The 54,919-nt window shown below is 72.8% G+C and carries 50 protein-coding genes and 4 tRNA genes (2 of these 54 running past the window's edge); 22 read left to right on the top strand and 32 right to left on the bottom strand.

Annotation, left to right across the window (positions count from 1 at the left end):
- Positions 1 to 919, bottom strand: the 5' portion of a protein-coding gene (locus ACPXCS_RS10625) for a Gfo/Idh/MocA family oxidoreductase (RefSeq protein WP_425947403.1). Its footprint begins 173 nt before the window's first position; the window shows 919 of its 1,092 coding nt (coding positions 1–919); the start codon lies at positions 917 to 919; the stop codon falls past the left edge of the window.
- A 194-nt stretch (positions 920 to 1,113) separates the two neighbouring features.
- Between ACPXCS_RS10625 and ACPXCS_RS10620 the strand changes: the two genes are divergently transcribed.
- The 6 genes from ACPXCS_RS10620 (at position 1,114) to ACPXCS_RS10595 (ending at position 7,558) form a co-directional block, all read left to right on the top strand.
- Positions 1,114 to 2,484, top strand: a complete 1,371-nt coding sequence (locus ACPXCS_RS10620; RefSeq protein WP_425947402.1) for an ROK family transcriptional regulator — start codon at positions 1,114 to 1,116, stop codon at positions 2,482 to 2,484.
- Between the two features lie 415 nt (positions 2,485 to 2,899).
- The gene (locus ACPXCS_RS10615; protein ID WP_425947400.1) at positions 2,900 to 3,697 is read left to right on the top strand and encodes a hypothetical protein; all 798 of its coding nucleotides are present in this window, start codon (positions 2,900 to 2,902) and stop codon (positions 3,695 to 3,697) included.
- Between the two features lie 170 nt (positions 3,698 to 3,867).
- A complete protein-coding gene (locus ACPXCS_RS10610; RefSeq protein WP_425947399.1) occupies positions 3,868 to 4,647 on the top strand; it encodes an HAD-IIA family hydrolase in 780 nt (259 codons plus the stop codon).
- 122 nt (positions 4,648 to 4,769) lie between these two features.
- The gene (locus tag ACPXCS_RS10605) at positions 4,770 to 5,504 is read left to right on the top strand and encodes a hypothetical protein (RefSeq protein WP_425947398.1); all 735 of its coding nucleotides are present in this window, start codon (positions 4,770 to 4,772) and stop codon (positions 5,502 to 5,504) included.
- Between the two features lie 2 nt (positions 5,505 to 5,506).
- A complete protein-coding gene (locus tag ACPXCS_RS10600; protein ID WP_425947396.1) occupies positions 5,507 to 6,178 on the top strand; it encodes a class F sortase in 672 nt (223 codons plus the stop codon).
- Positions 6,179 to 6,517: 339 nt separating this feature from the next.
- Entirely contained in the window at positions 6,518 to 7,558 is a 1,041-nt protein-coding gene (locus ACPXCS_RS10595; protein ID WP_425947394.1) for a glycoside hydrolase family 6 protein, read from the top strand.
- A gap of 66 nt (positions 7,559 to 7,624) precedes the next feature.
- Here ACPXCS_RS10595 and ACPXCS_RS10590 read toward each other — a convergent pair whose 3' ends face one another.
- The 4 genes from ACPXCS_RS10590 to ACPXCS_RS10575 form a co-directional block, all read right to left on the bottom strand.
- On the bottom strand, positions 7,625 to 9,565 hold the full coding sequence (locus tag ACPXCS_RS10590) for a galactose oxidase-like domain-containing protein (RefSeq protein ID WP_425947392.1): 1,941 nt from the start codon (positions 9,563 to 9,565) through the stop codon (positions 7,625 to 7,627).
- The gene (locus ACPXCS_RS10585) at positions 9,562 to 11,562 is read right to left on the bottom strand and encodes a glycosyltransferase family 2 protein (RefSeq protein ID WP_425947390.1); all 2,001 of its coding nucleotides are present in this window, start codon (positions 11,560 to 11,562) and stop codon (positions 9,562 to 9,564) included. Before ACPXCS_RS10585 ends, ACPXCS_RS10590 begins: the two co-directional genes overlap by 4 nt.
- A gap of 324 nt (positions 11,563 to 11,886) precedes the next feature.
- A complete protein-coding gene (locus ACPXCS_RS10580; protein ID WP_425947388.1) occupies positions 11,887 to 12,600 on the bottom strand; it encodes a FadR/GntR family transcriptional regulator in 714 nt (237 codons plus the stop codon).
- Between the two features lie 134 nt (positions 12,601 to 12,734).
- A tRNA-Lys gene (locus ACPXCS_RS10575) sits at positions 12,735 to 12,808 on the bottom strand.
- Positions 12,809 to 13,008: 200 nt separating this feature from the next.
- Here ACPXCS_RS10575 and ACPXCS_RS10570 point away from each other — a divergent pair.
- The 4 genes from ACPXCS_RS10570 to ACPXCS_RS10555 all read left to right on the top strand — a co-directional run bounded on the left by ACPXCS_RS10570 (position 13,009) and on the right by ACPXCS_RS10555 (position 16,807).
- Positions 13,009 to 14,316: a peptidoglycan-binding protein gene (locus tag ACPXCS_RS10570; RefSeq protein ID WP_425947386.1), complete on the top strand. Its 1,308-nt coding sequence runs from the start codon at positions 13,009 to 13,011 to the stop codon at positions 14,314 to 14,316.
- A 96-nt stretch (positions 14,317 to 14,412) separates the two neighbouring features.
- Positions 14,413 to 15,534, top strand: a complete 1,122-nt coding sequence (locus ACPXCS_RS10565) for an SPFH domain-containing protein (RefSeq protein WP_425947384.1) — start codon at positions 14,413 to 14,415, stop codon at positions 15,532 to 15,534.
- Between the two features lie 101 nt (positions 15,535 to 15,635).
- Positions 15,636 to 16,241 carry a lytic polysaccharide monooxygenase auxiliary activity family 9 protein gene (locus ACPXCS_RS10560; protein ID WP_425947382.1) on the top strand — a complete coding sequence of 202 codons (606 nt, stop codon included), beginning with the start codon at positions 15,636 to 15,638 and terminating at the stop codon, positions 16,239 to 16,241.
- Between the two features lie 98 nt (positions 16,242 to 16,339).
- The gene (locus tag ACPXCS_RS10555; protein ID WP_425947381.1) at positions 16,340 to 16,807 is read left to right on the top strand and encodes a hypothetical protein; all 468 of its coding nucleotides are present in this window, start codon (positions 16,340 to 16,342) and stop codon (positions 16,805 to 16,807) included.
- A 53-nt stretch (positions 16,808 to 16,860) separates the two neighbouring features.
- Here the strand turns inward: ACPXCS_RS10555 and ACPXCS_RS10550 are convergent.
- The 6 genes from ACPXCS_RS10550 to ehuB all read right to left on the bottom strand — a co-directional run bounded on the left by ACPXCS_RS10550 (position 16,861) and on the right by ehuB (position 21,068).
- Positions 16,861 to 16,934, bottom strand: a tRNA-Lys gene (locus tag ACPXCS_RS10550).
- A 95-nt stretch (positions 16,935 to 17,029) separates the two neighbouring features.
- Complete coding sequence (locus tag ACPXCS_RS10545; RefSeq protein ID WP_425947379.1) at positions 17,030 to 17,788, bottom strand: IclR family transcriptional regulator; 759 nt, start codon at positions 17,786 to 17,788, stop codon at positions 17,030 to 17,032.
- A 197-nt stretch (positions 17,789 to 17,985) separates the two neighbouring features.
- Positions 17,986 to 18,783, bottom strand: coding sequence for an ectoine/hydroxyectoine ABC transporter ATP-binding protein EhuA (ehuA, locus tag ACPXCS_RS10540; protein ID WP_425947377.1), 798 nt, complete (start codon positions 18,781 to 18,783; stop codon positions 17,986 to 17,988).
- On the bottom strand, positions 18,773 to 19,423 hold the full coding sequence (ehuD, locus tag ACPXCS_RS10535; RefSeq protein ID WP_425947376.1) for an ectoine/hydroxyectoine ABC transporter permease subunit EhuD: 651 nt from the start codon (positions 19,421 to 19,423) through the stop codon (positions 18,773 to 18,775). The genes ehuA and ehuD overlap by 11 nt, the downstream gene beginning before the upstream one ends.
- Entirely contained in the window at positions 19,420 to 20,121 is a 702-nt protein-coding gene (gene ehuC, locus ACPXCS_RS10530) for an ectoine/hydroxyectoine ABC transporter permease subunit EhuC (protein WP_425947374.1), read from the bottom strand. Before ehuC ends, ehuD begins: the two co-directional genes overlap by 4 nt.
- Positions 20,118 to 21,068, bottom strand: a complete 951-nt coding sequence (gene ehuB / locus ACPXCS_RS10525) for an ectoine/hydroxyectoine ABC transporter substrate-binding protein EhuB (RefSeq protein WP_425947373.1) — start codon at positions 21,066 to 21,068, stop codon at positions 20,118 to 20,120. Before ehuB ends, ehuC begins: the two co-directional genes overlap by 4 nt.
- Before the next feature lie 108 nt (positions 21,069 to 21,176).
- Between ehuB and ACPXCS_RS10520 the strand changes: the two genes are divergently transcribed.
- A complete protein-coding gene (locus ACPXCS_RS10520; RefSeq protein WP_425947371.1) occupies positions 21,177 to 21,671 on the top strand; it encodes a DUF3830 family protein in 495 nt (164 codons plus the stop codon).
- On the opposite strand, the gene ACPXCS_RS10515 is transcribed toward ACPXCS_RS10520, so the two are convergent.
- Together ACPXCS_RS10515 and ACPXCS_RS10510 are read right to left on the bottom strand one after the other, a co-directional pair.
- Complete coding sequence (locus tag ACPXCS_RS10515; protein ID WP_425947369.1) at positions 21,658 to 23,061, bottom strand: amidase; 1,404 nt, start codon at positions 23,059 to 23,061, stop codon at positions 21,658 to 21,660. The two genes, ACPXCS_RS10520 and ACPXCS_RS10515, sit on opposite strands and share 14 nt — an antisense overlap.
- Before the next feature lie 17 nt (positions 23,062 to 23,078).
- Positions 23,079 to 24,026, bottom strand: a complete 948-nt coding sequence (locus ACPXCS_RS10510) for a D-2-hydroxyacid dehydrogenase (RefSeq protein WP_425947367.1) — start codon at positions 24,024 to 24,026, stop codon at positions 23,079 to 23,081.
- Positions 24,027 to 24,222: 196 nt separating this feature from the next.
- Between ACPXCS_RS10510 and ACPXCS_RS10505 the strand changes: the two genes are divergently transcribed.
- Positions 24,223 to 25,038: a maleate cis-trans isomerase family protein gene (locus tag ACPXCS_RS10505; protein ID WP_425947366.1), complete on the top strand. Its 816-nt coding sequence runs from the start codon at positions 24,223 to 24,225 to the stop codon at positions 25,036 to 25,038.
- A complete protein-coding gene (locus ACPXCS_RS10500; protein WP_425947365.1) occupies positions 25,035 to 25,766 on the top strand; it encodes a maleate cis-trans isomerase family protein in 732 nt (243 codons plus the stop codon). Before ACPXCS_RS10505 ends, ACPXCS_RS10500 begins: the two co-directional genes overlap by 4 nt.
- 278 nt (positions 25,767 to 26,044) lie before the next feature.
- Here the strand turns inward: ACPXCS_RS10500 and ACPXCS_RS10495 are convergent, their stop codons facing one another.
- A complete protein-coding gene (locus ACPXCS_RS10495; protein WP_425947364.1) occupies positions 26,045 to 26,239 on the bottom strand; it encodes a hypothetical protein in 195 nt (64 codons plus the stop codon).
- Between the two features lie 263 nt (positions 26,240 to 26,502).
- Here ACPXCS_RS10495 and ACPXCS_RS10490 point away from each other — a divergent pair, with 263 nt between their 5' ends.
- Entirely contained in the window at positions 26,503 to 26,772 is a 270-nt protein-coding gene (locus tag ACPXCS_RS10490) for a hypothetical protein (protein ID WP_425947362.1), read from the top strand.
- A gap of 91 nt (positions 26,773 to 26,863) precedes the next feature.
- Entirely contained in the window at positions 26,864 to 27,961 is a 1,098-nt protein-coding gene (locus ACPXCS_RS10485) for an LLM class flavin-dependent oxidoreductase (RefSeq protein WP_425947361.1), read from the top strand.
- Here ACPXCS_RS10485 and ACPXCS_RS10480 read toward each other — a convergent pair.
- A complete protein-coding gene (locus ACPXCS_RS10480) occupies positions 27,931 to 29,796 on the bottom strand; it encodes a putative bifunctional diguanylate cyclase/phosphodiesterase (RefSeq protein ID WP_425947360.1) in 1,866 nt (621 codons plus the stop codon). The two genes, ACPXCS_RS10485 and ACPXCS_RS10480, sit on opposite strands and share 31 nt — an antisense overlap.
- A gap of 307 nt (positions 29,797 to 30,103) precedes the next feature.
- On the opposite strand from ACPXCS_RS10480, the gene ACPXCS_RS10475 reads away from it, so the two are divergent.
- Positions 30,104 to 31,369, top strand: a complete 1,266-nt coding sequence (locus ACPXCS_RS10475; protein ID WP_425947358.1) for a M6 family metalloprotease domain-containing protein — start codon at positions 30,104 to 30,106, stop codon at positions 31,367 to 31,369.
- Between the two features lie 79 nt (positions 31,370 to 31,448).
- Here the strand turns inward: ACPXCS_RS10475 and ACPXCS_RS10470 are convergent.
- The 7 genes from ACPXCS_RS10470 to ACPXCS_RS10440 form a co-directional block, all read right to left on the bottom strand.
- Positions 31,449 to 31,522: transfer RNA gene (locus ACPXCS_RS10470), tRNA-Lys, on the bottom strand.
- Positions 31,513 to 32,118 carry a bifunctional DNA primase/polymerase gene (locus ACPXCS_RS10465; RefSeq protein WP_425947356.1) on the bottom strand — a complete coding sequence of 202 codons (606 nt, stop codon included), beginning with the start codon at positions 32,116 to 32,118 and terminating at the stop codon, positions 31,513 to 31,515. Before ACPXCS_RS10465 ends, ACPXCS_RS10470 begins: the two co-directional genes overlap by 10 nt.
- Positions 32,119 to 32,234: 116 nt before the next feature.
- Complete coding sequence (locus ACPXCS_RS10460; RefSeq protein WP_425947354.1) at positions 32,235 to 32,603, bottom strand: hypothetical protein; 369 nt, start codon at positions 32,601 to 32,603, stop codon at positions 32,235 to 32,237.
- Positions 32,604 to 32,725: 122 nt separating this feature from the next.
- Positions 32,726 to 34,060: an AAA domain-containing protein gene (locus ACPXCS_RS10455; protein ID WP_425947353.1), complete on the bottom strand. Its 1,335-nt coding sequence runs from the start codon at positions 34,058 to 34,060 to the stop codon at positions 32,726 to 32,728.
- Positions 34,057 to 35,649 carry a hypothetical protein gene (locus ACPXCS_RS10450; protein ID WP_425947351.1) on the bottom strand — a complete coding sequence of 531 codons (1,593 nt, stop codon included), beginning with the start codon at positions 35,647 to 35,649 and terminating at the stop codon, positions 34,057 to 34,059. The genes ACPXCS_RS10455 and ACPXCS_RS10450 overlap by 4 nt, the downstream gene beginning before the upstream one ends.
- A complete protein-coding gene (locus ACPXCS_RS10445; protein ID WP_425947349.1) occupies positions 35,640 to 36,761 on the bottom strand; it encodes a hypothetical protein in 1,122 nt (373 codons plus the stop codon). Before ACPXCS_RS10445 ends, ACPXCS_RS10450 begins: the two co-directional genes overlap by 10 nt.
- Positions 36,712 to 37,665: a phosphatase PAP2 family protein gene (locus ACPXCS_RS10440; RefSeq protein WP_425947348.1), complete on the bottom strand. Its 954-nt coding sequence runs from the start codon at positions 37,663 to 37,665 to the stop codon at positions 36,712 to 36,714. The genes ACPXCS_RS10445 and ACPXCS_RS10440 overlap by 50 nt, the downstream gene beginning before the upstream one ends.
- Positions 37,666 to 37,854: 189 nt before the next feature.
- On the opposite strand from ACPXCS_RS10440, the gene ACPXCS_RS10435 reads away from it, so the two are divergent.
- Positions 37,855 to 38,448, top strand: a complete 594-nt coding sequence (locus tag ACPXCS_RS10435; protein ID WP_425947346.1) for a histidine phosphatase family protein — start codon at positions 37,855 to 37,857, stop codon at positions 38,446 to 38,448.
- A gap of 76 nt (positions 38,449 to 38,524) precedes the next feature.
- On the opposite strand, the gene ACPXCS_RS10430 is transcribed toward ACPXCS_RS10435, so the two are convergent.
- The gene (locus ACPXCS_RS10430) at positions 38,525 to 39,976 is read right to left on the bottom strand and encodes a hypothetical protein (RefSeq protein ID WP_425947344.1); all 1,452 of its coding nucleotides are present in this window, start codon (positions 39,974 to 39,976) and stop codon (positions 38,525 to 38,527) included.
- A 300-nt stretch (positions 39,977 to 40,276) separates the two neighbouring features.
- Between ACPXCS_RS10430 and ACPXCS_RS10425 the strand changes: the two genes are divergently transcribed.
- Positions 40,277 to 40,672: a hypothetical protein gene (locus ACPXCS_RS10425; RefSeq protein ID WP_425947342.1), complete on the top strand. Its 396-nt coding sequence runs from the start codon at positions 40,277 to 40,279 to the stop codon at positions 40,670 to 40,672.
- Between the two features lie 1,024 nt (positions 40,673 to 41,696).
- Positions 41,697 to 42,566, top strand: coding sequence for a spermidine synthase (locus tag ACPXCS_RS10420; protein WP_425947341.1), 870 nt, complete (start codon positions 41,697 to 41,699; stop codon positions 42,564 to 42,566).
- 13 nt (positions 42,567 to 42,579) lie between these two features.
- On the opposite strand, the gene ACPXCS_RS10415 is transcribed toward ACPXCS_RS10420, so the two are convergent.
- A complete protein-coding gene (locus ACPXCS_RS10415) occupies positions 42,580 to 43,110 on the bottom strand; it encodes a hypothetical protein (RefSeq protein WP_425947340.1) in 531 nt (176 codons plus the stop codon).
- A 133-nt stretch (positions 43,111 to 43,243) separates the two neighbouring features.
- Here ACPXCS_RS10415 and ACPXCS_RS10410 point away from each other — a divergent pair, with 133 nt between their 5' ends.
- Together ACPXCS_RS10410 and ACPXCS_RS10405 are read left to right on the top strand one after the other, a co-directional pair.
- Positions 43,244 to 43,948 (top strand): response regulator transcription factor, encoded by a 705-nt coding sequence (locus tag ACPXCS_RS10410; RefSeq protein ID WP_425947338.1) that lies wholly within the window; start codon positions 43,244 to 43,246, stop codon positions 43,946 to 43,948.
- Positions 43,945 to 45,333, top strand: a complete 1,389-nt coding sequence (locus ACPXCS_RS10405) for a sensor histidine kinase (protein WP_425947336.1) — start codon at positions 43,945 to 43,947, stop codon at positions 45,331 to 45,333. The genes ACPXCS_RS10410 and ACPXCS_RS10405 overlap by 4 nt, the downstream gene beginning before the upstream one ends.
- A 319-nt stretch (positions 45,334 to 45,652) precedes the next feature.
- Here ACPXCS_RS10405 and ACPXCS_RS10400 read toward each other — a convergent pair whose 3' ends face one another.
- The 4 genes from ACPXCS_RS10400 to ACPXCS_RS10385 form a co-directional block, all read right to left on the bottom strand.
- A complete protein-coding gene (locus tag ACPXCS_RS10400; protein ID WP_425947334.1) occupies positions 45,653 to 47,089 on the bottom strand; it encodes a GH1 family beta-glucosidase in 1,437 nt (478 codons plus the stop codon).
- Between the two features lie 112 nt (positions 47,090 to 47,201).
- A complete protein-coding gene (locus tag ACPXCS_RS10395) occupies positions 47,202 to 48,107 on the bottom strand; it encodes a carbohydrate ABC transporter permease (protein WP_351350647.1) in 906 nt (301 codons plus the stop codon).
- Between the two features lie 12 nt (positions 48,108 to 48,119).
- Positions 48,120 to 49,133: a carbohydrate ABC transporter permease gene (locus ACPXCS_RS10390; protein WP_425947332.1), complete on the bottom strand. Its 1,014-nt coding sequence runs from the start codon at positions 49,131 to 49,133 to the stop codon at positions 48,120 to 48,122.
- Positions 49,134 to 49,138: 5 nt separating this feature from the next.
- Positions 49,139 to 50,461 (bottom strand): ABC transporter substrate-binding protein, encoded by a 1,323-nt coding sequence (locus ACPXCS_RS10385; RefSeq protein WP_425947330.1) that lies wholly within the window; start codon positions 50,459 to 50,461, stop codon positions 49,139 to 49,141.
- Positions 50,462 to 50,872: 411 nt separating this feature from the next.
- Between ACPXCS_RS10385 and ACPXCS_RS10380 the strand changes: the two genes are divergently transcribed.
- Positions 50,873 to 51,928, top strand: a complete 1,056-nt coding sequence (locus ACPXCS_RS10380; protein ID WP_425947328.1) for a LacI family DNA-binding transcriptional regulator — start codon at positions 50,873 to 50,875, stop codon at positions 51,926 to 51,928.
- A gap of 115 nt (positions 51,929 to 52,043) precedes the next feature.
- On the opposite strand, the gene ACPXCS_RS10375 is transcribed toward ACPXCS_RS10380, so the two are convergent.
- The 4 genes from ACPXCS_RS10375 to ACPXCS_RS10360 form a co-directional block, all read right to left on the bottom strand.
- Positions 52,044 to 52,116, bottom strand: a tRNA-His gene (locus ACPXCS_RS10375).
- 115 nt (positions 52,117 to 52,231) lie between these two features.
- A complete protein-coding gene (gene orn, locus ACPXCS_RS10370; RefSeq protein ID WP_425947326.1) occupies positions 52,232 to 52,834 on the bottom strand; it encodes an oligoribonuclease in 603 nt (200 codons plus the stop codon).
- 235 nt (positions 52,835 to 53,069) lie between these two features.
- A complete protein-coding gene (locus ACPXCS_RS10365) occupies positions 53,070 to 54,305 on the bottom strand; it encodes a helix-turn-helix domain-containing protein (protein WP_425947325.1) in 1,236 nt (411 codons plus the stop codon).
- Between the two features lie 377 nt (positions 54,306 to 54,682).
- Positions 54,683 to 54,919, bottom strand: the 3' portion of a protein-coding gene (locus tag ACPXCS_RS10360) for a hypothetical protein (RefSeq protein ID WP_425947323.1). 96 nt of this gene lie beyond the right edge of the window; only the last 237 of its 333 coding nucleotides appear in the window; its start codon lies off the right edge, out of view; its stop codon occupies positions 54,683 to 54,685.

Below are 54,919 nucleotides of genomic sequence, written 5' to 3'. Positions count from 1 at the left end.
CGCCGCCGGTCACCGGGGACTCGCCGGAGCCCACACGCCCCCACAGCGACTTGGGCTCGGCGCCCCAGTCCGGGCCGGGACGGCGTCCCTCGCGCAGGTCCGCCTCCTGCGGGTCCAGGCCGTACTTGACGTAGCCCGCCCGGGAGCCCAGGACGCGGAAACGGGGGCCGAGCTGGGCGGTGGTGGCGGAGACGTAGAGGTGGGAGCGGACGCCGCCGGTGTGCGTGATCGCGATGAACGTGTCGTCGTCCGTCTCGGCGCCCGGGCGGCGGACGTCCGTCTCCGCGTACACGGAGGCCGCCGGGCCGAACAGGACCAGCGCCTGGTCGACGACGTGACTGCCGAGGTCGTAGAGCAGACCTCCGATCTCTGCCGGGTCGCCGGACTCGCGCCAGCCGCCCTTCGGCTTCGGACGCCAGCGCTCGAAGCGCGACTCGAACCGCCAGACGTCGCCCAGCTCGCCCTCGGCGACCAGCTTGCGCAGCGTCAGGAAGTCGTTGTCCCAGCGGCGGTTCTGGAAGACGGAGAGGAGCAGGCCGCGCTCCTCGGCGAGGGCGGCCAGCGCGCGGGCCTCGGCGGCCGTGCCCGCGACGGGCTTGTCGACCACGACCGGGAGACCGGCCTCCAGGGCGGTGGTCGCGAGCGGCACGTGCGTCTTGTTCGGCGACGCGACGACGATCAGGTCCAGCTCGGCGGCCCGTGCGAACAACTCGTCCGGCGAGGCGGCGAGGCGTACGTCCGGGAACTCGGCGCGGGCCTGCTGCTGCCGCTCGGGGTTCGAGGTGACCACCGTGTCGAGGACGAGGCCCTCGGTGGCGGCGATCAGCGGGGCGTGGAAGACGGAGCCGGCGAGGCCGTAACCGACGAGGCCGACGCGGAGGGGTGAGCCGGGGGCTGTCCCGAGGGGTGTGCCAGTCATGCCGTCCACTTTCGCAACGCTGTTGCCAAAGTGCAAGCGCGGAGGACAATGGGGACGTGAACAGGGCGAACGACGGCAGGGCCGGAAGGGCTGACGTGACCGGAGGGGCTGACGTGGCCGAAGCGGCCGGAGGGCCCGGAGCGGCCGCAGGGGCCCAAGGGCCAGTGAGGGCAGGCGGGGCTGCGGCGGCCGGCATGCGTGCCGGGCGGCGCGGGGCCGGGAGCGGTGGCGGTGCGAACCTGCTCGCCCTGCGCAGCCACAACACCGCACTGGTCCTGGACCTGCTGCGGACGGCCGGGGCCGAGGGCATCAGCCGTCTGGAGCTGGCCGAACGGACCGGCCTCACCCCGCAGGCCGTCAGCAAGATCACGGCACGACTGCGGGAGGAGGGGCTCGCGGCGGAGGCGGGGCGGCGGGCGTCGACCGGGGGCAAGCCGCGGACGGTCCTGCGCCTGGTGCCGGAGGCCGGGCACGCGGTCGGGGTCCACCTGGACCGGGACGAGCTGCGGGTCGTGCTGGCCGACCTGCGGGGCGCCGTGGTGGGGGAGCGGCGGACCGCGCTGGATCTCGGGGCCGGTGCGGAAGCCGTGCTCGGGGCGGTGACGGAGGCGGTGGCGGGGGTGCTGGCGGGGGTGCCGGTGCGGGTGCCGGCGGGCGGGCAGGAGAGCATGCCCGCGGGCGGGCCGGGGGGCGGGTCTGCGGGCGGGTCCCCTGCCGTACTGCTCGCCGGGTCCGATGCGGTGCTGCCCGGCGGGTCTGCGGACGGGTCCGCTGCCGTGCTGCCCGGCGGGTTTGCTGGAGTGCTGCCGGGCGGGTCCGTGGACGGGTCCCCTGTCGTGCTGCCCGGCGGGTCCGCTGCCGTGCTGCCGGGCAGGGGCGACGGGGTGTCGCCGAGCAGCGGTCGTGTGGCCCTGCTCGGGGCGGGGGTGGTGCTGCCCGGGCCGTTGGACCACGCCCGGGGGGTGTTGCACCGGGTGACGGGGTTTCCCGAGTGGGACGGGTTCCCCCTGCGGGAGGCCCTGGCCGGGCGGCTCGGCGTGCCGGTCGTGGTCGACAAGGACACCAACGCCGCGGCGCTGGGCCTGGCCGCCGCGGGTGAGGGCGGCTCCTTCGCCTACCTGCACCTCGGTACGGGACTCGGGGCCGGACTCGTGATCGGCGGCAGCGTGCACCGCGGGGCCAGGACCGGGGCGGGGGAGTTCGGCCACCAGGTGATCCAGCTGGACGGCCCGCCGTGCACCTGCGGCGACCGTGGCTGCGTGGAGGCCCTGTGCCTCGGCGCGGTGGCGCGTGGCGACATCGAGGAGGCGGCACGGGTCCTCGGGGCCGGGGCGGCGAACCTGGTGGGCCTGCTCGACATCGACGTCGTCCTGCTCGGCGGCCGCACGGTGGCCTCGGCGCCGGAGCCGTTCCTCCGCGGCGTCGGGGCGGTCCTGGAGGAGCGGGCCCGGCGCACCGGCCAGAACGCGGTACCGGTCCGGCTCGCGCCGGGAGGGAGCCGGGGCGTGGCGGCAGGGGCGGCGCAGTTGGTGCTGGGGCCGGTGTTCGGGCGAGCGGACGGGTAAACCCCGCCCATCCCGACCACCCGGCCATCCCGTCTCGTGCGTCCCGACCGCCCCGCTCAGCCCGAGCGTGTCGATCACCCCGACGGTCTCGACCACCGCCCCGCTCAGCCCGAGTGTCTCGATCACCCCGACGGTCTCGACCACCGCCCCGCCCAGCCCGAGTGTCTCGATCACCCCGACGGTCTCCACCACCGCCCCGCTCAGCCCGAGCGTGTCGATCACCCCGACGGTGACCACTACCACCGCCCCGCCCACCCCGCCCGCCTCGATCACCCCGACCGTCTCGACCACCCGCCCCACTCACCCCGCCCGCCCGACCCCCTGTCCGCCAACCGGGCGGTTCCCCGCCACCATTCGGGGTGCTTCGCGGCCCGGCCGACTTCCCTTCTGCGCCATCCGGCTATGTCACATCATCATGCGACACTGCACGCCCGCTCCTTACTGCCTGGCGGCGGCAGCCGCCGTCCTGTTCTCCGGCGCGTCCCCGGCGTACGCCGCCGAGGCCCCGGCGCCCGCCTGCGCCGCGCCCGACGACCACACCTTCCCGCTCACCACCCGCCTGCGCGGCGGGCCGGACACCTACACGGCCGGGGGCGGGTTCGGGACCTGGTACCTGGACCTGACCAACACCACCGACCGGACCTGCTCCGCGATCCACCCCGTCGTCGTGCTCGTCGACGACCGGCGCGTCCTGGAGCCGTCCCAGCCCCGGCTGGAGTTCTTCGAGGGGTCCCGCGCCCACCCCGTGCGGTTCGAGAAGACCGGCGAGGACGAACTCGTCGGGGCCTTCACCGATGAGGAGAGCGGCTTCGGCGGGTTCACCGTCGGGCCCGGCGGCACCGTCAGCGTGAAGGTCCGGCTCGCGGTCACCTCGGACGCCCGGCCCAACGACGTGACCGCCAACGCCGCGGTGGTGCAGCGGCACGACGACGACGGCGACTGGGTCGGGCAGTCCGGCGACTACCGCTTCCGGATCGAGGGCGACGACGCTCCGGACACCGACACCGACACCGACACCGACACCGGCACCGGCACCGAGCCGCGCCCCGACTCCGACCCCGACCCGGACGCCTCCGTGCCGCCCCGCGAGGACCGCTTCCCCTTCGCGGAGGAGCTGGCCCGCACCGGCAGCCGCGTCCAGGCCGCCGCGGCCGGGGCGGCCGTGCTGCTCGCCGGGGGAGGTGCGCTGCTCCTCCTGCGCAGGCGCCTCTGACGCACCGTCCCCGTGCGGCGGCACGCGGGCCCGGTGGGCCGGGCCCCGGCGTGGTCCGGAGGGCTCCGTGTCCCGCCTGTCGGGACGTGGGCGGCGGCCCATTCCGCAAGATCCCGTCACTGTCTAGGCTGGGTCGCACGCTGGACCGCGTACGGCAGGAGATCCCGCACATGGCAGACCGCAAGCCCATCGAGTCGTGGCTCACCGACATGGACGGTGTGCTCATCCACGAGGGCGTACCGATCCCCGGAGCCGACGCCTTCCTCAAGAAGCTGCGCGAGTCGGGGAAGCCCTTCCTGGTCCTCACCAACAACTCGATCTACACCCCGCGCGACCTGCACGCCCGGCTGAAGCGCATGGGCCTGGAGGTGCCGATCGAGAGCATCTGGACCTCGGCGCTGGCCACCGCCCAGTTCCTGGACGACCAGCGGCCGGGCGGCTCGGCGTACGTCATCGGCGAGGCGGGCCTGACCACCGCGCTGCACGACATCGGCTACATCCTCACCGACCACGAGCCGGACTACGTCGTCCTCGGCGAGACGCGCACGTACTCCTTCGAGGCCATGACGAAGGCGGTCCGGCTGATCCTCGGCGGCGCGCGGTTCATCGCCACCAACCCCGACGAGACCGGCCCCTCCGCCGAGGGCCCGCTGCCCGCGACCGGCGCGGTGGCCGCGCTGATCACCCAGGCCACCGGCAGGAAGCCGTACTTCGCGGGCAAGCCCAACCCGCTGATGATGCGCACCGGGCTGAACGCCATCGGGGCCCACTCCGAGACCAGCGCGATGATCGGCGACCGGATGGACACCGACGTGCTGGCCGGCATCGAGGCCGGGATGCGGACGTTCCTGGTGCTCACCGGCCTGACCCGGCCCGACCAGGTCGAGGACTTCCCGTACCGGCCGTCGCAGATCGTGGACTCGATCGCGGACCTCGTCGACCGCGTCTGACCTCCCGGGCGGCCCGCTCCGCCGGCTCAAACCCGTCGCCACCCGTACGGAGCAGTCACCGCGTCCCCGAGGATGCGGTGACCGCTCGCGCGGGGGAGGCTCCAGGCGTCTGGAGGTTCACGATGGGTTCCCTGAGAGTCACGGTCTGCACGGGTGTCCTGGCCGCGGCCGCCCTGACGCCGGCGGCGCACGCGGCGGACAGCGGGGACGCGCGGCAGACGGGGAGCGTCTCGGTGGCCCCGGCCACCGCGGCTCCCGGCGCGGACATCACGCTCCGCGTGACCGACTGCGCCCGGCGCACGGCCGTCGCCGCCTCGCCCGCGTTCGTCGCGGACGCCCGGCTCACCGTCACGGACGCCGCACGGGAGCTGACCGGCGAGAGCCGCGTCCGCTCCACGCTCGCCCCGGGCACGTACGCCGTGCGGGTCACCTGCGGCGAGGCGGAGCGGACCGGAACGCTCACCGTCCGCGAGGACTCCGCCGGCGGCCCGGCCGTACGGCCCCCGCAGTCCGTCCCCGGCCCCGGCGGCCGGCCCCTCACCCCCGGCACCGGCGGGCCCCCGCCCGTGCCCGGCGGCGACGGGCAGTCGTACGCCCCGGCAGCCGAGCCGGACGACGACCCCGAGCACGCGGGCGAGGGCGACGCGCAGTCGTCCGCCGACCGCCGTCCGGTCGCCCCCGCCTCCCCCGTCGCGCCCGTCCGGGCCGGTGGCGGCGGTGCCGCCCATCTGGTCGCCGCCGAGGAGCGCGGGGCCGGCCCCGGTACCGCGCAGGGTGTGACCGGCCTGGTGCTCGCCGGCGTGGCCGCGCTGGTGGTCGCGCTGGGCGGGGTCCGCCGGAGCCGTGGAACGGACTGACCATGTCCCACCAGGAACAGAGGCTCTCCGCGGGCACCGGCCGTCTTCTGGCCGGCATGGCCTGGGTGGTACTGCTGCTCGGCCTGTGGCTGTGGGGCCGCGAGGTCACCGACGTACGGCACGGCATATCCGCCCCGGCCACCGGCGACATGGCGGCGGCTGGCCGGCCCCCGGACGTGAAACTGCCTCCCGCCCACCGTCCCCTCACCGACGCGCTGCCGCAGCGCGTCGACATCCCCGGACTCGGCGTGCAGGCCCCCGTGGTGGCCCGCGGCCTCGACCGGAGCGGGGCGCCCGACCCGCCGCCGTACGACCAGCCGGGCGTGGTCGGCTGGTACGCGGGCGGAGTGGCGCCCGGGGCTCCGGGCACCGCGCTGCTGGTCGGCCATGTCGACACCGACACCCGGCCGGCCGTCTTCTACAAGGTCAGCGCCATGCGGCCGGGCCAGACGATCCGGGTGATCCGGGCGGACGCGAAGGTCGCCGAGTTCACCGTCGAGTCCGTCCAGGTCCTCAGCCGCGACCGCTTCGACGCCCACCAGGCCTACGGCCCCCGCCAGTCGGGGCGGGCCGAGCTGCGGCTGGTGACCTGCGGTGGCAGCTTCGACCGTACGACGCACAGCTACACGGCGAACGTGGTCGTCTCGGCGTATCTGACGGGAACCGGCCTGTGACGCCTCCGCCTACGGCACGGTCCCCGGCCCGGCCGGCGCCCGCTCCCCCTGAAGCCGCCGGCCGGGCCGGCCTCGACCGCGCGCGCACGGGCTGCGGGAGTAACCCGGCGAGCTGCGCGGGAGGTCACGGGAGCCACGGTGAGTGAATCTCTGGCCGAAGGCCGGGCCCCGCAGGAACGACTCTAGAACCAAAGGACCGCCCTGGCCTAGAGGCCGGATGACGCCAAGTCCCGGCCCGGTGGCGCAGCGTCATCCGCGCAGGTCGGGCTCGGCCTCGTGGGTGCTGCGGGACGTATGTCAGGATTGAGCCTCGGAACGCTGCACCCAAGGGGGAGTTGGATGTACGGCAGCAGGGGGGTCGGGGCGTCCGCCGGAAGGCGGGTGTCCGCGGCGGTGCTGGGGGCGGCACTGCTGATCACGGGATGTTCGGGCGGTGACGGGGGCGACGAGGGTCCGGACTCGGGAGGCGACGCGGGCGCCGGCATCACCCAGCAGCCCAAGGAGACCGCCCCGTTCTGGGTCAACCCCAACGGCACGGCGGCCCGGCAGGTCGCCGCGCTGGAGAAGGCCGGCAAGAAGCAGGACGCCGAGCAGATCCGCAAGATCGCCGAGCAGCCGGTCGCCGAGTGGGTCGGCCCGGACAACCCCGAGGAGCAGACCCGGGGCTTCACCGAGGCCGCCGACAAGGCGGGCCGCACGGCCCTGCTCGTCCTCTACAACATCCCGCACCGCGACTGCGGCCAGTACTCCCAGGGCGGTGCCGCCGACGGCGACGCCTACCGGGCCTGGCTCGACGGCGTCGCGGCGGGCATCGGCGACCGCCCGGCCACGGTCGTCCTGGAACCGGACGCCCTGCTCCACCTCGTCGACGGCTGCACCCCGGAGCAGTTCCACGAGGAGCGCTACGACCTCCTCAAGGGCGCCGTCGCCAAGCTGAAGGCCCTGAAGAACACGAAGGTCTACCTGGACGCGGGCAACGCCGGCTGGCAGAACCCGGACCAGATCTTCGAGCCGCTGCAGCGCGCGGGCATCGACCGGGCCGACGGGTTCTCGGTCAACGTCTCCAACTTCTACTCGACGCCGGACTCCATCGCCTACGGCAAGCAGCTCTCCGCCAAGGTGGGCGGCAAGCCCTTCGTCATCGACACCAGCCGCAACGGCAAGGGCCCCTACACGCAGGGCAATCCCGACGAGCGCTGGTGCAACCCGCCCGGCCGCGCGCTGGGCGAGACGCCGACGACGAAGACCGCGGACCCGCTGGTCGACGCCTACCTGTGGGTCAAGCGCCCCGGCGAGTCGGACGGCGAGTGCAAGGGCGGCCCCAAGGCCGGCCAGTGGTGGGAGGACTACGCGCTGAAGCTGGCGAAGGCCACCGGCTGACACACCCCGCCGGACATGCGTAAGGGGCGCCCTCCCGACCGGAGAGCGCCCCTTCAGCCGTTTCGGCTACGGCACCTTGACCCACTGGGCCTTGCTCGGGGTCCCCTCGGCGTCCGTCACGAACATCATGTACCAGCCCGCCTGGACCAGGTTCCGGTTCTCCGGCACGGTCACCGTCAGCTGGTCGCCGGACGCCTTGAAGTCCAGGGCTATGGAGCGCTGGTCGACGTCCGTGACGTGCGTGGCGGCGCTCGGCCGGATCAGCCGGACCTTGTCGACCCTCGCCGCGTCCGGGGAGGTGAAGGTCCCCGTCCCGCCGCGCTCGATGGTCTTCGGCCCGCCCGACAGCGAGGGCCGGTCCGCGTCACCGTAGAGGTAGGGCGGCGTGTAGATCTCGATGCGCTGCTCGAACTTGCCCGGCTTGGTGTTGGCCTTGTCGGCGTAGAGCGAGTCCGAGCCGAAGAACATCACGCGGCCGTCGGGCAGCAGGATCGAACCGGAGTGGTAGTTGCGGCCCACCAGCGGGTCGGCGACCCGCTTGAGCTCGTTCTTCTCCGTGTCGTACAGCCGCGCCTCGAAGATGTTGGAGTCGCCGCGGCCCCGGTAGTCCTCCGAGCCGCCGGAGATCAGCACGCTGTCGTCCGGCAGGATCGAGGCGTTCGGGTAGCGGGTGCCCTTGTCCAGGGACGGGCCGTCCACGAAGCGCGGGTCCGGCTTCTTCAGGTCGACGATCCGGGTCTTCTCACTGGAGCGCTGGGACTCGCCGACACCGCCGCCGCCGATCACCATGTACTTCTCGTCCTGAGCCGGCGGCAGCAGCACCGTGCCGGAGGTCTCCATCAGCTTGGGATCGCTCAGGCCGGGGATCTTCGCGAACTTGTTGGTGTCCACGTCCCACACACCCGGATCGCGGCCCACGTTGTCCGGCCCGTAGCCCGCGTTGGAGCCCGAGTAGAAGACCTTGCCGTTCTGCATGAGGAACAGCGCCGGGTAGGTCGGGAACTGCCGGACCGTGTCCGTGTAGGTCCACTTCCTGGTCTTCGGGTCGAAGATCTCGTTCTTGCCCGGGACCAGCTGCCCGATGTCGTCGAGGCCGGAGACGCTGAGGATCTTCCCGTCGCTCAGGGTGGTGAGCGTCGGGTACCAGCGGGCCTCCTTCATCGGGTCGACCTTGATGTACTTCTCGGCGACCGGGTCGAACTCGAAGGCGTCCCGGATGCCCTGGAAGTCCTTCTTGTCCAGGGCGAGCTTCTGCGCGATGCCGTAGGTGTTCTTGGCGTCGGCGCCCTTCAGGCCGTGCACGCGGTAGTTGTCCTGCGTGCCGGTCTCGAACCTCTTGCCCCGCTTCTGCGCCTCGACGTAGATCCGGCCGAGGCCGGGGTCGTTGCGCAGGAACCTGCCGGTCGCCTTGTCGAAGACCTTCTTGGCGCGCGGCACCAGCACCGGGTCCTTGGAGACGAACGTCTTGCCGTTCTCCTTGCCCGTGAACTTCGTGCCGGCGGGCAGCGTGATCGGCTTGTCCGGGTTCTCGTTGTGGACGATCATCAGGCCGCCGGCCTTGGTGACGTCACCCTTGAGCTTCTCGTACCGCTTGGTGCCGCCCGCGATCAGCAGGTTGCCGTTGGCGAGCTGCGTGTGGCCGGTGCAGAACAGGTCGGCGGGCGTGGGCACCTTCTTGACGGTGCCCTTGACCGGGTCCCAGATCCGGGTGTCGAACCTCTTCGCGTCGAAGTTGTCCTGGTTGTTGCCCGACCCCGCGACGAGCAGCACCTTGCCGGTGCGCAGCAGCGCCGCGTGGATGGTGTTCTGCCGGTACTCCTCGGGGAAATCGATGATCTCCCACTTGCCGTTGGCGGCCTTGTACTCCGGCTTGTTGATTGTGTACTGGTGGTATTTCTCGGTGCCGAAGCGGTAGAGCCACGGCCCGTTCATCCCGGCCAGCGCGAGTACCACCGCCGTGCCGATCGCGAGTCGACGGGCCCGGCGGCGGCCTGCACGGTCGTTCATTCCTTACGTCCCCCAAGTCCACCAAGGGCGATCTGCATGGTCTGGTCGGTTCCCCCGACCTCCCCGTTCGCGCCGGGGGCTGCGGCCCAACCGGGCGTGTGCTGCGGGGCGTGCGGCGCCTGCTGCTGCGGGACGGGCAGCGGCTGCGTCCGGTGCGGGCCCGCAGAGTCCTGCGGCGGCTCCCCGGAGGGAGCGGCGGGCTTCTTGGCGTCCTGCTTCAGCTGCCAGCGCCAGGCGAAGATCGGCGTGGCGGTGATCAGCATGGCGAAGATCGCCCAGATGATCATCGCGGGGTGCGAGTGGCCGAAGACGAAGCCGGCCGCGATCGACCCGCCGAAGATCAGGATGAAGTACCAGTGGTAGCGGAACGTCCCGAACCAGCGGTCGGGGCTGGCGGAGTCGCCCTTGGGCGTGACCACGAACTTGCTCTTGCGGCGCAGCGCGGAGTCGATCAGCGCCTTCGCGTACAGCGGCGCCGACAGCGCGGACATCACCATGCCGGCCACACCGCCGGAGCCCTCGGGCTCGTGCGGCGAGACGTTGTGGCGGCGGTTCCAGACGTACAGGCCGATCTGCAGGGCGGAGGCGTTGCCGTAGAGCATCAGCCAGACGGCCGGGTCGATGTTCACACCCGAGGCGCCCAGGCCCAGGAACAGCGCGCAGCTGAGCGCGGCCAGGATCCAGTTCAGGGCCGACATCGGGTAGAAGATGATCATCATCGTGTAGTTGAAGAGCTTGCTCGGCGGCAGCGAGTACCAGCCCTTCCAGTACTGCTTGAGGATCGTCTCGTACGTCCCTCGCGACCAGCGCATCTGCTGGGTGAAGAAGTCCGTCCAGGCGCTGGGGCCCTCACCGACGGCGAGCACGTCCGGGGTGTAGACCGAGCGCCACTTGTTGCCCGTCGCCGGGTTCTTGTGGCGGTGGATCTCGAAGCCGGTCGCCATGTCCTCGGTGATCGAGTCGTACAGACCGCCGATCTGCTTGAGCGCCCTGATGCGCACCGCGTTGGACGTGCCGACGAACATCGGGGCGCCGTAGCGGTTGCCCGCGCGCTGGATCAGGGCGTGGAAGAGGAACTGCTGCGACTCGGCGGCCTTGGTGACGAACGAGTCGTAGTTGCCGTAGACCTGCGGGCCGATCACGAAGCCGACGTCCGGGTCGCGGAAGAAGCCGAGCATCCGCTCCAGGTAGTTGGGCAGCGGCACGTGGTCGGTGTCGACCGAGGCGAAGAAGTCGTAGTCGTCGCCGTGCGCCTCCAGCCAGGCGTTGTAGTTGCCGTGCTTGGTCTTGGCGCGGTGCGGGCCCTTGGCCTGGTTCCACTTCGCGACGCCCTTGCGGGAGAAGTGGTGCACGCCGAGGCGCTCGCAGACCGCCTTCACCTCGGGGTCGTCGCCCTCGTCCAGCAGCCAGACGTGCATCAGGCCCCGGTGGCGGATCCTCACCGCCGCCTCCAGGGTCTTCGTCACCATCTCCAGCGGCTCCTTGCCGGGCACGAAGGAGGTGAGGAAGGCCACTCTCGTACCGACCTCGGGCACCACCGGGATCGGGTCGCGGGCGACCAGGGTGGCGTGCGCGTTGGACAGCACGTTCATGCAGCGGAAGAACTCGATCAGGCCGATCGAGACGAGCATCACCATGTCGAGCGCCGGCAGCCAGTCGAAGGCCGGGTAGTCGCGCTCGGTCCAGTGCTCGGGCTGGAGCAGCCAGAACAGCAGCACCAGCGACAGCACGGGGGCCGCCGCCAGCATCAGGGCGACCCGGATGCGGTGCGGCTCCTGCGAGATGAGCGAGCGGTACTGCACCTTGTACGGCTTGCTCGGATCGGGCTGGGTGAGGGGACCCGCGAGCCGGCTGTAGTGCTCGTAGTCGTATCTCGGCAGCGTCTTCTTGATCCGCCGGAACGTCCCCGTGGTGCTCATACGGTGAGACGGCACCCTCAGCTGGGTGGTCTGTGACGGGTCGTGGTCCTGCCGGGCACCCGTGGGCCTCGACGTCATGAGTCATCCCCCCACACGCGGACCGCCGCGTGTTTCGTCGCTTCCTACCGTCTGCTGCGGTCCCCCTCGACCTTCACAGACGTATCAGTGGTGGGTCGCAGTCACCACGTCATCCACACCCTATAGACATGGCAATACGACCTTCCGGTTGCATGATGCCCCCCACGGCATCGCTTCATGAACGGGGCCCCTACCCCCGCGCAGTCCGCAACCGGTTCCGAATCCCCCCAACTGCCGCGAAACCGCAGCATCTTGAAAAACCAGGAAACCAGGGTTCTACGGCGATCATCATGATCGCAAGATGCGAAACGCGGTGTTTACCGGTCATACGCGTTCATTGTGGCGCGTGTGAGGACCCTGTGGAGCCGTTGTGGACAGGCGGGCGCGAATGTTGCCGAAATGCTCCCTTATGGCCTCCTCTGCCCGCATTGCGTCGCCCGACCGTACCGCGTCCAGGATCTCCCGGTGCTGCCGGCAGGTCACCTTCGGGTCCTGCGGCACACCCCCGAGATCGGTCCGGACCCGGTGGAAGGCGTCCCAGAACGCCTCCAAAACCTCACTCAGCAGCACGTTGTCCAGCCCCCGGTAGAGGGTGGCGTGAAAGGCCCGGTCGGTCTCCGCGAGGCCGGCTCCCTGCGCGGCCTGCTCTTCCATACGGCCGACGAGCGCGTCCAGTTCAACGAGGTCGTCCGGCGGTATCCGCCCCGCGAGCCGGGAGGCCAGGCCGGTCTCCACAGCCTCGCGCAGTTCGAGCAGCTGGAGCAGGGAGTCCTCGCCCCGGTAGTGCCCGGCGACCGTGCGGAAGGCCAGGCCCTCGATCATCGGGGCGAGGGACATCGGGCCGACGTAGGTGCCGAAACCGTGCCGGATCTCGACGATGCCCATGGCCTGGAGCGCCTTCAGCGCCTCACGCACCGAGTTCCGGCTCGCGCCGAGGTACTCCATCAGCTCGGGCTCGGTCGGCAGCGGGGCCCCGGAGGCCAGTCTGCGGTCGATGATGAGCTTCTTGATCCGCTCCTGAAGGTCACGCGCTGCCATGGCGAGAGGGTATCCGGCCAAACGTGCGGTGGCCCCGGTTCCGGCCAGAGAAAAGTTCCGGCCAGGAAAGGGGCCTGGCCCGGAGGTCCCGGACATGCGAAAGGCCCCTCGTCGCCGAGAGGCCTTCCGGTCGGTGCGCCGCCAGGGACTCGAACCCCGGACCCGCTGATTAAGAGTCAGCTGCTCTAACCAACTGAGCTAGCGGCGCGCGCTGACGGCACAACTCTACAGGACGCCCGGAGGTGCTCCCGACCACCCGCCCGGGCCCGGACGGCCTCCCGCCGGGAGGCCCGCGTACATCATTCGGACCGTCAGCATGCGCGTGCGGAAGACAGTTGCGAAACTGGCGACGCGCGCCCGGACGTCCACGGGCACCGCGTTTTCCGCCGGAAGTGTGAGGGGAATCGCATGGAGTCTCCGGTATTCGAGGAATTCGACCCCGCGAGCGACTGCGACTGCCCCGGCTGTGTCCACTGGCGCCGCGTCCTGCCGCATTCCCCGGCCGGCCGCTGCACCGCCCACCCGGCCGCGTACCGGGCCCTCGCCCTGGCGGCCGTCACCTCCGCCGCGCTCGGCGCCACACCTACCGCACCCGCCGCGGCCGTCATCCCGCACGCCCCCCACCGGCCGGGCGTTCCCGCAGGTGAGGAGCCCGACACCCCCCAGGGCGACCGGGCGCCGCTGCACGGCCCGGGCGGCCGCCCGGCGCTCCCTCGCAAGCCCACCGCCATCACCCGCACGGAGATCATCGACCGCGCCAGGACCTGGGTCGCGGCGAAAGTTCCGTACAGCATGACGGCCTACTGGTCCGACGGTTACCGGCAGGACTGCTCGGGTTATGTCTCGATGGCCTGGAAGCTGCCCGGGAACGAATGGACGGGCAGCCTCGCCCAGTACGCGGATCCCATCACGAAAGAGGAACTCCAGCCGGGTGACATTCTGCTGTTCCACAATGCCGCCGACCCCGAGAAAGGCTCGCACGTCACTGTTTTCGGCGGCTGGACGGACGCCACCCACCGCTCCTACCTCGCCTACGAGCAGACCCGTCCGCACACCCGCCGGCAGTCCACCCCGTACGCCTACTGGAGCGACTCCGACCGGTACGTCCCCTACCGGTACAAGGGCGTCACGACCGAGGAACCGGCCCCGGAACCGGACGGCGGGCAGCCGGGCGCACCGGCGGCCACGCCCTTCCCGGGGGCGGCGTATTTCGGCCCCGGCGCGCACAACACGTACGTCACGCTGCTCGGCCGCATGCTCGTCGCACGCGGCGCCGGTGCCGCCTACGCGTCGGGCCCGGGGCCGCGCTGGACGGACGCGGACCGGCGGGCGACCCGGGCCTTCCAGCTGGCGCAGGGCTGGACGGGCGCCGACGCCGACGGCCTGCCGGGCCCGCGCACCTGGGAGCTGCTGGTCACGGGCGAGGGCAGGGACGTGAAGGGCGGCGCGGTGGGACCGCCGCCGTCCTCCCACGGCGTCCCCGGCTACCCGGGGCGGGCGGCGTTCCGGCCCGGCGCCGACAACGCGTACGTCACCCGGCTCGGTCGGCAGCTCGTACGGAAGGGGTTCGGCAGGTTCTACGCCGTCGGGCCGGGGCCGCGCTGGAGCGAGGCGGACCGGCGGGCCGTGGAGGCGTTCCAGCGCACCCAGGGCTGGCGGGGCGGCGCGGCCGACGGCTACCCGGGGCCGGAGACCTGGCGGCGGCTGTTCTCGTAGGCCCCGACAAGGGGGGCCGCAACCCCGGCGGACCCGCGCCCAGGTCCGCCGGGGACCACCGTTGTGACGCATCTGGCGCGGAGGCTGGAGGCACGCATGAGTACGACCACTTCCCACACGTCCGAGCCCGACGGACCGGCCGAGGGGCCGGCCAGGCCCGCCCGGCTCATCCAGAACGAGGCCACCACCGAGATCCCCGTCCACCTGCTGTTCCGCGACGACCCCGACCCGGCCACGGTGGCGCTGCGGCCCGCGGTGGTCGGCCGCCGGCAGGGCACGGGCGAGCAGCCCCGGCTGCGGCGCCCGCCCGGGGCGGCACCGCGGCCCGTGCCGGAGGCCGACCCCGACCTGGCGGAGCGGCCCGCGCGGGTGCTGCCCGGGGCGGTGGGCGTGCTGGCCGGGGCGTGCGGGGCGGCCGGGTGCGCGGCGACCTCCTGGTGGGCGGGGCTGCTGCCGCCGCTCCTGCTGGAGGCGCTGGGACTGCCCGCGCAGGCCGGGGCCGGGCTCGGTCCCGCGCAGTGGGCGGCGTACGCGGGCGCCGGCACGCTCGGTCTGTTCGGGTTCGGAGGGCTGGCCCGGGGCCGCACCGGACGGGCCTGGGTGCTGGACCTGTTCGGTCGCTACCGGGGGACCGTCCGGCGTTCCGGACTGCTCTGGGTCAACCCGCTGCTGCTGCGCCGGCGGGTGGACGTGCGGCTGCGGCACTGGCGCAGCGAGCCGCTGCCGGCCGCCGACGCGAGCGGGGTCGCGCTGCGGGTGGTCGTGCAGGTGGTGTGGCGGGTGCGTGACACCGCGCGCGCCATGCTGGGGGTCGAGGACCACGAGTCGTATCTGCGCGAGTGCGTGGAGGCGGCCCTGGCCCGGGTGCCGGTGGAGACGCCGGGCGGGTCGAAGAGGGCCGGGGACGCGGCGGCCGAGACCCTGACCCGGCTGGTGGCGTCGGACGCCGCCCCGGTCGGCCTGGAGGTGTTCTCCGTGCAGCCGCTGCGGGTGGAGTACGCGCCGGAGGTCGCGGCCGCGATGCACCGCCGCCGGATCGCCGCCCTGGACGCCCGGCACCGGGCGAGTGTGCTCACCTCGGTCGTGGACTCGGTGGAGGACACGGTGACCCGGCTGACCATGCGGGGGCTGGTCGAACTCGACGACTACGAGCGCAAGGCGCTGGTGAAGGACCTGACGGTGGCGTTCTGTTCGGGCCGCGGGGAAACAGGTCCGTGATTGGTATGGACATGTTCAACTAACGGTCATACTCTCAGACTTGGTCTAGACCTACATGCACGCCTCAGTGAAACTCCCCCACGTTCTCCAGGAGCGGCAGCATGCGCACAAGGACCAAGTTGTCCGCGGTCGCGGTGGGACTGGCCACGACCGGAGCCCTCGTACTCTCCTCCGGCGGCGCCAGCGGCCACGGCTACACCGACCTCCCCATCAGCCGGCAGAAGCTCTGTCAGAACGGCACGGTGACCAACTGCGGTTCCATCCAGTGGGAACCGCAGAGCGTCGAGGGGCCCAAGGGCTTCCCGGCCTCCGGACCGGCCGACGGGCAGATCTGCAACGGCGGCGTCGGCCACTTCAGCCAGCTCAGCGCGCCCCGCACGCCGTCCGGCGGCGCGTGGCCCGCCACGCAGGTGACGGGCGGCCAGAACTACACGTTCCGCTGGCAGTTCACGGCCATGCACGCCACGACCGACTTCAAGTACTACATCACCAAGCCGGGCTGGAACCAGAACCACAACCTCGCCCGGTCCGACCTGAACCTCACACCGTTCTTCACGGTGCCGTACAACGGGCAGCGCCCGCCGCAGACCCTCTCCCACACGGGCAGGCTGCCGTCCGGGCTCAGCGGCCGGCACGTCATCGTCGCGGTGTGGACGATCGCCGACACGGCCAACGCGTTCTACGCCTGCTCGGACGTCACCTTCTGAACCTCTGAGGTTCCCTTGAGTCACCGCCGCGGCCGGCGTGGGTAGGTTCCTCCCACGCCGGCCGCTCGGGGCCGGCGCACCGACCGCGGGGGTGCGCGATGTACGTGATCCTCTACGTCGTGCCCGGCCTGGTCGTGGCACTGGCCGTCTGGATGGCCTGCCGCGCGGTGCGGTGCTGGTGGCGGCTCCGCGGCGCCTGGGACAGCCGGCTGACGGCCGAGGCGCGGTGCCTCGGGGCCTACCCGGCGGGGCGGGGTGTGCTCCACCACGTGTACGAGTTCATCACGCCGGACGGCCGGGTGATCACCTTCGAGGAGGACGGCGGCCCCGCGACGACCGCCGAGAGCGACTACGTCACCGTCCACTACACCGCCGGCCGCCGGATCGTGGCCACGGCCCAGGCGCCGAGCCGGGCGCGACGAGCGATGACCGCCGTCGGCCTGCTGGCGTTCCTCGGTGTGATCGCCCTGTTCTGCGCCGGTTTCCTCACCGCGTACGGCCAGGCCACGGGCCCGTACGACAATCTCGTCTCCGGGGTCGAGGGGGGGACGTCCGTGGCGCCCTGACCCCTGTACACGCCGAAGGGCCCCTCGCTCCCACGAGAGGCCCTTCACACGGGTGCGCCGCCAGGGACTCGAACCCCGGACCCGCTGATTAAGAGTCAGCTGCTCTAACCAACTGAGCTAGCGGCGCATGACTCCCGCCGACCGCTGGAACCGTGTTCCGCGGTGGCGACGGAGAAAATACTACCTGGTCCCGAGGGGTGCTCCGGACCAGGTGGGGCGGCGCTAGATCGCCATGGACAGCAGGACCGGTGCGGCGTTGCGGTTGAGGGTGTCCGCGGCCTGGCGCAGGCGGTGGGCGTGCTCGATGGGCAGGGACAGGGCCAGGCAGCCGACGGAGGATCCGGCCGTGATGGGGACCGCGGCGCAGACCGTGCCGACCGCGTACTCCTGGAGGTCCAGGACGGGCACGGTCGGCGGCTGGGCCTCCAGCCGGGACAGCAGCAGCCGGTCGCTGGTGATGGTGCGCGAGGTGAGGCGGGCCATCTTGTGCCGGGCGAGGTGGTCGCGGCGGCCGGCGTGGTCGAGCTGCGTGAGCAGGCTCTTGCCGATGGCGGTGGCGTGGGCCGAGGAGCGGAAGTCCACCCACTCGTTGACCTTGGGTGTGGCCGGGCTGTCGGCGTACTGCGTGACGCTGATCTCGCCGTCGACGTAGCGGCTCATGTAGACGGCGGCGCCGACCGAGTCGCGCAGCCGGTCGAGGGTGTGCTGGAGCTTGTCCCGCAGGGCCTGCTCGCGCCGGCGGGCGGAGGTGAGGCGGGCCAGCGTCTCGCCCGTGACGTACGCGCCGTCGGCGATCTGCTCGACGTAGCCCTCGCGGCGCAGCATGCGCAGGAGCGTGGTCAGTCGCTCCGGTCCCATGCCGGTGCGCCGGGCGAGCTCGGCGTCGGTGACACCCGAACTGTTTCGCGCCACCGTCTCCAGGACGCGCAGGGCTTCCTGGGCCGAGTGATACGGGGTGGTCGGCTCGTGCTTCAGCGCCACGGTGGTCTCCCCCTGCGCTTGCTGTAGGGCCGTAATCCGGTCAGTGAACCGTGTCCAGGTTAACCGGCAAAGCCCCGGCGCGGAGCGGGGGTTGACAAGATTCCCGGGCATCCGAACTGGGGCAATGACACCCTGGCATATGCCAGGAGCATGCCCCAGTCCGATGGTCCCATGTTCTGCCTGCTCACGTGCCGTAGTCAGAGCACTGCGCTGAGGAACTCCCGGGTGCGGTCCTTCTCCGGTTCGCTGAAGATCTTCTCCGGTGGACCGGACTCGATGATCCGGCCCGAATCGAACATCAGCACCTGATCGGAGATGTCCCGGGCGAAATTCATCTCGTGGGTCACGCAGAGCATCGTGATGTCCGTGGAGCGGGCGATGTCCCTGAGCACGTCGAGCACGCCCGCGACCAGCTCCGGGTCGAGCGCGGAGGTCACCTCGTCCAGCAACAGCACCCGCGGGCGCATCGCCAGCGCCCGGGCGATCGCCACCCGCTGCTGCTGGCCGCCGGACAGCTGCCCCGGGTGCTTGTCGAGGTGGTCGGTCAGACCGACCAGCTCCAGCAGCTCGCGGGCCCGCTCCTCGGCGGCGTCCTTGGACATGCCGAGGACCGTGACCGGCGCCTCGGTGATGTTGCGCAGCACCGTCATGTTCGGGAACAGGTTGAACTGCTGGAACACCATCCCGATCTTCTTGCGGACCTCGCGGACCTGCTTCTCGGGCGCCGGGAACAGCCGCTCCCCGTCCACGGTGATCGTGCCCTCGTCGGGCTTGGTCAGCGTCATCAGCAGCCGCAGGATCGTCGTCTTGCCGGAGCCGGACGGGCCGATCAGCGTGACGTGCTTGCCGGCGTCCACGGAGAAGTCCAGGTGGTCCAGGACGGTGTGGTCGCCGAAGCGCTTGGTGACCTGCTCCAGCCGGATCAGTTCGCCGCTGCTCCTGGCGGGGTTCTTCTCGGGGTTCTTCTCGGGGTCGGGGAGGGTGTCAGTGGACAAGGCGTCGCTCCAGGGCTCGCAGGGCAAGGGAGGCCAGGTAGGAAATGACGATGAAGGCCACTCCGATCACCGTCAGCGGCTCGGTGAACTGGAAGTGCTCCTGCGAGAACAGGCGCGCGTGACCCAGCATCTCCAGGACGGTGATCGCCATCAGCAGCGGCGTGTCCTTGAGCATCGCGATGACGTAGTTGCCGAGCGCGGGCACGACCCGGCGCACCGCCTGCGGCAGGATCACCGCGGTCCAGGTCCGGCGCAGCGGCAGGTTCAGCGCCGTCGCCGCCTCCCACTGGCCGGCCGGCACGGCCTCGATACCGGCCCGGTAGACCTGCATGGTGTACGTCGAGTAGTGCAGCCCGATCGCGAAGACACCGGTGGCCAGCGCCGAGAAGGTCAGGCCCCACTCGGGCAGCACGTAGAAGAGGAAGAACAGCTGCACCAGCAGCGGGGTGTTGCGGACGAACTCCGTGACCGCCCCGACCGGCCAGGTCACCCAGCGCGACGGCACCCGCATCAGCAGCGCCCACACCAGGCCCAGCACGAACGAGATCAGCGAGCCGAGCACCAGGATCTGCAGGGTGACCAGCAGGCCTTCCCAGAAGTCCGGCATGAAGCCGGAGACCGCGCTCCAGTCCCAGTTCATCGGACCGCCTCCAGCGCGACCGGCTCAGGCGCCCGGGTCCCGCTTCCGGCCTTCCGGCCGACCCCCGCCTTGAGCTTCTTCTCCAGACCGCGCATCACCCGGGTGAGCAGGAAGGCGATCACGAAGTAGATGAGCAGGATGTACGTGTAGATCTCCGCGCTCTCCTGGAGCGCCAGACGCACCAGGTTGCCGCTGAACGCCAGGTCGCCCATGCCCATGATGGACACCAGGGCGGTGCCCTTGAGCAGTTCGATCAGCAGGTTGGAGAACGGCGGGATCATCTCCGGCACGGCCTGCGGCAGCAGGATCAGCCGCATCCGCTGCCAGGGCGTGAAGCTGAGCGCGATCCCGCCCTCCTTCTGCGCCGGGTCGACCGCGTTCAGCGCGCCGCGCACGATCTCCGAGCCGTAGGCCCCGTAGGTCAGGCCGAGCGCCAGCGTCCCCGCCCACAGCGGCACCAGCTGCCAGCCGAAGGCCGGCGGGAGCACGAAGAACACCCAGAAGATCATCACCAGTGCCGAGGTCCCGCGGAACACCTCGGTGTAGAAGCCCGCCAGGAAGCGGACGATCCACAGCCGGTGGGTGCGCGCGACGCCGACGACGAAGGACACCGCGGCGGCCAGCAGCGCGCTGCAGACGAGCAGCTGGACCGTGACCCAGACGCCCTTGAGCACCAGTTCCCAGAGTCCTGAGGTCATCCGCCGCAGAGCTCCTTCGCGGTCAGGTCCGTCATCTCGGCCTCGGTGAAACCGAAGGGCCTGAGGATGCGGAAGAGTTCGCCGCTCTTCTTGAGCCTGCGCAGCTCCCCGTTGAAGGCGTCCCGCAGCTTCGTCTCGGTCGGCCGGAACGCGAAGGCACCCCCGTCGACGTGCGGCTTGCCGCCGACGATCGGCTTGAACGGCTCGGTGGCCTCCGCCTTGGCGGACTTCTTCACCACCTCGCGCACGGTGAGCGCGGTACCGGCGAACACGTCGACGCGCCCGGCCTCGACGGCGTTCAGCCCCGCCACCTGGTCCGGGACGATGAGGATGTCGCTCTCCTTGTAGCCCGCCTCGACGGCGTACCGGATCTCCGCGTATCCCGTCCCGGTCGCGAACTTCGCCTTCCTGGCGACGACGTCCCGGTAGCTGCGCAGCCCCTTCGGGTTGCCCTTGCGGACGATGAACGCGTCGAGCATCTGGTAGTCCGGGTCGGAGAAGATGACCTGCTCGCAGCGCTCGGCGTTGACGTACATCCCGGCGGCGACGACGTCGAACTGCTGGGAGTTCAGGCCCGGTATGAGCGAGCCGAACTCGGTCGGCACCGGCTGCACCCGGTCGACGCCGAGCCGCTTGAAGATCACCTTGGCCAGTTCCGGTGCCTCTCCGGTCAGCTCGCCGTTCCGGTCGATGAAGCCGAACGGGATCTCACCGGCGATGCCGAGCCGGACCACGCCCGCCGCCCGGAGGCGGTCGAGGAGGTCGCCGCCCTCGACGTCCGAGGCGGTCGCGACCCTGCTGCAGCCGGCCGCGCCCAGCGCACCGAGCGCCGCGACCCCCGCGAGCAGCGATCGGCGGGTGGGCCCGGAGCCGGGCCGGGACTGCTCTGCACCTCGTTCCGGACGTCGTTCGAGACTTCTCAGTGGGCTTCTCTGTGGTGGAGCCATGGGCGCGCGGCTACCCGACCGCATCCGAGTTATGCCGGTGTTTTCAAGCCCCCCACCTCCCCCGCGCGCCCTTGACCGCGGGCGGCCGGGGGACCTCCCATGGAGGGCATGGCTGATCGCTACATCGAAGTCTCGCTGGTCAAGCGCGACGTGACCTGCACGGCCAGGTTGCTGGACGACCGCGCGCCGATCACGTGCGCGGCCGTCTGGGACTCCCTTCCGCTGGCCGGCGACGTCTACCACGCGAAGTACGCGCGCAACGAGATCTACGCCCTTTTCCCGCCCTTCGCCGATAACGAGCCACCCCTGGAGAATCCCACCATCACCCCCATCCCGGGCGATCTGTGCTATTTCACCTTCGCCGGGGCAGAGTTGGGGACCAAGGCCTACGGCTACGACCGCGAGGTCCGCGCCGGGACCACGCTCGTCGACCTGGCCCTGTTCTACGAGCGCAACAACCTGCTGCTGAACGGCGACGTCGGCTGGGTGCCCGGCATCGTCTGGGGCCAGGTCGTCGACGGCCTGGACACCATGGCCGAGGCGTGCAACGACCTGTGGAGGTCCGGAGCGGCGGGGGAGACGCTCCGCTTCAGGAGGGCGTAGGCCGGCTGCCCGGAGCCACCCCGGCCTCGTACAGCGCGTGGGCCGCCCGCAGCACCAGATCGTCCCGGTGCCGGGCGGCCACGAGTTGCAGTCCGACCGGCAGGCCGTCCCCGTCGAAGCCGACCGGCACGCTCGCCGCTGGCTGCTGCGTCATGTTGAACGGGTACGTGAAGGGCGTCCAGCCCGTCCAGCGCCGGTGGCCGGACCCCTTCGGCACCTCGGCGCCCGCCTCGAACGCCGTGATCGGCAGGGTCGGCGTGACGAGCAGGTCGTGGCTGTCGTGGAAGCGGCCCATGCGGCGGCCCAGGTCCATCCGGACGTCCACCGCGGCCAGGTAGTCCAGCGCCGAGTACCGCGCGCCGCGCGCGCAGATCTCCCGCAGGCCCGGGTCGAGCAACTCCCGCTGGTGCTCGGCGAGGTGCTGAGTGACCCGCGCGGCCCCGCTGAACCACAGGGTGTGGAAGGCCGCCACGGGGTCGGTGAGGTCCGGGTCGGTCTCCGTGACGTAGGCGCCGAGCTCCGCGAGCCGCTCCACCGCCCGCCGCACCGCCGCCGCCACCGCCGGCCGCACCGCCACCTGCCCGCCCAGCGACGGCGAGTACGCCACCCGCAGCCCGCGCACCCCGCCCGCCCGTGCCCGCGCGTACGACCCGGACGGCGCAGCGAGCGCCGACCAGTCGCGCGAGTCCGGGTGGCCGATGACGTCCATCAGCAGGGCCGCGTCCGCCGCGTCCCGGGTCATCGGGCCGACGTGCGCCAGCGTGCCGAAGGCGCTCGCCGGGTAGAGCGGCACCCGCCCGTAGGTCGGCTTCAGTGCGAAGATCCCGCAGAACGAGGCCGGGATGCGGACGCTGCCGCCGCCGTCCGTGCCCAGGGACAGCGGCCCCGCGCCGAGTGCCACGGCCGCCGCGCTGCCGCCGCTGGAACCGCCCGCGGTGCGTGAGGGGTCGTGCGGATTGCGGGTCACCCCGCTCAGCGGCGAGTCCGTGACGCCCTTCCAGCCGTACTCGGGCGTCGTCGTCTTGCCGAGGAACACCGCCCCGTGCTCCCGCAGCCGGGCGACCGACGGGGCGTCCTCGTCCCAGCGCCCCGCCGGGTCCACCGTCCTGGAGCCGCGCAGGGTCGGCGCCCCGCGCAGCAGCAGGATGTCCTTCACCGTGACCGGCACTCCGTCGAGCAGTCCCCGTGGCTCACCGCGCCGCCAGCGCTCCTCGGACTCCCCGGCCCGCCGCAGCGCCTCCTCGGCGGTCAGCCGCACGAAGGCGTTCACCTCCGGCTGGATCGACTCGGCCCGCTCCAGCGCCGCCCGGGTCGCCTCCACGGGACTGAACTCGCCCGTGCGGTACCCGTCGAGCAGTCGTACGGCCGTCAGCTCGGTGAGCTCGGTCATCCACCCTCCCAGGGACGTCAGTGTCCGGGTACGTACCCACGCTGTTTGTCGACCACGTTCCGCAACGGCGCGCCGGCCGCCCACAGTTCGTACAGCTCCACGAACTGGGCGCCGAGCTCGTCGCGCCAGCCGGCGATGTCGCCGCTCATGTGCGGGGACACGATCAGGCCCGGGGCCCGCCACAACGGGCTGTCCCGGGGGAGGGGTTCGGTCTCGAAGACATCCAGGGCCGCGCCCGCGATCCAGCGCTTGTCCAGGGCCTCGGCGAGGGCGTCCTCGACGACGAGCCCGCCGCGGCCGATGTTGACGAACCGGGCGGAGGGCTGCATCACGCCGAAGCGGCGGGCGTCGAACATGCCGCGCGTCCGGTCCGTGAGCGGCGCGGCCGCGATCACCCAGTCGGCGCGCGACAGCAGCCGGTCCAGGTCCTCCGGGCCGTGCACGCCGGCGCGCGCGGCCCGGCCGACCAGCGCGGTCGTGACGCCGAGCGCCTTCAGGGTGCGGGTGATCGCCCGGCCGATCGGGCCGGAACCGACCACCACCGCCCGGCTCCCGGCGACCTTGCGCGACTCGCGGTGCCGCCAGGTCTGCTCCCGCTGGAGCTCCAGGGTCCGCGGCAGGTCCTTGGCCATGGCCAGCACGAGCGCGGCGACGTACTCGGCGATCGGCTGGTCGAAGACGCCGCGCGCGTTGGTCACGACCGTGTCGGAGGCGGCCAGTTCCGGGCACATCAGATGGTCCACCCCGGCGCTCGCGGTGTGCACCCAGCGCGGGCGCGGGCCCTCGCCGGGCCAGGCGTCCCGGACGGCGCGCGAGGTGAAGTCCCACACCAGGAGTGCGTCCGCACGCGGGAGGTGCTCCGCGAGTCCCGCCGCGTCGGTGTGTTCGATGCGCGCGCGACCGGTGAGGCGGCCGAGGCGGGGGAGGGGTTCGGCGTCCAGGACGAGCAGGGTGGGGGTGGGCATGAGCAGCCGTTTCTCCAGCCGTTCGGCGGGCCGGCGGGCCGTGCGGCGCCGGTCGGTGACGACGAGTTAACCCGCTGTTGACCAAGGGGTGATCCGGGCGGATTGACCACGCTCGCACCCGAACCTACCGTCGTCAACACGGGCGTTCCCACGATCCGTTGCGTACTCGTTGCCCAGCGTGAGGCCGGTGCCTGCCATGGACGTCTCATTTCTCGGCGGGCCCGGCCCGCAGCGCGGGGTCGGCGTCGTCGCCCCCTTCGACTTCGCCCTCGACCGCGAGCTGTGGCGCTGGGTCCCGGACGGCGTCTCCCTGCACATGACCCGCACCCCGTACGTGCCGGTCGAGGTCAGCCTCGACCTCGCCCGCCTGGTCAGCGAGCACGAGACGCTGAGCGAGGCGGTGCGCACGCTCATCGCGATCGCCCCCGAGGTCGTGGCCTACGCCTGTACGTCCGGCAGCTTCGTCGGCGGCATGATGGGCGAACGCGCGATGTGCGAGGCCATGAGCCGGGCCGGAGCCGTCCCCGCGATCACCACGTCCGGGGCACTGCTCGAGGCCCTCGTCGAGCTGGAGGTACGCCGGGTCGCGCTGGTGACGCCGTACACGGTCTCGGTCACGCGGTCCCTGCAGGACTACGTCGCCCAGGCCGGTGTGACGATCTCCGGCTGCGCCTTCATGGGGCTGACCCGGCACATCTGGAAGGTCCCCTACCGCGAGGTCGTGGACATGGCCCGGCAGGCCGTCCGCGACGACGCCGACGCGCTGTTCATCAGCTGCACCAACCTGCCCACCTACGACGTGATCCCCCAGCTGGAGGCGGAGCTGCGGATCCCGGTGATCTCGGCCAACCAAGTGACGATGTGGGCGGCGCTGCGCCGACTGGGTACCCGTGCGGTGGGACCGTATCAAGCGCTGATCAATCCGGCGGCGCGTTCCGGCCCCGTACCGCCGGGGGCGGACCCCGGTCCCGTCGTGCCGGAAGAAGAGCAGCAGCAGGAAGGCTGGACATGACAGCACTGGGATTCCTCTACCCGGGCCACTCCGCCGAGGACGACTACCCGCGCATCGAGCAGTTGCTGGGCAGCGACATCCGGGTGGACCTGGTGCACACCGACATCGGTGAGGACGCGCACCGGGTGGACGCACTGCTGGAGATGGGCTCCGCCGGGCGGCTGGCGACGGGCGTGCAGGAACTGCGGCACGCCGGTGCGGACGCCGTGGTGTGGGCCTGCACGAGCGGCAGCTTCGTCCACGGCTGGGACGGCGCGCAGGAACAGGTCCGCACGCTTGCCCGGACGGCCGGGATGCCCGCCTCCTCGACGTCCTTCGCGTTCGTGCACGCGGTGTGCGAGCTGGGGGTGCGGCGGGTCGCGGTCGGTGCGACCTACCCGGAGGACGTGGCGCAGCTCTTCGCGCAGTTCCTGCGCTCCGACGGCGTCGACGTCGTGTCGGTCAGCAGCTCGGGCATCATCACCGCGGCCGAGGTGGGCACGTGGGGCGAGCCGGAACTCCTCGCCCTGGCCCGGAACTCCGACCACCCCGACGCGGAGGCGCTCCTGCTGCCCGACACGGCCCTGCACACGGCGGCGCACATCCCCGCCCTGGAGAAGGAACTCGGCAAGCCGGTCCTCACCGCCAACCAGGTCACGGTCTGGGAGGCGCTGCGCCTGGCGGACCGGCGCGTGAACGCGCCGGAGCTGGGTGCGCTGTTCACCAGGGAGCCGATCATCCAGGCGTGAGCCGGGCGGCACGGCCTCACCCCCTCCGCTCGGGCGGCGGGTGGGGCGGAGCCGGGCGGGCGGGCCGTTTCTGGCGCCGCCGGGACAGGACCGAGGGGAAGACGAAGCCGACGACTCCCCCCCCGCGACGGCCCCGACGGCCGTGGACAGGGGGAGATCCCACCCGACGCCGGAGTCGAACGGTTCCGGAGGCCCGGCGCCCAAGGCTCCGAAGCAGCCCGCCCGGCGGGCGCCCCGCAGACGCTCGCGCCCGCCGGCCTCGCCGGGCCCTGTGCGCATCAGCTCCTCCCGCGGCGCCACCGGAGCAGCCACAGGGCGACCCAGGTCATGAGGGCGAGTGTGAAGGCCGCCCCCGCCGCTGCCCTGGCCGCCGTCCAGAGCGGCCCGCTCGGGTCCCCGACCGCCTCGACCAGGTTCAGTCCGACGGCGACCGTGAACGTCGCCCCGAGCCATCGCGCCGCACGCCTCGTCATGCCGCCCAAGGTGCCCTCCGGGCAGGCGGTGGCACGGCGCGCTGCCCTCGAGCGCGCCGGCCATGCGGGCCGGAATCGGTCCTACCGCTTATTCGGGACAAAGGGGGGCGCACCCGCCCCCGTCGCCCGCCCGGAGCTGAGGAATGCTCAACTCCGCCGCCCCGCAGGGCGCTTGAGTTGACCGAAAGCGCGTTCCCCCTCTGTCGTCCGTCCCGTGCACACTGGCCACGTCCGCCGCCAGTCGTGCCGTGAAGGACTCCCCGATGGCCGAACCGGGCCCGTTCAGATCCCCCGCAAGCGCTGTCCGGCTCTGTGCCCGTCTGCTGTGCTGGAGCCTGGCCGCGGCCATGGCCGGCGCCGCCGTGGACGTGCTCGGGCAGCCGCGCGCCGGCTGGTGGGGCGCCGTGTGGCTCCTGCCGTGGTGGCTCTTCGCCGCCACCGCCTTCGCCTGGACCGTCCTGCGGGCCCGGGAGAAGGCCGACCGCCCGCCCCCGCCCGGCTGCGCGCGGAGCGACTGGGAGCAGGCCGCCTGACGCCCCCGGGTCGCGGCCGGGAATAAGCGGAGACAGTCCCCTGTTAGAGCCGGAACGACAGCACACGGCCCACAGCAGGAGGCACCCCACCGTGGCGGCAGACGAGATTCGCGGCGCAGCGCAGGGCAGCGCCCCCGTCCCCCTCTCCGTACTGGACCTGGTCACCGTGGGGGCCGGCCGCACCGCCTCCGACGCGCTGCGCACCAGCGTCGACCTGGCCCGTCTCGCGGAGCACCGCGGCTTCCACCGCTACTGGGTCGCCGAGCACCACTCCATGCCCGGCGTGGCCTCCTCGTCCCCGGCCGTGATCCTGGCCCACCTGGCCGCCCACACCGACCGCATCCGCCTCGGCTCGGGCGGCGTGATGCTGCCCAACCACGCCCCGCTGGTGATCGCCGAGCAGTTCGGGACGCTGGAGGCCATGGCCCCGGGCCGGATCGACCTCGGCCTCGGCCGCGCCCCCGGCACGGACGGCGCCACCGCGGCCGCCCTGCGCCGCACCGAGCGGCTGGGCGAGGGCGCCGACGACTTCCCCCAGCAGCTCGCCGAGTTGACCCGGTTCCTCGACGACGACTTCCCCGACGGGCACCCCTACCGCCGGATCCACGCCGTCCCCGGCCCGGTCCAGGCCACCTCCCCCGGCGGCGTGCAGTCCCCGCACCGCCCGCCCCTCTGGCTGCTCGGCTCCTCCGGCTTCAGCGCCCGCCTGGCCGGCACGCTCGGCCTGCCGTTCGCCTTCGCCCACCACTTCTCGGCGCAGAACACCATCCCGGCCCTGGACCTGTACCGCGCGTCCTTCCGGCCGTCCGCCGTGCTCGACGCGCCGTACGCCCTCATCGGCGTCTCCGCGCTCGCCGCCGACGAGGAGCGGGAGGCCCGCCGCCAGGTGCTGGCCGCGGCCCTCAGCATGGTCCGGCTGCGCACCGGCCGCCCCGGCCTCGTGCCCACCCCGGAGGAGGCCGAGGCGTATGAGTTCAGCCCCATGGAGCGCGACTTCGTCGACTCCTGGAACGCCAACGTCATCCACGGCACCCCGGACGAGGTCCGCTCCGGCCTGGACGACCTCGCCAAGCGCACCGGCGCCGACGAGCTGATGATCACGGCCAACGCGCACGGCGGCGACGTCCGCCTGCGCAGCTACGAACTCATCGCCGACGCCTACGGGTTGGTGACGCCCGCCTCCGCCTGAACGTCCGGCGTGCCGAGCAGCTCGGAGATGCGGTCCGGTGACACCGGGCGGGAGTACAGCCAGCCCTGTCCGGTGTCGCAGCCGATCCGCCGCAGCCGGGTCGCCTGCGCCGAGGTCTCCACGCACTCGGCCGTGACGGTCAGCCCCAGCCGGTGCGCGAGCTGGATCATCGCCTCGACCACGACCTCGTCGGCCGGGTTCGCCCGGGCCGCCGCCTCCCGGTCGTCGTACTGGAAGCCGCGCACGAACGACCCGTCCAGCTTCAGTGCCGACACCGGCAGCCTGCTCAGGTAGGCCAGGTTCGAGTAGCCCGTGCCGAAGTCGTCGATGGCGATGCGCACGCCCATGTCGCTCAGGGCCTTCAGCGTCTGCAGCGGACGGCCCGCCGAACCCATCACCGCCGACTCCGTCAGCTCCAGCTGGAGCAGGTGCGGCGCGAGCTCCGTCTCGGCCAGGGTCCGGGCGACGTCCGCCACCAGGTCCGAGTCCCAGATCTGGCGCACCGCGACGTTCACGCTGACGAAGATCGGCGGCTCGTCCGGGTGGTCGAGCTGCCAGCGGCGGGCCTGCTCGCAGGCCGTGCGCAGCACCCAGCGGCCCAGCGGGACGATCGAGCCGTCCTCCTCCGCCAGCCCGATGAACCGATTCGGCGTCAGTACGCCGAACTGCGGGTGGTTCCAGCGCACGAGCGCCTCGACCCCGTGCAGCCGGTCGTCCTCCATGCCGACCAGGGGCTGGTACTCCAGCCGGAACTCGTCCCGGTCGATGGCCGGCCGGAGCGTGGAGGCGAGGGCCTGGCGGGTCATGCGGTGGGCGTTGCGCTCCGGGTCGAACAGGGTCCAGCGGGCCTTGCCGTCGGCCTTCGCCCAGTACAGCGTCGTGTCGGCGGCCTGCATCAGGGCGGTGGGGGTCGTCCCCGCCGCGTGCCGCTCGACGACCCCGATCGACGCCGACACCGAAAGCCGCCGGTCGGAGAGGTCGAACGGGTCCTGGACGGCGCGCAGCACCGCTTCGGCCAGCTCGGCCAGTTGTTCGGTGCCCGTGGAGTCCTCGACGAGCAGCGCGAACTCGTCCCCGCCGAGCCGGGCCACCAGCGGGATGCTGGCGCGGGACCGGCCGGCCTCCTCCGCGCAGCGCGTCAGCCGCTCGGCGACGGCGGCCAGCAGCCGGTCGCCGACGCGGTGGCCGAGCGTGTCGTTGATGGCCTTGAAGCCGTCCAGGTCCAGGTAGCACAGCCCGATCCGGCCCGTGCCGCTCTGCTCGTACGACTCCGCCTCCAGCGCGGCCGTCAGCCGTTCGAAGAACAGCGTGCGGTTGGGCAGCCGGGTCACCGGGTCGTGCATCTGCAAGTGCCGCAGCCGGGCCTGGAGTTCCCGGCGGGCGCTGATGTCGGCGACGGACAGCAGCACGGCCCGGTCCTCGTCGGGCAGCGGGGCGACCGTCACCTGCACCCACAGCGAGTGCCCGTCGGGGTGCTTCAGGCGGCGGGTGCAGCGCAGCCGGGACTGCCGGCCGCGCAGCACCTCGCGGTAGGCGTGCCAGCTGCGGGCGTCGGAGGTGAGGTCGACCAGGTCGGCGGCGACGGATCCGGCCAGCTCGTCGGCGGCGCTGCCGAGCAGCGCGGCGAGCGCGTCGTTGGCCCGGACGACCAGGCCCTCGCGGTCGACGACGGCCATGGCGAGGGGAGCGGCCGCGAAGACGGCACGGTAGGGCGGCCGCGACAGGGGCTCGGTACGGGGAGACGTATCGATCTCACTCTCTGTGACGACCGGCCGGTCGAGGTCTGCCGCGGGCGCCGGCCCTTCGGAGGTTCCGCTCACCGCTCGCTCCCGCATGTATTCGATCTCTGTCCGTGCAGGAAAGGTCAGGAAAGTGTGCCGATCATAGAGGCTGGCCCCAGGGCCTTCCAGCCGGTGTCCAGTCTCCCCGACCAATCGGCCCTTCTGCCAGATCGTTTCTGCTCGCACCTGGACGGCTTCTTCAGGCCCTCGACCAGTTGTGACGTTCTGTGAGTGCTTCGGGGGTGTCGACTTCCGGGTTCTTTCGGCCTCTTCACCCAAGTGGTGCAGGCAAACAGGGCGCAGTACGACAAACCGTCACAGGCTGGGTGCGGTGTCCCGCGAACCGTACCCGGAGGTACCCGTGCCGCGTCCGTTTCCGCGCGCCCGACTGCGCAGCACCGCGGCCGTGTTCACCACCATGTCGGCCCTCGCCGCGACGTCCCTGGGTACCGGTCCCTCGGCCGCCGAGGCCGACTCGGCCGCGCCCTGCGCCCTCACGCGCACCGACGCCCACCACTCGGAGGGCCTGGACACCTGGAACTCCGCGTATCCGCGCCCGGCCCGTTCCCTGGACGCGGTCATGGTCTTCCTGTCCTTCCCGGACGCGCACCCGCTGACCACGCCGCAGGAGCTGACCGCCGACCACTTCCCGGCGACCACCCGCTTCTTCGAACGGGCTTCCTACGGCCGCTTCACCCTGCGCCCGCACCCGCTCGGGCACTGGATCCAGATGCCGCAGCCCTCCACGGCGTACGCCATACAGCGCGACTGGAGCCCCGAGCACCGGTCCGCCTACCTGCGCGACGCCCTCGCCGTCACCGACCCGCAGGTCGACTTCTCGCGCTACGACGTCGTGTACTTCGTCGCCGACCCGGACGCGCCCGGCGTGGACTCCGACGCGACCAAGGTGGTCAACCTCACGAGCCCGCTGCGGGCCGACGGCACCGATCTGCGCCGGATCGTCACGGTGTTCGAGCAGCATCCACCGGACCGGCTGGTTCTCGCCCATGAGACCGGTCACGTGTTCGATCTGCCCGACCTGTACCACCGCCCCGCCGACGGCAAGGGCGACTGGGACACGCACGTCGGCGACTGGGACCTGATGGGCAGCCAGTTCGGACTCGCCCCGGATCTGTTCGGCTGGCACAAGTGGAAGCTGGGCTGGCTGGACTCCCGGCAGGTGCGGTGCGTCCAGGACGCCGGACCCGCGCGGCTGACCCTGGAGCCGCTGGCCGCGGGGCCGGGCGTGCCGGCGGAGGGCGCCGCCGGGTCGCCGGCCTTCGGGCTCGGGCGGGGCACCAAGCTCGCCGTGGTGCGCACGGGGCGGGACAGCGTCCTCGCCTTCGAGGCGCGGGGGCCGGTGGGCAACGACGCGGCCGCGTGCCGGCAGGGAGTGCTGGTGTACCGGGTGCGGGGCGGGGCGCAGTCCGGGGGCGGACCCATCGAGGTGATCGACGCCCATCCGCGCACGGAGGCCTGCTGGGAGGACTCGGTCTACCCGCCCCTCGCGGACGCCCCGATCGCCCTCGGGGAGAGCTTCACGGTGCCGGGGGAGGGCGTGCGCGTGGAAGTGGAGGGGCGGACGGCCGCCGGGGCCTGGATCGTCAAGATCGGCGTCGGCCACTGAGCACGGGCCGCGGCGCGGAAGGCCCGCCGCGGCATGCGACAAGGCCCCCTCGCTCGCGCGAGGGGGCCTTTCACTGTCGTGCGCCGCCAGGGACTCGAACCCCGGACCCGCTGATTAAGAGTCAGCTGCTCTAACCAACTGAGCTAGCGGCGCCTGCTGACGTCGTAGACCTTAGCATCCTGGTCGGCGGGAGGAAAAATCGAAATCCGCACGGCGGAGCGGGCCGCCCGCACCGCCGCCCACAGCAGGACCTCGGGGCCGGGAAGCCAGGGCCGGCGGGTGTCGGGGGCGACGAGCCAGCGGGAGCGGGAGGCGCTCCCGACGGGTGCGGGGACGGTCACGGCGTCGCCGGTGCCGTGGCAGAGCAGCGGGGGGACGTCGTCGGTGCGGCGGCTGTCCCGGGCGCCCCGGGCGTCACCCGCGTCCCGGCCGTGCGCGCCCCACTCCTCCCACTCCAGCAGCGCCGGCAGCCGCTGGGCCGTGCCGGGCGCGGCGAACAGCAGCATCCTGCCGCGGTACTCCGCCACCGGGCCCGAGCCGGGCCCGTCGTCCCACAGCCGGTCGAGCATCCGCCGCCCGAACATCACGGGCGCGCTCACCACGTCGAAGACCGACCCGCAGGGCAGGACGACCGGCGCGTCCGGGCGCTCCTCCCACAGGGCGAGCGTGCTTCGCGGATACGTTCCTGCCGAGGCGAGCCAGGCGGCTCCGTCCGGGGTGACCTGGGAGGCGTTCCATGCGCTGCTCATGCCTCCAGGTGTACCGGGCGTGAGCGTGCGGTTCCCGTCGGTCGCGGGAAACCGGGACAGGAGCGGGTCCGTGGGGGTATCTTGCCCGCCTGGCATATGCCGGGCGGGCGGGCCCCCTAGGCAGGGTCGCCGGGCCCCCGGCCCTCGGCCTCGCCCCGCATCAGGTCCCGTCCGAACTCGACCATCTTCTTGGCGTAGTCCTCGGTCCACTCGGCCCGCTCGGCGATGTCCGCCGTCGTCAGCCGGTCGAACCGCCGCGGATCGGCCAGCTGCGCCGCCGCCATCGCCTGGAACTCCACCGCCCGGTCCGCCGCGGCCCGGAAGGCCAGCGTCAGCTCCGTGGCCCGGGACAGCAGCGCCCGGGGATCGTCGATCGACTCGAGGTCGAAGAAGTGCTCGGGGTCCGAGGCCGCCTCCGCGGGCTCGAAGAGCAGGGGCGCGGGGCGTAGCCGCGGTTCGTTCCGACGCGGCGTGGGCTCCGCCATGTCTTCTCCTCCTCGTACGTCGCGCTGACCCTCCAGGTGGAGCGGGCCACCGTCCATTGTCTCGCGGGCGCGCAAGTGGGCATCGCGGTGGTGGATACGGCCGTTCCACCACCGCGCGTTCGCTACGGCTGCCAGGAGACGCGATGTTCGGCCAGATGGGCCAGCACCGCGTGGTTCGCCTCCCAGCCGTCGGGAAACTTCACCACCGTCCCCAGCTGGACCGGCTCCGTCGACGGATAGTCGTCCAGCAGGTCGCTCACGCCCGCGCGGCACACCACGACGCACGCGTGGCGGTGGCGGGAGGCCAGGACACAGAGACGGCCCGTCTCCAGGTGGAAGGCGGTGGCGTCGGGGCGGCCGGACAGGGGGTGGAGGACCACCGTGACGTCGTACTCGCGGCCCTGCAGCCGGTTCGCGGTGTCCACGACCACATCGGTGACGCCGAGCTCGGCCAGGGCCGCGCGCACCGCGGCCGCCTGGTCGCGGTGCGCCGTGCCCACGGCGATCCGGTCGGCCGTGAGCGGGGCCGGGTCCGGTGAGCGTTCCGAGGTCGCGGCGCCGCCGCGGTCCAGCAGCCGGCGCACCACCGCCGCCACCGCCCGCACCGCCTCCGGGTCCGTGCGCGGGGTGTGCCGGGCGGGCAGCTCCAGCAGGCCCCAGCCCGAGGCGGCCGCCTCGTCGATCACCCGGTCGGGGCCCGAGCCGTCCGACGGCACCGCGAAGGCCAGCGAACGGTCGCCGTGGCCGGTGCCGCTGCGGAACGGCGTGTACGGGTAGAAGGCGTCCGACACCAGGGGCGCCGCCGAGGCCGGGAGCCGCCAGGACACCGGCAGCCGGTGCTGGGGCAGGTCCGGGTTGTGCGCGAGCAGGGTCGTCACCGCCGAGGCCGACGGGTCGTAGGCGAGGCCCGCCCACTGCTCGCTGCCGACGATCGCGAACGGGTCCAGCTGCCCCGGGTCGCCCACGAACAGCGCCCGCTCGAACAGCCCGGCCACCGCCAGCAGCGCGTCCGAGCGCATCTGGTAGGCCTCGTCGACGATCGCGTGCCGCCACGGCTCGTCGGTCTTCACGTGCGCCCACTTCGCCGCCGTGGAGATCACCACCGCCAGCCCCGCGAGGTCGCCCGCCTTCGCCGACTTGCGGACGTTGTCCAGGCCGTCGAGGGCCTTGTCGTACGGGTCGGCGTCGCTGCTGTGCAGCCGTCCCACGGGCAGTTCGGGGTTCTTCTCGGCGAGCCGCAGGACGAGGTCGTCGACCTGGGCGTTGGTCTGCGCGACCACCATCAGGGGGTGACCGGCCTCGGCCAGTTCCAGGGCCGCGCGCACCACCAGGGTCGACTTGCCCGCGCCGGGCGGGGAGTCCACGACGACCCCGCGCGCGGTGCCGTGCAGCGTGTCGTGCAGGATCGCGTCGGTGGCCTGGGCCGCGGCGGACGAGGGGTCGAACACCGTGGTCACAGCACATCCTCCTCGGTCACCGGGTCCGCGGGCTCCAGGGTCGCCTCGCCGGGCGGCCCGCCGTGCGTCCACGGCGTCTGCTCCGGGTCGGGCAGCTTGGCCCCGCCCCGCTGCTCGTGCTCGAAGAGCGTGAAGCAGACCCGGTCGCCCTTGTCCGGCACCGACCCCGGCTCGGGCTCCTTGCCACGGCCCATCTTGTCGAGGATCCGCAGCACGACGTACGCGCCGTCCTCCTCGGCCGCGACGAACTCCGCCGACTGCGGCTTCCCGCCCAGCGACCGGTACACCTTCGCGCGCTCCCCGAGATGCGGCCGGTCGTCCGTGCGGACCGTGACCAGGGGGCGGGGGCTGGGGCGCTTGCCGTCGCTGTACGCCATCACGACGTCGGTGACCTCGCCCGCGAACGCCTCCCCGGACAGCCGCCGGCCGGCCATCACCAGCGGGTCGTCGAGGGCCTCCTGGGCCTCCAGCCGGGCCTGTTCGCGCTCGCGGGTGGCCAGCTTGTTCGCCGCCGTGACCGCGTCGTCGCGGCGCGGCTGCGGCGGCTCACCCGCCAGCACCCGGTCGCGGTGGCCGGTGAACGACCAGCGGTCACGCGTCCACCGCTCCTCGACGTGCGCCCCCGGGGGCAGCTCGCGCAGCAGGTCCAGGCCCCGCCAGACCGCGTCCCAGGTGGGCCGGGTGCGGCTGAGCACCAGGTCCCGGATCTCCCGCTCGGCGGCGGTCACGGCGCCCAGCCGGTCGTCGGCCTCCAGGCCGTCCTCGGCGGCGGCGAGCGCCGTGCGGGCCCGGTCGTAGCGCTCGATGGCCGGGGCCAGGAGCTTGTTGTCGAACGCCGGGTCGGTGGCCGGACCGGCCGGGGGACACGTCAGCTGCCCCTGGGCGTCCCGCTCCAGTTCGGCCCGCAGCGCCGCCTCGGCGCCCGTGACCCCCTCGGGCGGGTCGATCCAGGCGAGCAGCGCCCCCAGGTGCTGGTCCTCCAGGGTGGACTGCCCGGTCGCCCAGTGCCGGCCGAGCACGTCCGTCATCGCCAGCAGCAGGGAGGAGCCCGGCACCCGGGCCCGCTCCCCGAAGTGCGTCAGCCACCGCCCGAGCAGCGGCACCCGCGGCGGCGCCGGGTAGGGCGCCTCGGGGTCCTGCTCGGCCGTCCGCCGGAAGCGCGTGGACCGGCCGAGCAGCCGCACCAGGTCGATGCCCGCCCGGCTCGGCACGAGGAGCTGCGGCGCGTCCGCGCACAGGTCGACCTCGACCTTGACCCGCTTGCCCGTCTCCGGGTCGGTCTCGGTGCGCTCGGCGGCCTCCACGACCTCGCCGTAGGCGTCGACGTACGGCAGGACCACGTCGGCCAGGTCGGCCAGGAACGCGAACCTCAGATCGCGGTCGCGGGGCTGCGGGACGGCCAGCAGGCGCGGCGCGTCCCGGTCGGTGCCGACCAGCGCGCCGAGCGGGGCACCGGCCTCACCGGCGGTGACCAGCGGCACGAAGACCAGGGGGCGGTCGGACAGATGGCGGTGCCGGACGGTGGCGGCGGGCTGGGCGCGGCCCGTGCTGACCGCTTCCAGACGGGCCAGGGTGGAGATCAGCGACACGCCGCCTCCAGGGCCTCGGCGCGCAGGGCCGCCGCGCGGCGCAGGGCCGCCACCGCCGGATCACCGGGGTCCCCGGCCTCGCCGCGGGCCGCCGCCAGCACGTCCGCCACGGTCGTCAGACCGCCCAGCTCCGCGCGCGCCGAACGGCCGAGCGAGGTCACCGCGCCCTGCTCACGGGACCGGGACCGGCAGTGGAAGGCCAGCTCGCACGCGGACAGGCACTCGGGCGCGTAGGTCGCCGGGACCGACTCCACGGCCGCCGTCAGCTCCTCGGCCGGCAGCTCGGGCGAGAAGCACGTGCCCTCGGGCAGCGCGTCGGCGATGTCCTCGATGCGGGTCAGCCGGGCCAGCTGGCGGGCCGTCACCGCGCGCTGCTTGCGGACGTCCACGGCGGACGCGGCCGGCAGGTTCGAGAAGTCCCGGGGGCAGACCAGCAGGATCCGGTTCCGCACCCGCGGGGCCGGGTCCAGCCGGGCCGCGACCTCCTCCAGCGCCAGCACGTACACCGCCGCCTGCCGGGCCGCCGCCCCGACCTTCGCCGGGTCCGCCGAACCGTCCAGCAGCGGGAAGGACTTGATCTCCACCACCGTCCAGCTGCCGTCCGGGTGCACCACCACCGCGTCCGGCTCCAGGAACGCCGGGGAGCCCGCGACGTCCAGGGCCAGCATCGGATGGTCGAGCAGGGTCCACGCACCGGGGTGGGCGGCGGCCTCCCGCAGCTCCAGCGCCGTACGGGCCGTGCGTCCCTGGGGGCCGGTCGCCGTCAGGTCGGGCACGCGCGCGCCGGTGGGCGGCTCGGCCGAGCGGTCCAGCTTCGCGTGCACCAGCCGCAGCAGCTCCGCACCGCCGTCGGCCTTGACCTTCGCCTCGAACGCGTTGCCCCGCGTGAGCGCGAACTGCGACTGCCCGAAGGCGGACGGCGCGCCCAGCGCGCTCGCCAGCGCCGTCTTGTTCACCCCGGCGCCGTCGAGGATCGCGCGCCGCGCGCAACCGGGGTTGGCGGCCAGGGCCGCCAGGGCCCGCGCGTCCAGTGCCTTCGCGGGGACGTCCGGGCCGCGCAGCTCAGCGAGCCGGTGCCGGAGCGCCGTCCCCCGCGTCCTTGGGGGAGGCACTCGGCTCGGCCCCTGCTCCGAACCGGGACTCGCGCTGCCGTGGAATTCGCTCACCCGCGGAAGTCTGGCATCCGGCACTGACAATCGAGGAACCCGCGGCGGAAGTGTCCGCCGGGACGGGTGCGACGCGCGGCACGAACCGTGCCCTGACCCGGTCGGCCGTCCGCATCACCACCGGCGCCAGCAGCAGCCCGACGCCCATGACGGCCGCGCCCGCGACCGCGTCGAGGAAGTAGTGGTTGGCGGTGCCCATCACGACGATCGTGGTGATCAGGGGGTAGGCGACGCCGGCCGCCTTCGTCAGGCGCGTACCGCCGAAGCGCCACAGGATCACACCGCACCACAGGGCCCAGCCCACGTGCAGGCTCGGCATCGCCGCGTACTGGTTGGTCATGCCCCCCATGCCGCGCGGTGCGCTCGCCGCGCCTCCCCACCAGCCGTAGGAGCTGTACTGGGCCATCGTGTCCACGAAGCCGTGGCTCGCGTCGAGGAGCCGGGGCGGGCAGGTCGGCATCAGCGTGAAGCCGATCAGGCCGATGAGGGTGGACGTCATCAGCCAGGTGCGGGCGGCGCGGTAGCGCACGGCCCGGGAGCGGAACAGCCACACCAGCAGGGCCGGGGTCACCAGGTAGTGCAGCGACGCGTACCAGAAGTCGGCGGGTATGCCTATCCAGGGTTCGCGCGTGAAGAGGCGGTTGAGCGGGTGCTCGAAGTTCAGGTACAGCGCCTTCTCGAAGCGCAGCAGCGCCAGACCGTGGTCGACCGCCCCGGAGACGTCACCCCGCGCGAGGAGCCGGCCCGCCGAGTAGCACGCGTACACCAGCAGGATCAGCGGCAGCTCGGTCCACCAGCGCAGCCGCGGAGCGGGATCCACCTCGGTGCCCGGTGTCTCGGTGTGCGGCATCCGATGCCCTCCCCCTTCTTCTCACGCGGCGCCCGGCCGTCCGGTCGTGCCACTTTACGGCGTACGGGCTCGCCCTGGGGGCGCCCTCCGGCCCTCAAAGACGCAGAGATCGCCCCCCGGGTTGCCCCCGGACCCGGTGCGCGATGATGGAGGAGTTCCGCTTGCGTTCTTCCTCCGGAAAGGTTCCCCATGGCTCCGCGCATCCTGCTGGCCCGCCACGGACAGACCGAGTGGTCCCTGTCCGGCAAGCACACCGGCAGGACAGACGTACCCCTTCTGGAGGAGGGCAGGCGTGGCGCGAAGCTGCTCGGGGAGCGCCTGCACCGGGCGCCGTACGACGGCCTGCCCGCGGCCGAGGTGCGCACCAGCCCGCTCGCACGCGCGCGTGAGACGTGCGAACTGGCCGGTTTCGGCGACCGCGCACAGACCTGGGACGCGCTGCTGGAGTGGGACTACGGGGCGTACGAGGGCCTGACCCCGGCGGACATCCAGGCCGCCCGCCCCGGCTGGCTCATCTGGCGCGACGGCGTCCCCGGGGGCGAGACCCTCGCCGGGATGACGGCCCGGGCGGACGAGGTGGTGGCCTGGGCCCGCGCCGAGGACCGCGACGTCCTGGTCTTCGCCCACGGGCACATCCTGCGTTCCATCGGCGCGCGCTGGCTGGGCCTGCCGATCGACTTCGCGGCACGGATACGGCTGAACCCGACGTCCCTGTCGGTGCTGGGCTGGGCCTACGGCGAGCCCGCGATCGAGAGCTGGAACGACCTCGGTCACCTGGCCTAGGCCGTCGCGTACCGGCCCAGGGCGTCGCGCACGGCCCCAGGGCGTCGCGTACCGGCCTCAGGGCGGCGTACCGGCCTCAGGGCGTCCGGGGCAAGGAGGCGTACCGGTCCAGGAACGCCGAGACCCCCGAAGCCCTGCGGTGCGGCAGCAGCACCCGCGCGGTGGCCGCCAGCATCGTCTGGATCCGGGACGACTGGACCTCCTCCAGCAGGTCCAGCACCCGCATCCCCGCCACCGCGGCCTCGTCCGGCCGGCCGCCGCGCGCGAGGTCGTCCGCCAGCTCCGCCGTGTACAGCGCGATGTTCCGGGTGAAGTGCGGATCCTGCAGCTCGGCGGCCCGCCGCGCGTGCCGTGCCGCACGGGGCCAGTCGCCCAGCGTGGACCAGCACTGCGCCTCCAGGCCCTCCAGTTCGGCCTCGCCGTAGAAGCTCATCCACTCGGGGTCGGCGTCCGAGGGGCCCCGCTCGAAGAAGGTCTGCGCCCGGGCCAGGGCCTGTTCGCACGCGACGCGGTCGGCGAGGCCGGCCCAGCCGCCCGCCTCGCGCAGCGCGAGCAGCGACATCAGCCGGGCCGACCCCATCGGCCGGGCGACGCGCTGCGCGGCCTGGGCCGCCCGGACCGCCTCGCGCGGGCGGCCCGCGTCCCGTGCGAGGAACGCCGTGTTGCAGAAGGCGTGCGCCTCCAGGCCCGGGTCGCCGGTCATCCGGGCGGTCGCCAGGGCCTCGGCGTAGTGCGAGCGGGCGTCGTCGAAGCGCCCCGAGTCGTGGGCCAGCCAGCCCACCGAGATGGCCAGTTCGCCGGCGCCCGAGTAGAGCCGGTCCGCCGCCGTCTGCCGGGTCACCCCGGCGTCGAGCAGGGCGTAGGCGGCGCGCAGCGGGGCGGCCGCGCGGCGGTAGAGGCCGTCGGCGCCGTGCCGGTCGTCGAGCAGCCGGATCCGGCGCACGGCTTCTTCCAGGGCACCCGCGTCGCTCGCCCCGGCGCGGCGCACGGGGCGCTGTGCCGCCGCGGCGTCGCGGGCGATGCCGACGGGTCCCAGCGAGGCGGCGGCCACCGTGGCGCCGCCGCCGGTCATGAATGCGCGACGTAGCACGTCGCTCTCCTCGTAGGTGTCGTGCGGGTGGTGCGGGTCGTACGGGTTCTGCGTTTCATACGGCTCGCACGCTCCGCTGGTCTCACGCGTGGCGTCCGCCGGGTTCGTGGTGCGCGGCCAGGGCGCGTCCTCCGTGTCGCGCGCCCGGCGTCCGCGTACCGACGAGCGGGGCGCGAACCCCAGGTCGGTGAGTGTGCGGCCCGGAAACATGTGCAAGAACACCCGTTCGTATGCGTAGTTGGGGCAGCGGATCTCACCCGCCTCGACCCGGCCGATGTAGCGCGCGTCACAACTGACCTGCTCGCCGATCTCCAGGGCGGCCCGGCGGATCACCGCGGCGAACTCCGCCGGTGAGCGCTGTCCGCGCAGCCGCCGGAAGGCGAGATTCGGCCGTGCCGGCCGGTCGGGTTGAGACGAGGTCACCGCTGACGACGCCATGGCCGGGTCCTCTCGTGCGAACCGTCGAACCATGCCGGATTCAGGGCGACTTGGGCAGCTTCATCCGCAACGTCCGCCTCGAGTCCGGCGAGCAAGAACGTACCTGCTGTGTCGGAGTCCTCACGCTGAGTTTGGCTACAAACCGGATATCTCATCCGTGATCTGCCATGAAGTGCCATCCTTTGCGGCTGACTTCCGCCGTAGCCGTTGACGGCCCGCCGCGTTGAACCCCGTGGACCGGGAGGAGCCCCCGTCTCCCGACCGCTCGTCCAAGCAGGGGTTCTCGTGGTGGAGGCCGGGATGGAGACCAGCCGGATCAACGATCCTCGTACGCCGTCGGGTACGCAGGCGGCCTGCTGCGATGTGGTGACGGTGCCGGCACGGCAGGGGTTGGAGGCGGTCGACATCCTGCGGCGCGGGCCGGGCGACGCGGTGGGGCCCGTACTGCACGACGACGGGGGCGGCACACTCGGCTTCCTCGTCCCACCCGGGACGGCCGCGGCCTGGGACGTGCCGGGGAGCACCTGCACGGGCACCGACGGACGCGGGATGATCCTCGCGCCCCAGCCCCCGGTCGAGGGCTCGGACTGGCTGCTGCCGCCGGGCGACGCGGACCTCGCGACGGACCCGGCCGTCCTGCGCAAGGCCCTCGGCGAGGCCGCCCGGACGATCGAGGCGGCCGACAGCTGCCGGTGAGGTCCGGCCGGGCCGGAGGGTGACGGGTGCGGCGTCTGCCGCTCGGCCCGGCTCCGGGTGCCCGGGGTGCCTGGGACGCCCGGGGACTCGCGCAGGGCTTCCGCTCGGGCACTGCTGCCCGGGAGACGGGAACGGGACCGCTGCCGCTCCCCGTGGGTGTGCCGGCACGCAACCGGGCTGCCGGCGCAGGTGCGGGCATCACGACGGTGGCCCGGCAGGCGGGCGGGGACACAGCTGCCGCCCGGCAGGCGTGCGCGGCCCGCTGCCGCTGCCGCTGCTGCGGCCGGGAACGCACCTGCGGCCGGGCTGGCGAGTGGGAGCACGGCTGCCGCCGCTCGGCACGCGGGCGCGGGAACCCAGCCGCCGCGCCACCGGTGTGCGCGGGACCGGAGCCGGGATCCGGCAGGCGTGCGCACGACCGGATCGGGACCCCGCAGGCGTGTGCGGGACCGCAGCCGGGACCCTGCGGGTGTGCGCGGGACCGGAGTCGGGGTCCGGCAGGCGTGTGCGCGACCGGAACCGGGATCCGGCCGGTGTGTGCGTGACTGCAGCCGGGACCCGGCCGGCGCGTGTGCGGGACCGCAGCTCGGACCCGGCCGGCGCGTGCGTGCGACCGCAACGGGACTCGGCACGCGTGCGCGACCGATCGGGACCCCGCAGGCGTGCGCGGGACCGGACCGGGATCCGGCAGGCGTGTGCGTGACCGCAGCCGGGACCCTGCGGGTGTGCGCGAGACCGGAGTCGGGATCCGGCAGGCGTGCGCATGATCGGACCGGGGCCCCGCAGGCGTGTGCGTGACCGCAGCCGGGATTCGGTCGGCGTGCGCGGGACCGCAACCGGGACCCCGCAGGCGTGCGCAGGACCGCAGCCGGGACCCGGCCGGCGCGTGCGCGGGACCGCAGCCCGGACCCGGCCGGCGCGTGCGTGCGACCGCAACGGGACTCGGCACGCGTGCGCGGTGCCGCAGTCGCTGTCCGGGCCGGAGGCGTACGTGGTGCTTGTCGGGACGCCCGATAATGGCCGCATGGGAAAGTCCAGGAGCGGTCGGCGGCGGCAGGCCGACGCGGAGCCCGTGGTCGAGCGGGTCGACGGCGGGCTCGCCGAGTTGATCCCCGACCGCGACCGGGCCCGCGCCTGGACCCTGGTGATCGACGGAGCCCCGCAGTCGCACGTCGACCTGGACGACCCGGCCTACCTGTCCTTCGAGTACCAGCGCCGTCTCGGGCACGTCATCGACCTCGTCGCCCCGCCGGGCCGGCCGGTGCACGCCGTGCACCTCGGAGGAGGCGCGCTCACCCTCGCCCGCTACGTCGCCGCCACCCGCCCCCGCTCCACCCAGCAGGTCGTCGAGCGTGACGCGGCCCTCGTCCAACTGGTCCGCCGCGAGCTCCCGCTGGACCCGAACGCGCGCATCCGGGTGCGCTCCACGGACGCCCGCGAGGGACTCGCCAAGGTGCCGGACGGCTGGGCCGACCTGGTCGTCACCGATGTGTTCAGCGGCGCCCGGACCCCGGCCCACCTGACGTCCACCGAGTTCCTCGACGACGTCCGCAGGGTCCTCAAGCCGGGCGGGGTGCACGCCGCCAACCTCGCCGACGGGCCGCCGCTGACCCACCTGCGCGGCCAGATCGCCACCACCGCCGCCCGGTTCGAGCAGCTCGCGCTGGTCGCGGACCCGACGGTGCTGCGCGGCAAACGCTTCGGGAACGCCGTCCTGGTCGCCTCCGACGCGCCGCTGCCGGTCGCGGAGCTGACCCGCCGCGCCGCCTCCGACCCGCACCCCGGCCGGGTCGAGCACGGCAGGACGCTCACCGACTTCACCGGCGGGGCCGTGCCCGTGACGGACCTCGCGGCGGTGGCGTCCCCGGCCCCGCCGGCCTCGGTGTTCCGGTGAACCCGGACGGCGCTCAGTAGGTCCCGATCTCCACACGCGGCGGGCCGTCGTGCCAGGTGCAGAAGACCGACACCCGGTCAGCGCCCCGGGAGAACTCCACGCGGATCCACGACTCCGTCTTCCACACCTGCATCGACCAGCCCGCGCCCGGAGTCGCCGAGACGAGGGAGGCGGAGGCCGTCCCGAGGTCGAACACCGCCCGGCCGCCGTCGGTGTCGTAGCTCTTGACCCGGCCGGTGGCGGTCGCGGTCGCGGTGGCGGTCGGCGAGGGGGAGGGGCTGGGGGCCCGGCTGGGGGAGGGGCTCGGCTTCGCCGTCGTGGGCGGTGCGCTGGAAGGCGTCCGCTTCGGCTGCGGTGTCCGTTCCCGCGGTGCGGCCGGCGGCTCCGGCTGCTGTGCCGTCGCCTCGACGGCCTTGATGGGCAGCGCGCGCGGCGGGTCGTAGGCCGTGCCCGCCATCACCGTGTGGACACCCCACCACGACAGCGTGACCGCCGCGCCCGTGGCGAGCAGCCAGGCCAGTACGTGAACGAGTCCTCTGCGCATCGCGGGCCATCCTGCCTCACGAGTCCCACGCGTTGTCCACAGGCCGGCCTGCACGGGTGGCTCCGCCGTCCCCGCATCGGGAGTTGTCCACAGGCCCGCACCCGGCTGATCGCGATGGCGTACGGTGCGGCGCATGGCAAGTGTGCTCGTGGTCGAGGACGACCCGTTCGTACGCTCGGCGCTCATCCGGCATCTGACCGACGCCTCGCACACCGTGCGCAGTGTCGGGACGGCGCTGGAAGCGCTGCGCGAGGTCGCCCATTTCCGCTTCGACGTGGTGATCCTGGATCTCGGACTGCCCGATCTGGACGGGTCCGAGGCCCTGAAGATGCTGCGCGGCATCACGGACGTACCGGTGATCATCGCCACCGCCCGGGACGACGAGGCGGAGATCGTCCGGCTGCTGAACGCGGGCGCGGACGACTACCTCACCAAGCCCTTCTCGGTCGAACACCTCTCGGCCCGCATGGCCGCCGTGCTGCGCCGCGCCCGCTCCGGCGCCGGAACCGCGCAGCCGTCCCCCGTCCTGCGGGTCGGCGGCCTGACCGTCGACCCGCTGCGCCGCCAGGCCGAGCTGGACGGCGCCCGTCTCGACCTCACCCGCCGCGAGTTCGACCTGCTCGCCTTCCTGGCCCGCCGCCCCGGGGTCGTCGTCCCGCGCAAGGAACTGCTCGCCGAGGTCTGGCAGCAGTCCTACGGCGACGACCAGACCATCGACGTCCATCTGTCCTGGCTCAGGCGGAAACTGGGCGAGACGGCCGCCAACCCCCGCTATCTGCACACCCTCCGGGGCGTCGGCGTGAAGCTCGAACCGCCGGGGGCGGAGGCGCCGCGATGAGGTGGGCCCTGGTCAAGGTGTCGCTGGCCGTGACGACGATGGTCGTGCTCGCGTTCGCGGTGCCGCTCGGGCTCGTCATCCGCGAGATGGCCCGGGACCGCGCCTTCTCCAACGCCGAGCGGGAGGCGGCGGCCGTGGCCCCCGCCCTGTCCATCACCACCGACCGCGACCAGCTGGAGCGGGTCGTCGCCTCGGCCGGCTCCGACGCGGGCATGGCCGTGCACATCCCCGCGGGCGACGGCCAGCGCGCCCTCGAACTCGGGCGGCAGCGCGCCGCCGACCGGGACATCGTGGCCGTGCGGAGACTGGGCCGCGCCTCCACCACCGGCGTCCCCGGCGGCTCCACGCTGCTCCAGCCGGTCGCGCTCAGCACCGGCGAGATCGCGGTGGTCGAGGTGTACGTGCCGGAGTCGGAGGTCACCAACGGCGTGGCCACGGCCTGGGCGGTGCTCGCCGCGGTCGGGGTCGCGCTGGTCCTCGGCTCCGTCGCCGTCGCCGACCGCCTCGGCGTGCGCATGGTCCTGCCCGCCCGGCGCCTGGTAGAGGGGGCACGGGAACTGGGCGAGGGCAAGCTCGGCGCCCGTGTCCCGGAGGAGGGCCCGAGCGAACTGCGGCTGGCGGCGGTCGCGTTCAACTCCATGGCCGACCAGGTCGTGCAACTCCTCGCCAACGAGCGGGAGCTGGCGGCCGACCTGTCCCACCGGCTGCGCACGCCCCTGACCGTGCTGCGGCTCAACACCGCCTCGCTCGGCGAGGGGCCGGCGGCGGAGCAGACCCGGACGGCGGTCGAGCAGCTGGAGCGCGAGGTGGACACCATCATCCGTACGGCCCGGGAGGCCAAGCCGCAGACGGCCGCGGCCGGGCCGGGCGCCGGGTGCGACGCGGCCGAGGTGGTGCGCGAGCGGATGGCGTTCTGGTCCGCGCTCGCCGAGGACGAGGGCCGCAAGTGGCGGGTGGCCGGGGCGGACCGGCCGGTGCGTATCCCCGTGGCCCGGGCCGACCTGGCCGCCGCGCTCGACGCGCTGCTCGGCAACGTCTTCCGGCACACCCCGGAGGGCACCGCCTTCGCGGTCGACGTGCACAACGCCGAGGACGCGGTGATCGTGCTCGTCTCGGACGCGGGACCCGGCATACCGGACCCCGAGACCGCCATGGCGCGCGGGCGCGGCTCCGGCAGCGACGGCTCGACCGGGCTCGGCCTGGACATCGTGCGCCGGCTCGCGGAGTCCACCGGCGGGGACGTGCGCATCGGCTCGTCGGTGCTCGGCGGGACCGAGGTGCGCATCTGGATCCAGCTGGACGGGCGGGCCCCGTCCGGCGGCGGGCACCGGCAGCTCCGGCGCCGGCGGCGCGGCAGGACGGCCGCCGCCTCCGGACCGACCTGAGGCTTCTGCCCCGGGCCGGCCTGAGGCGCGGCCCCGGGCTGACCCGAGGCACCGCTCCTGGCCGACCCGAGGCACTGGCCCCCGTCCGGCCTGGGGCACCGCCCCCGGGCCGGCTTGAGGCACCGCTCCAGGCCTACCCGAGGCACTGGCCCCGGGCCGGTCACGCTATGACACCGGCGCGCGGTGACACTCGGCGCAAGGAGCGGTGACGCGGCGCCGGTCGGGCGACGGCTCGTCCCTCCCGGCGCCGGCAAGGGCCGAGGCGTGACCGGGGCGCGGCACCACCCTGATCGTGCCGCGCCCCGCGCCCCGTCCCCGGTCAGACCGCGTCGACCGCCGGCAGCGTCCCCGTCCGCGCCGCCTGCGCGTACCAGAGGGCGCTGGTCTTCGGCGTGCGCTCCAGCGTCGCGTAGTCCACGTACACCGCGCCGAAGCGCTTGCCGTAGCCGTACGCCCACTCGAAGTTGTCCATCAGGGACCACAGGAAGTAGCCCCGGACGTCCGCGCCGTCGGAGATCGCGCGGCGGACCGCCGACAGGTGGCCGTGGAGGTAGGCGACCCGCTCCGGGTCGTGCACCCGGCCGTCGGAGTCGATCTTGTCGTCGTAGGCCGCGCCGTTCTCGGTGATGTACAGCGGCAGGCCCGGCGCCTCCCGGGTGTAGCGCATGATCAGCTCGTGCAGGCCGGTCGGGTCGATCGTCCAGCCCATCTCGGTCCGGTCGCCGGGCGTCTGGTGGAAGGCGACGTCGTCCGCGGCCGGCCACGGCGAGTGCTCGCTCGACCCGTGCCCGTCGGCCCGCGGTGCCTTCGCCGACGCGTCCGCCGCCGACACCAGGGCGGGCGTGTAGTAGTTGAGGCCCAGCGCGTCCAGCGGCTGGTGGATCAGCGTCAGGTCGCCGTCCAGGACGTAGTCCCAGTCGGTGAGGCCGGCCGTCGCCACGTACAGCGACTCCGGGTAGGCGCCGTGCAGGATCGGCCCGTGGAAGACGCCGTTGGCCAGGTCGTCGATGCGGCGGGCCGCGGCCAGGTCCGCCGGGTCCTGCGAGAGCGGGCGCACCACCGAGGAGTTGAGGCTGATGGCCACCGAGTTGCGGGCCGGCATCGCCGACCGCAGCGCGGAGGCGCCCAGCCCGTGCGCCAGGTTCAGGTGGTGCGCGGCACGCAGCGACGCCGCCGGATCCGTACGGCCCGGCGCGTGGACGCCGGAGGCGTAGCCCAGGAACGCGCTGCACCACGGCTCGTTGAGCGTGATCCACTGCTCCACCCGGTCGCCCAGCGCCTCGCCGACGATCTGCGCGTACTCCGCGAACCGGTACGCCGTGTCGCGCTCCGGCCAGCCGCCCGCGTCCTCCAGCTCCTGCGGCAGGTCCCAGTGGTAGAGGGTGACGGCCGGCTTGATGCCCTTGGACAGCAGCTCGTCCACCAGGCGGCGGTAGAAGTCCAGGCCCTTCTGCACGGCCGGGCCCCGCCCGGTCGGCTGCACCCGCGACCACGAGACGGAGAAGCGGTAGGCGCCCAGGCCCAGCTCCGCCATCAGCGCCACGTCCTCGCGGTAGCGGTGGTAGTGGTCGACAGCGATGTCACCGTGGTCGCCGCCGGCCGTCTTGCCCGGCGTATGGCTGAAGGTGTCCCAGATCGACGGCGTACGGCCGTCCTCCCGCACCGCGCCCTCGATCTGGTACGCGGAGGTGGCCGCGCCCCAGAGGAAGGCGGGAGGGAAGGTCACCGGGGTGGCCGGGTTCTCGGAGTCAGGCATGGAAGCGCTCCCAATGAGGTCGTGGAGACCGTTGGTGGAGGGGGAGGGAAGAGGAGGGGAAGAGGAGAGGAGGGGCCGGAGCGGCGTCGGCCCGGCCCCTGCAGAACGGGCGTCAGCCCTTGACGGCGCCCTGCATGATGCCGCCCACGATCTGCTTGCCGAAGATCGCGAAGACCAGCAGCAGCGGCAGCGTGCCCAGCAGCGCGCCCGCCATGATCAGGGACTGGTCGGGCGTGTACCCGCGGCCGAGTCCGGCCACGGCGACCTGCACGGTCGGGTTGCCGGTCTGGGTGAGCACCAGGAACGGCCACAGGAAGTCGTTCCAGGTCTGCACGAACATCAGCATGCCGAGCACGGCCATCGCGGGCCGGGCGGCGGGGAACACCACGTGCCACACCACCCGCCAGCTGCTCGCGCCGTCCACCCGGGCGGCCTCGATGATCTCGTCCGGCAGCGCCTGGAGCAGGTACTGCCGCATGAAGAACACGCCGAACGCGCTCACCAGCGACGGGAAGATCACCGCCTGGAGCTGGTCGGTCCAGTCCAGCTTGGCGACCATCATGTACAGCGGGATCACACTCAGCTGCGGCGGCACCATCATCGTGCCGATGACGATCAGCATCAGCGCGTTGCGGCCCTTGAAGCGCAGCTTGGCGAAGGCGAATCCGGCGATCGTCGACAGCACGACGATGGTGAGCGCCGAGATTCCGGCCACGATCGTGGTGTTGAGGAACGCCTCGCCCAGGTTGGCGTCCGTCCAGGCGATCTCCAGATTCTTGAACAGGTTGGAGCCGAACCAGAACGGCGGCGGGGTCTGCGCCAGGCGCTGGTTGTCACGGGAGGCGGCGATCGCGGTCCACACCAGCGGGAACAGCGACACGATCGTGAACAGGATCAGGATCGCGTACGCGATCGGACCGCCGTGCAGGGTCCCGCCGGCCCGCGCCGACTTCGGCAGGCGCGAACGCCTGGTCTGCCGGGCGGGTGTGGTCTCGGGGGGCGTCACAGTCGTCGTCACGGCCACTACTCCTTAACTACTGGCGCGCAGCCGGCGCGAGATGACGTAGTTGACGATGCCGATGACGATCAGGATCAGGAACATCGTCCAGGCGATCGCCGAGGCACGGCCCAGGTGCTGGTTCACCCAGCCCTGCTCGTACAGGTACAGGCCGAGCGTCTGGAACTGGTGCTCCGCGCCGCCGGAGGCGCCCTTGTTGGCGTCGAACAGCAGCGGCTCGCCGAAGACCTGGCTCGCGCCGATCGTCGACACCACGGCCGTGAACAGGATCGTCGGACGCAGCGACGGCAGCGTCACGTGCAGGAACTGCTGCCAGCGGCTCGCCCCGTCCAGCGCGGCCGACTCGTACAGGTCCTGCGGGATCGCCTGCATCGCGGCCAGGTAGATCAGCGCGTTGTAGCCGGTCCACCGCCAGATGATGATCGTCGAGACGGCGATCTGCGAGGGCCACTTGTCGCCCTGCCAGTCGACCGGGTCGATCCCGACGAAGTCCAGCGCCCAGTTGATCATCCCGTAGTCACGCCCGAAGAGCAGCACGAACACCAGGGAGGCGGCGGCGATCGAGGTGGCGTACGGGGCGAGCATCGCGACCCGGTAGAAGGTCGAGGCGCGCAGCTTGTAGTTGAGGATGTGGGCGATGCCCATCGCCATCAGCAACTGCGGGACCGTGGAGATGATGCCGATGGTCAGGGTGTTCTTCGCCGCGTTCCAGAAGAACTCGTCGTCGAAGATGCGGGTGTAGTTGCGCAGCCCCACCCAGTTCATGTCGGTGGGCGCGGTCAGCTCCACCTGGTGCAGCGAGGCCCATCCCGTGTAGATCAGCGGGAACAGGCCGAAGGCCACGAACAGCAGGAAGAACGGCGAGACGAAGGCGTACGGGCTCCAGCGCACGTCCCGCTGCCAGCGGCGGGAGAGCTTGGCCCGGTGACGCCGCTCCTGCTCGGAGACGGGGGCGGCCGGCGGGCGGCCCGGGGCCGCGCCCCCCTCCTTGGCGGGGGGCGCGGCGGTGTCGTGACGGGTGGCCATGCGGGTCACTGGTCCAGGTTGTTGTCGATGGTCTTCGTCGCCGTCTCCCAGGCCTCCTTCGCGGACTTGCCCTTCGTGACGAGGATGACGCCGTTGTCCGTCAGACCCTGCTGGATGATCTGGTCCTTCGGGCCGATCACCTGGACCGGGATCTGCTTCGCGGCCTCGGCGAAGATCTCACCGATGGGGGCGTCGCCGGTCATGTCGTTCTTGGCGCCCGTGACCTCGGGGCTGTCGAAGGCGGCCTGCGCGCTCGGGAAGCTGCCCTGCACCTTGAACAGCTTCGCCTGCTGCTCGGGCGCGGTCAGCCAGGCGACCAGCTTCTTGGCCTCTTCGACGTTCTTGCCGTTCTTGGGCACGGAGAGGAAGGAGCCGCCCCAGTTGCCGGACTTGGGCGCCACGGCCACGTCCCACTTGCCCTTGGCGTCGGGCTGCGACTTGCCCTTGATGTAGCCGAGCATCCACGGCGGGCACGCCATCGCGGCGAACTTGTTGTTCGCGATCGTCTGGTCCCAGGCGGGCTGGAACTGCGTCTGCGCGCCGACCAGGCCCTTCTCGGCGGCCTCGGCGGTCAGGTCGAAGGCGTCCTTGACGGCCGGGTTGGTCTTGTAGACGACCTTGCCGGAGGCGTCGTAGAACTTCTCCTTCTCACTGCTGAGGATCGCGTTGATCAGGCCGCCGGGGGAGTCCATGAAGGTGGTGCCCTCGGGACCGTTCTTCTTGTACCGCTCGCCGACGTCGACGAACTTGTTCCAGTCGCCCGCCCACAGCTTGCCGACCTCGGCACGCTCGCTGGGCAGACCGGCCTTCTCGAAGAGGTCCTTGCGGTAGCAGATCGCCATCGGGCCGATGTCGGTGCCGAGGCCGATCGTCTGGCCGTCCTTGGTGGTGGCCTGCTGCCACTTCCAGTCCAGCCAGTCGGCCTTGTTCACGCCCGAGACCTTGGACAGGTCCTCCAGCTTGGCGGCCTGGGTGTTGACGATCTCGGCGATGTTGCCGACCTCGACGGCCTGGACGTCCTGCAGGCCGCTGTTGGTGGTCAGGTGGTTCAGCAGCGCCGGGTAGTAGTTCTCGTTGCGCTCGACGACGTTCTCGGCGATCTTGATCTTCGGGTTGAGCTTCTCGTACTCGGCGTAGAGGCCGGCTTCCTTGAAGCCCATGGTGCCGAAGAGCCCGAGGGTGATCGTGGTCTTGCCCTTGCCGCCGGACGACGAGCCGGAGCTGTCGTCTCCACCGTCGTCGGCACAGCCGGCCAGCAGCCCGGCGCCCAGCGACGCGACGGCCGCGACGGCCATCGCCTTGCGGGCGGTTCGGATGCGTGCTCGCATGTCGTCCTCCTGTTGCCCTGACGTGCCGACCCCCCGGCCAACTGCATTGTTGGACCCGTTTTTACTCGCTGCGGCTCGGGCGGGGAACGTGCGGGTTGTGTATGTGTCAGGTACTGTGGGAGCGCTCCCACCAGTGATGTGTTGAAGGTTCGCGGGTCGGAGCGGGGGTGTCAAGGGACCGGACAGGGAGAGATGCGTTCAGTTATCGGGACGTTAACTGGACCGGGTCGGGGGCCGTTTGGATGCCCGGTCGGCAGTATCCAGCCAGTCGGGGTGTCGGCGGCACCGGTGTGCGGGCCGGAAGCGGAAGGCCCGGGGCGGCAAGCCGCCGGTACGGGTCACCGGAGCTGACGAGCCTGTTAAATTCCAGGCCAGCCGCAGAGTGCGGGTCTGTACGGGAAGGCGGAGCCCATGGCAAGCCACGGAGCGCGGGGCCGAAGCGGTGGCCGGCCCACCCTCGAAGAGGTGGCGGCGCGCGCCGGTGTCGGCCGCGGCACGGTCTCCCGGGTGATCAACGGCTCGCCCCGGGTCAGCGACGCCACGCGCGCGGCCGTCGAGGCGGCGGTGGCGGAGCTCGGCTACGTGCCCAACACCGCGGCGCGCGCCCTGGCCGCCAACCGCACGGACGCGATCGCGCTGGTCGTGCCCGAGCCGGAGACCCGGTTCTTCGCCGAGCCGTACTTCTCCGACATGCTCAAGGGCGTCGGAGCGGAGCTGTCCGAGACGGAGATGCAGCTGCTGCTGATCTTCGCGGGCAGCGACCGGGAGCGGCAGCGGCTCGCGCAGTACCTGGCGGCCCACCGGGTGGACGGCGTCCTGCTGGTCTCGGTGCACGCGGACGATCCGCTGCCCGACCTGCTGGCGCAGCTGGAGATCCCCGCGGTCATCAGCGGCCCGCGCTCGGCGGCGGAGAGCCTGCCGTCGGTCGACTCGGACAACTACGGGGGCGCCCGCCAGGCCGTCGAGCACCTGCTGTCCCGCGGCCGGAGCCGGATAGCCCACATCACCGGCCGCCGGGACGTCTACGGTGCCCAGCGCCGTGTCGACGGCTACCGCGCGGCGCTCAGCGACGCGGGGCACCCGGTGGACGAGACGCTGATCGAGGGGGGCGACTTCACGGAGGAGGGCGGCCGCCGCGCGATGGCGGCGCTGCTGGAGCGCCGGCCGGACGTGGACGCGGTGTTCGCGGCCTCGGACGTCACCGCGGCCGGAGCGCGCCAGGCGCTGCGCGAGGCGGGGCGCCGCATCCCCGACGACGTGGCGCTGGTCGGCTACGACGACTCGGCCATAGCGCGTCACCTGGACCCGCCGCTGACGAGCGTGCGCCAGCCCATCGAGGAGATGGGCCGCCGGATGATCGACCTGCTGCTCACGGAGATCGCCGACCGCCGCCCGCTCGCGTCCCGGGGGCTGGAGCGCCGGCAGCTGGTCCTGGCCACGGAGCTGGTGCCGCGCGCGTCGTCGTGACGCCGGCCCGTCGCCGGTGGGCTCGCCAACGGCGCCCCCGCCCGGGGGAGTCGACGCCGTGCGCACACGCCGAAGGGGCTGACCCGGTTTCCCGGGTCAGCCCCTTCGGCATCAGGGTGAGTGACGGGACTCGAACCCGCGGCATCCTGGACCACAACCAGGTGCTCTACCAGCTGAGCTACACCCACCATGACCGGCGTGGGGATCAGTGTGTTCCCCGACCGGCCGAGAAAAAGTGTACAGGGTCCGAAGGGGTGCTCGCGCCCGGCTTTCCGGGCGGCCCCCGACGGGCCCCGTTCGTACCTACTGAGCAGGCAGGACGTGCTTCGCCGCGATCGTCTTCGCGGTGTCGGAGTCGGGGCCGGGCTGCGGGACGAAGACGGCCTCGCGGTAGTAGCGCAGCTCGGCGATGGACTCGCGGATGTCGGCGAGCGCGCGGTGGTTGCCGTTCTTCTGCGGACTGTTGAAGTACGCCCGCGGGTACCAGCGGCGGGCCAGCTCCTTGATCGACGACACGTCGACGATCCGGTAGTGGAGGTAGTCCTCCAGCGTCGGCATGTCGCGCAGCAGGAAGCCGCGGTCGGTGCCGACGGAGTTGCCGCACAGCGGGGCCTTGCCCGGCTCCTTGACGAACTCCCTCACGTACGCCAGGACCTGCTCCTCGGCGTCCTTCAGCGTCGTGCCGTTCGGCAGCTCGTCGAGCAGTCCGGACGCGGTGTGCATCTGACGCACCACCTCCGGCATCGTCTCCAGCGCCCGCTCCGGCGGCCGGATGACGATGTCCACACCGTCGCCGAGCACGTTCAGCTCGGAGTCGGTGACGAGGGCGGCCACCTCGATGAGCGCGTCGTCCGACAGCGAGAGGCCGGTCATCTCGCAGTCGATCCACACCATGCGATCGTTCATGTCCCTCACCTTACGGCGCCCCGGCCCGGGCTGAGCCGGCCGTGCGGGGAATGACGGGCGGGGGCTGTGGGGACCGTGGGGACGCTGTGGCGGGGCCGGCCTCTCCCGGCCCGGCGGGTGTGCGGCGGCAGAGGTGCGCCGCCGTCGTCGGATCCGCCCGCGACGGCGCGGAGCTCGCGCGGGAACGGCGCGGGGCCCGCGAGGAGGTGTGCTCCTCGCGGGCCCCGTCACGCGTTCACGTCGCGCTGCGCTGGCCCGGCAGGCTGGCCGACAGGGCCGGGGACGCGCCGACCGCGCTCGCGGCCGCCGTGCGGCGGGACTGGAGCGGGACCGCGTGCTCCGGGTGCAGCGTGGCCGGCGGCTGGCCGCCGTGCCCGCCGTGCCCCGGGTGGCCCTGCATGCCGGATCCGGAGCCGCCGGGGGCGGCCTCGGTGTCCTGGGGCCGCTCGCCCTGCGGGCGCCGGGCGCGGTACGCCGCCCGGTACGCCGCCGGGGACGAGCCCAGCTGGCGGCGGAAGTGGCCGCGCAGGGCCACCGGGGAGCGGAAGCCGCAGCGGCCCGCCACCTCGTCCACCGAGTAGTCCGACGTCTCCAGCAGGCGCTGCGCCTGGAGCACGCGCTGCGTGATCAGCCACTGCAGCGGCGCGCTCCCGGTCAGCGAGCGGAAGCGGCGGTCGAACGTACGCCTGCTCATGTACGCGCGTGCCGCCAGCGTCTCCACGTCGAACTGTTCGTGGAGGTGCTCCAGCGCCCAGGCGACGACCTCGGCGAGCGGGTCGGCGCCGATCTCCTCGGGTAAAGACCTGTCGAGGTAGCGCTCCTGCCCGCCGGACCGGCGCGGCGGGACCACCAGACGGCGGGCCAGGGCCCCTGCCGCCTCGTTGCCGTGGTCCGTCCGCACGATGTGGAGACAGAGATCGATTCCGGCCGCCGTGCCCGCCGACGTGAGCACGTCGCCGTCGTCCACGAAGAGTTCCCGTGGATCGACGTGCACCGACGGATAGCGCTTGGCCAGCGTCGGCGCGTACATCCAGTGGGTCGTCGCGGGACGGCCGTCCAGCAGGCCCGCCGCCGCGAGGACGAAGGCGCCGGTGCACAGCCCGACGATGCGGGCGCCCTCCTCGTGGGCGCGGCGCAGCGCGTCGAGCGCCTCGTCCGGTGGCGGTGAAGTGATCGAGCGCCAGGCCGGCACGACGACCGTGCCCGCGCGCGAGATCGCTTCCAGGCCATGCGGTGCGGTGAGTTCCAGGCCCCCTGTGGTCCGCAGCGGGCCGTCCTCACCGCCGCACACCAGCAGTCGGTAGCGTGGCACGCCGGCGTCCTGGCGGTCGATCCCGAACACCGACAACGGTATGGAACTCTCGAAGATGGGGCCGCCGCTGAACAGCAGCACCGCGACGATCTCCTTGCGGCGTCGCCCGGAGAGTTTCCGGGCCGCGGCTTCCGGCGCGGCAGTGGAGTCGTGGCTCATACTGCTAAGCCCCCCTCGGTGGTCGCGGCTCCTCGGTTGTGTCGCTCCTGCACGTTTCCCCTCGGTCCTGCACGAGTCCCCCGCCGTAGACAGTCAAGATCGAATCTACTGTGTCCCGTCGTGCCGAAGTGGCCGGTTCGGCACTCGGCACATTGTCGACTTGGCAACTTGGCGTGAAGCATTCGATCACGAAGCGTTGCACTCGTGGGGCGTGCAGGGAAGTGCGCCTTGTGGCGGTGGCCAATCCACGTAGGGTGCGCAGGGCCCCTGAGGCCCTTTCCGTGCAGGTCGAACGAGGGTCGGGGGGTGTTTCGGCAGGGGGATGCCCGGGTGCCGGAAGTTGGCTGAAAACCAACGTGCGCGTGCGCGGAAACCGGTCAACCGACCGGTGTATCTCCTCCAGTGTGCCGTCCACCCCGGTGCGACCCCGTCCCGGTGCGGTGGCGCCGGCCCCGGTGGGGCGCCCGGTCCTCGGCGGCCAGCCGGGCCGCGCCGCGCTCGGACTGACGCAGCAGGACCCGGCAGGCGCCCGTGACGGCGGCGAGTCCGAGGGCCGTGCCGGCGGCGCCGGCGAGCGAGGTGCCGTAGGCGAGGAGTACGACCGGGACGAGCAG

The sequence above is a fragment of the Streptomyces sp. DT190 genome, from assembly GCF_049846985.1.
Taxonomy (GTDB): domain Bacteria; phylum Actinomycetota; class Actinomycetes; order Streptomycetales; family Streptomycetaceae; genus Streptomyces.
This window is presented reverse-complemented; position numbering and strand designations above follow the sequence as displayed.

Bases quoted from the DNA above. Each gene is read 5' to 3' on its own strand.
- ACPXCS_RS10570 (WP_425947386.1), top strand. From the start codon at position 13,009: ATGGAGTCTCCGGTATTCGAGGAATTCGACCCCGCGAGCGACTGCGAC.
- ACPXCS_RS10380 (WP_425947328.1), top strand. From the start codon at position 50,873: ATGGCAAGCCACGGAGCGCGGGGCCGAAGCGGTGGCCGGCCCACCCTC.
- ACPXCS_RS10510 (WP_425947367.1), bottom strand. From the start codon at position 24,026: ATGCCCACCCCCACCCTGCTCGTCCTGGACGCCGAACCCCTCCCCCGC.
- ACPXCS_RS10390 (WP_425947332.1), bottom strand. From the start codon at position 49,133: ATGGCCACCCGTCACGACACCGCCGCGCCCCCCGCCAAGGAGGGGGGC.
- ACPXCS_RS10580 (WP_425947388.1), bottom strand. From the start codon at position 12,600: ATGGCAGCGCGTGACCTTCAGGAGCGGATCAAGAAGCTCATCATCGAC.
- ACPXCS_RS10615 (WP_425947400.1), top strand. From the start codon at position 2,900: ATGCGACACTGCACGCCCGCTCCTTACTGCCTGGCGGCGGCAGCCGCC.
- ACPXCS_RS10385 (WP_425947330.1), bottom strand. From the start codon at position 50,461: ATGCGAGCACGCATCCGAACCGCCCGCAAGGCGATGGCCGTCGCGGCC.
- ACPXCS_RS10565 (WP_425947384.1), top strand. From the start codon at position 14,413: ATGAGTACGACCACTTCCCACACGTCCGAGCCCGACGGACCGGCCGAG.
- ACPXCS_RS10610 (WP_425947399.1), top strand. From the start codon at position 3,868: ATGGCAGACCGCAAGCCCATCGAGTCGTGGCTCACCGACATGGACGGT.
- ACPXCS_RS10400 (WP_425947334.1), bottom strand. From the start codon at position 47,089: ATGCCTGACTCCGAGAACCCGGCCACCCCGGTGACCTTCCCTCCCGCC.
- ACPXCS_RS10620 (WP_425947402.1), top strand. From the start codon at position 1,114: ATGCGTGCCGGGCGGCGCGGGGCCGGGAGCGGTGGCGGTGCGAACCTG.
- ACPXCS_RS10500 (WP_425947365.1), top strand. From the start codon at position 25,035: ATGACAGCACTGGGATTCCTCTACCCGGGCCACTCCGCCGAGGACGAC.
- ACPXCS_RS10505 (WP_425947366.1), top strand. From the start codon at position 24,223: ATGGACGTCTCATTTCTCGGCGGGCCCGGCCCGCAGCGCGGGGTCGGC.
- ACPXCS_RS10420 (WP_425947341.1), top strand. From the start codon at position 41,697: ATGGGAAAGTCCAGGAGCGGTCGGCGGCGGCAGGCCGACGCGGAGCCC.
- ACPXCS_RS10555 (WP_425947381.1), top strand. From the start codon at position 16,340: ATGTACGTGATCCTCTACGTCGTGCCCGGCCTGGTCGTGGCACTGGCC.
- ACPXCS_RS10435 (WP_425947346.1), top strand. From the start codon at position 37,855: ATGGCTCCGCGCATCCTGCTGGCCCGCCACGGACAGACCGAGTGGTCC.
- orn (WP_425947326.1), bottom strand. From the start codon at position 52,834: ATGAACGATCGCATGGTGTGGATCGACTGCGAGATGACCGGCCTCTCG.
- ACPXCS_RS10520 (WP_425947371.1), top strand. From the start codon at position 21,177: ATGGCTGATCGCTACATCGAAGTCTCGCTGGTCAAGCGCGACGTGACC.
- ACPXCS_RS10430 (WP_425947344.1), bottom strand. From the start codon at position 39,976: ATGGCGTCGTCAGCGGTGACCTCGTCTCAACCCGACCGGCCGGCACGG.
- ACPXCS_RS10585 (WP_425947390.1), bottom strand. From the start codon at position 11,562: ATGACGTCGAGGCCCACGGGTGCCCGGCAGGACCACGACCCGTCACAG.
- ACPXCS_RS10480 (WP_425947360.1), bottom strand. From the start codon at position 29,796: ATGCGGGAGCGAGCGGTGAGCGGAACCTCCGAAGGGCCGGCGCCCGCG.
- ACPXCS_RS10600 (WP_425947396.1), top strand. From the start codon at position 5,507: ATGTCCCACCAGGAACAGAGGCTCTCCGCGGGCACCGGCCGTCTTCTG.
- ACPXCS_RS10495 (WP_425947364.1), bottom strand. From the start codon at position 26,239: ATGACGAGGCGTGCGGCGCGATGGCTCGGGGCGACGTTCACGGTCGCC.
- ACPXCS_RS10590 (WP_425947392.1), bottom strand. From the start codon at position 9,565: ATGAACGACCGTGCAGGCCGCCGCCGGGCCCGTCGACTCGCGATCGGC.
- ACPXCS_RS10440 (WP_425947348.1), bottom strand. From the start codon at position 37,665: ATGCCGCACACCGAGACACCGGGCACCGAGGTGGATCCCGCTCCGCGG.
- ACPXCS_RS10460 (WP_425947354.1), bottom strand. From the start codon at position 32,603: ATGGCGGAGCCCACGCCGCGTCGGAACGAACCGCGGCTACGCCCCGCG.
- ACPXCS_RS10410 (WP_425947338.1), top strand. From the start codon at position 43,244: ATGGCAAGTGTGCTCGTGGTCGAGGACGACCCGTTCGTACGCTCGGCG.
- ehuC (WP_425947374.1), bottom strand. From the start codon at position 20,121: ATGACCTCAGGACTCTGGGAACTGGTGCTCAAGGGCGTCTGGGTCACG.
- ACPXCS_RS10465 (WP_425947356.1), bottom strand. From the start codon at position 32,118: ATGAGCAGCGCATGGAACGCCTCCCAGGTCACCCCGGACGGAGCCGCC.
- ACPXCS_RS10405 (WP_425947336.1), top strand. From the start codon at position 43,945: ATGAGGTGGGCCCTGGTCAAGGTGTCGCTGGCCGTGACGACGATGGTC.
- ACPXCS_RS10425 (WP_425947342.1), top strand. From the start codon at position 40,277: ATGGAGACCAGCCGGATCAACGATCCTCGTACGCCGTCGGGTACGCAG.
- ACPXCS_RS10515 (WP_425947369.1), bottom strand. From the start codon at position 23,061: ATGACCGAGCTCACCGAGCTGACGGCCGTACGACTGCTCGACGGGTAC.
- ACPXCS_RS10365 (WP_425947325.1), bottom strand. From the start codon at position 54,305: ATGAGCCACGACTCCACTGCCGCGCCGGAAGCCGCGGCCCGGAAACTC.
- ehuD (WP_425947376.1), bottom strand. From the start codon at position 19,423: ATGAACTGGGACTGGAGCGCGGTCTCCGGCTTCATGCCGGACTTCTGG.
- ACPXCS_RS10595 (WP_425947394.1), top strand. From the start codon at position 6,518: ATGTACGGCAGCAGGGGGGTCGGGGCGTCCGCCGGAAGGCGGGTGTCC.
- ACPXCS_RS10605 (WP_425947398.1), top strand. From the start codon at position 4,770: ATGGGTTCCCTGAGAGTCACGGTCTGCACGGGTGTCCTGGCCGCGGCC.
- ACPXCS_RS10490 (WP_425947362.1), top strand. From the start codon at position 26,503: ATGGCCGAACCGGGCCCGTTCAGATCCCCCGCAAGCGCTGTCCGGCTC.
- ACPXCS_RS10560 (WP_425947382.1), top strand. From the start codon at position 15,636: ATGCGCACAAGGACCAAGTTGTCCGCGGTCGCGGTGGGACTGGCCACG.
- ACPXCS_RS10415 (WP_425947340.1), bottom strand. From the start codon at position 43,110: ATGCGCAGAGGACTCGTTCACGTACTGGCCTGGCTGCTCGCCACGGGC.
- ehuB (WP_425947373.1), bottom strand. From the start codon at position 21,068: ATGGCTCCACCACAGAGAAGCCCACTGAGAAGTCTCGAACGACGTCCG.